Source organism: Marinomonas sp. G8-14 (assembly GCF_055808935.1).
The window spans coordinates 3,427,474-3,485,144 of sequence record NZ_CM147891.1 but is presented as its reverse complement, the minus strand read 5'-3'; the positions used below and the strand labels follow the sequence as shown (position 1 = coordinate 3,485,144).

The following is a 57,671-nucleotide window of genomic DNA, read 5'->3' as shown; positions in this document are numbered from 1 at the left end:
GGTGTTTTCGATATGAGAGCGTAATTTATCAGCCGCGCTTTGTACATTACCTTGCCGAGCTAAAGCAAGAAGATCACTATGATCTTGTTGCGCACTTTTTGATTTATTCAGCTGATCGATGTGCATACTCACATAACGATTGGATTGTAAGCTGGCACGCTCTAATAAATTGGTCGTTAACTTTCGATCCGCGGCCGCATAAAGCGCACCATGAAACGCGGCGTTTAACGGCCCCCACGCTGCAACATCGCCACTTTGGTATGAGACTTCCATCTCTTTTAGAATACTCTCGCAAAGCTGAAAATGTTCGTCTTGCATTAAGGGAATAGCACGAGTGAAAAGATCCACTTCTAGCATCATTCGCACATCAAAGATTTCGGCAATTTCATCAAGAGAATGCTTGGTGACCGTAGCACCGCGATTATTGGTAAAAACCACCAGCCCCTCAGCATCAAGGCGTTTTAATGCTTCACGAATCGGCATGCGCGACACATCGTATTCTTCTGCCAACAACTCCTGACGAATGAGGCTCACCTTCCGCAAGGTCACCAGACAAAATACGCTGACGTAAATCCGCCGCAATAATATCGGGAAAACTCTGACGAACCACCGCTCTTTTCTGCGCCAATCTACTACCCCTTCGCGAGCTAAACACTTCGTAATCAAAAGTGTGGAATATTGACTATTATACGCAAAAGCGCCGCTAACGTGAGGTTAGCGACACTTTTTTTCGTCTTTCACTCATGATGACAGACGCTAACAAGATGCATCAATGTTTGAAAAATATCAAACATTGAATTGATAGCTTCTCATTTTTCAAACTGTGGCCATTGCCTACTATCGATTGGTATTAAAAGTGCTAAGTTAATAACACACTGCACTGACAAATTATCCTCCTTAGCCAAGTCTGGAGTCTTTATGAAAGCAATACTATCTCAGACCACTTTGTTGAAAAGCCAATCTTATATTGGCGGCGAGTGGGTCGCGGCCAAGTCTGGTAAGACGTTCGCGATAACCAACCCAGCCAATGGTGAACACATTATCGATGTGGCCGATTTGGGCGCAGAGGAGACAACGCTGGCCGTTGAGGCGGCTGAAAAAGCCCAGAAAGAATGGCAAGGCCGTACAGCGAAAGAACGTGCAACGCTTTTGCGCCGTTGGAACCAGCTTATTTTAGACAACCAAAACGACTTAGCGACCTTGATGACCTTGGAGCAAGGTAAGCCTTTTGCCGAAGCCAAGGGCGAAGTGGCTTACGGTGCGTCTTTTATTGATTGGTTTGCGGACGAAGCGCGTCGTTTGAATGGTGATGTGATCCCAACATTCGCTAAAGACAAGCGCGTATTAACGATCAAACAAGGCATTGGTGTGGTAGCGGCGATTACGCCTTGGAACTTTCCGATTGCGATGATCACCCGTAAAGCCGGACCGGCACTCGCTGCAGGCTGCACTATCGTAATCAAGCCTTCTGACGAAACTCCACTTTGCGCCTTGGCGCTGGCCGAGTTAGCACACCAAGCAGGTATTCCTGCAGGGGTATTGAATGTGGTGGTGGGCAAAGATGCCAAAGCCATTGGCGGTGTATTAACGAGCCACCCAACGGTTCGTAAGTTGTCTTTCACAGGCTCAACACCAGTAGGCAAATTGTTGCTTTCTCAGTGCGCGCAAACGGTCAAGCGTACATCGATGGAGTTGGGCGGTAACGCACCTTTCATCGTGTTTGATGATGCCGACCTAGATGCTGCGGTAGAAGGCGCCATTGCCTCTAAATACCGCAATGCAGGCCAAACTTGCGTGTGTGCAAACCGTATTTTGGTACAAGAAGGTGTGTACGATGCGTTCGCCGAGAAGCTTGCGAAGCGTGTTGCCACTTTCAAAACAGGCGATGGTTTTGCAGAAGGCGTGAACATTGGTCCGCTAATCAATCCAGCGGCAATCAGTAAAGTGGAGCAATTGGTTGGCGATGCTATCGCTAAGGGTGCAAAAGCTCTGATCGGTGGTACAAAGGCGACTCATGCGGGCGCTCAGTTCTTCGAGCCAACCATTTTAACTGGCGTGACGGAAGACATGGACATTTTCTCTAACGAGATTTTTGGTCCTGTTGCGCCTTTGTTCAAATTTAAAACCGAAGACGAAGCCGTTGCCATGGCAAACAATACCCCATTTGGTTTGGCGTCTTACTTCTATTCCCAAAATATTGCGCGTATTTGGCGTGTGTCTGAAGCCTTAGAATACGGCATGGTGGGCATCAATGAAGGCATTATTTCCAGTGAAGTAGCGCCATTCGGCGGTGTTAAAGAATCGGGCAGTGGCCGTGAAGGTTCCCAATACGGCATCGACGAATACGTTGAAATTAAATACTTGTGCATGGGCGGCTTGGCGTGAGGCTCCACCTCACACAGCCTCTCTAATATTGATTAACAAGCGGAGCAACCGCGCCGCTTCATGTGCATAGAGCTTGCTCTCATTAAGGTAATAGACAAAATGAAAAACGCAGACATACAAAAACGTAAAGAAAGTGCGATCGCTCGCGGTCAAGCTAATATGGCGCCGGTTTATGTTGACCGTGCTTTAAACGCTGAAATTTGGGATGTGGAAGGCAAGCGTTATATCGATTTCGGTGCAGGTATCGCCGTGGTAAACACCGGCCATAACCACCCGAAAGTGAAAGCGGCGACCATCGCTCAAATCGAACGTTTTACTCACACCTGCGTCATGGTCAGCCCATACGAATCCGCGGTGGCCTTAGCAGAAAAGTTAAACGCAGCAGCGCCTGGTAACACACCGAAGAAATCTATCTTCGTCACCACAGGTGCGGAAGCGGTAGAAAACTGCGTCAAGATCGCGCGTGCACACACTGGCCGTCCTGGCATCATTGCTTTCAACGGTGGCTACCATGGTCGTACCAACATGACCATGGGCTTAACCGGTAAAGTGAACCCTTACAAAATCGGTTTTGGTCCTTTCCCAAGCGACATTTTCCATGTTCCTTACCCAAATGACTATTTAGGAATCACCGAAGAGCAAGCACTTGCTGACCTGCAATTGCGCTTTACTTGTGATATCGAGCCTTCTCGCGTGGCGGCTATCATTATCGAGCCAGTACAAGGTGAGGGTGGTTTCTACAAGGCGTCTACCAGCTTCCTACAGACACTTCGTAAGCTATGTGATGACCATGGCATATTGCTAATCCTTGACGAGATCCAATCAGGTTTTGCGCGCACTGGCACCATGTTCTGCCACGAACAAGCGGGCATTGAAGCGGATCTGATGACCACGGCAAAAGGCATCGCTGGCGGTGTACCGTTAGCCGCTGTGGTGGGTAAAGCCAATATTATGGACGCGCCAATTCCTGGTGGATTAGGTGGCACTTACGGTGGCTCTCCGGTTGGTTGTGCCGCTGGTCTTGCTGTATTTGAAGTCATTGAAGAAGAAAAACTGTGCGAGCGTGCCACGCAAATCGGTACACGCTTTGTTGAGCATCTGACGGCATTACAAGCGGAATTTCCAAATATTATCGGTGATGTGCGTAACTCTGGCGCCATGATTGCGGTGGAATTCGTTCACGATGGCGACGTCAACAAACCTTACCCAGAACTGGCTAAAAAGCTGTCTGGTAAAGCGTCTGAAAATGGTCTAGTGCTTTTGTCTTGCGGTATTCGCGGTAACGTTATCCGTTTCTTACCAGCTTTGACAATTGAAATGGAACTGATCGACGAAGGTATGGAAATTTTCAAAACCTGTTTTAAAGCGCTGGTTTAAGCAAATCTCGTTAATGAAACAAAAAAACCGGCCTTGGTAAAATAAGGCCGGTTTTTTATTCTCGTATTTTATTGTGGCAAATAGCTATTTACCCTGTCTTGAAGCTGCAGAACTCGATCAAGAGGCACACCTTTCACCTGCTGATGCATATCCGACAACGCAGACTTAAAAGTCGATAAATCCTCTTCTGTCGGCTCATACACCTCAATGCCTGCGGCTATAAGCGATTGTTTCTGGACAGTGTCAGATTGATTCACCCAATGAAACACGTCTTTTTGAGCTTCAATGGATGATTCGGTAAACTGTTTTTGCTCGTCGGTTGATAAATTGTCCCACCAATACTGGGAAGCCAAAGCCAGACGCGCAGACATAATGATTTTTGCGTCGGTAAAATAGTGCAAAAGGTCGGTTTGATTAAACATTAATGGAACAGATGAAGCGTTAATATAACCATCTACAATACCGGTTTTTAGCGCGTTTGAGACTTCTGAAAGCGGCACAACTACACCACTTGCGCCCATCATTTGAAACATACTTAATTGATTTGAATCTAACGCCCGCATACGCAAACCCACCATATCACTGACAGTCGCAATGGGCTTTTCACTGTTAAAAATACCCAAAAAAGCGCCTGTTGGTAACACCGCTAATACACGCAACCCCTCACTGGCAAGACGCTTATTGATTTCATCAAGATAATCGCTTTTTGCAAAAAAGTGGTACTGATGGTCCACATTTCTAAAGGTATAGGGGAGTTGTAACACCTGCATTTCAGGTACAAACTGTGTCGCCGCAGAATACCTAGACAAAGAAACATCCAAGGTACCTGAACGAACACGACTAAGACGCTCTTCTTCACTGCCAACTGTATCTCGAGGAAATAGGTTGATTTGCCAGCCTTTTTCTTTCAACGTCTGAGCTAGATTATCAATATACCGATAGCTGCCCGAATTTTCTCTATCAGGATCGGTATCCAAGGCAACGTTTACTGATGCTGCATTAATAGAACAAGCAAACAACATCATAGCCGATGTGACAATTATTTTTTTCATGGCAAAGCCCTAGTCTAGACGGTTATCTGATCTTGATAATTAACCCAAGATGATGCCTGCGTTACTACTCTATTCTCACTATTTCGACACAGGGAATCAATTCATCAAAGTATAGAAGTAAAAGACGACACAATACGAAGAAATCTGACTTTACGCCCACTTTTTTTCGTCAAAAATAGCAACTTAACACTGGCTAAAAGACAGCGCAAAAATACAAGCATCATAAGCTTATCTTTAAAATCCTGGTTTTTATCACTAGGTTTTCTAGATAGGATTAAGAGTCACGCTCCGAATAGGGTGGCAAACCAATATCTCTTTTTAGATACTCCGGCATATACTGAGACTTCAAATGAAAATCTCGAATCTGACGACGTCTTTTATGCTGAACACACCTTTTTTTAAAGACGACATGTGCATCGACTATTTTTGCATTTAACCACAGTAATAACGTCCACATACCCAAACCTCCTGTTGATAAGGACTTTATTGTGTCGCCAAAAAGAGGTAAAAACGAACGCTATATTCTTACAGGTTAGATTAGAAAATCTTATGGACTATGTTTTATGAGCAATCGAGTCACCCACCTAAAAGCCGCACATTATTTCTCTGTTGCAAGCCAGACATTAAGTTACACAAAAGCCGCAAAGCAGCTACATGTTTCTCAAGCTGCTGTAAGCCAGCAAATTCGTTTATTAGAAGATTATCTAGGTGTGCCGCTGTTTTATCGTTCTGGTCGTGATATGCGCCTAACTAGCCAAGGGCAAGTCCTCGCGGAGCACCTAGAACAAGCGTTTGAGCACATAGGAAAAGGCTTAGAAAGCGTCAAACTCGAACCCGTTGAAGGAACATTGCTTGTCTCTGGGTTACAAAGTTTTGTGTCTTTATGGTTGATGCCAAGATTGTGGCGCTTCTCAGATCGTCAAAAAGACATCACCGTAAAACTCTTCTCATCAGACGAGAGCAGAGACATACATGCTGGCAAAATAGATGTTGGTATCGATGATAATCAGCATCTAACGGTCGATAGAGCAGATACGGTGAAACGAACACTCATATCATCTGACATAATCCCCGTTTGCTCGCCATCTTTAGCCGCAAGAATTGGCTTATTTCAACCTACAGATTTATTAAAGTGTTGGATGATCCAGGTAGACGATTCGTCTTATCAATGGAAAACGTGGTTTGAAGAACTGGCGATTTGCCCCATTCGCAATAAAAGCATTCTATGGGCAGAAGTGAATTCTTGGTACATGGGAATCAGCGCGGTAAAAGCTGGCCATGGCGTCTTTTTATGCCCGAAATTCATGGTTCAAAAAGAACTTGATGAAGGAACCCTCGTCCAAGCCTATCCAAAAGCGTTAGATACTAAAATTGAGTTTTATGCTTACTACGCCAAAAACTCGCCGCGAAGAGCCTCGAATTGAAGCCTTTGTCGATTGGCTAAGAGAAGAAAGTGACGGACAAAACAGTAACGAGATAACAACAAAGCCACATCAGCCACTGCCTTGGCCTTAAAAAATCAGATACAGTCTTATTAAAAATCATTAATAAGGTGCAGAAATTAGCTCTTCTACCGTCTGGTGCAACACTTTAAGAAATAATTCTCGCGGTTTATTAGGTTGGGTGGTTTTCTTACAAATCACGGCAACGCCGAGTGTGTAAGAACGACGGTCTGGGGCGACAGCCACGATTTTCCCCGATTCCACGTAAGGTGCGGCATAGAGTTCTGGCAAGAAGCCGATGTAACGACCGGACAGAATCAAAGCCAGACGACTGTCGTAGAAATACGAGATAGCGGTGAGGTTCATATGGGAAATCTGTTCGCTGACCGCTTCATGGGGTTTTAATCCAGCGTGAGTAGCAGGGTATTTGTCGACTTTTTCGTCTTGGTCTTCAACAGACATGGTTGCTAATGGATGACCCTTACCGCAATACAGATAACAATCGTCGCTGTATAAATGCACGTAACTTAAGCCGTCCAGTTTACGATGATAAGGGATAAAACCAATGTCTGCTTCGTCATTCAGAATCATGCGCTCGATGTTCGACATGGAGGCTACATTGGTGGTGATAGACACTTCTGGTGCTTCACTCGAAAAACGCTGGATCATTTCAGGGAAATGACTACGAGGATCAAGACTCACTTTATCGGAAAGGGCAAGACGCAGTTTGCCAGTTAAGCTGGCATTTAGGTTGTTTACTGTGGTTCGAAAGGCATCTAATGATTCGAGTAGGTTTTCCGTCATCTTATAAATAATGACACCTTCTTCCGTCAGCGAAAATCCACCACGGCCACGTTTACACAAGACTAGGTTCAAGCGGGCTTCTAAATTAGATATATGCAGGCTGATGGTTGATCGACCAATATTCAGAGAGGTTTCAGCCGCCGAAAAACCACCGCAATCAACGACCGTTTTAAAGACTTTTAGTTGTTTGATCTCATAGTCACCGACTTGCCCCAGTGAGTAGTTTTTAACACTCATCGCCGCTCCCCATATGTCCCATCATAATTTAGTTCGTTGATTCTCTAACTTTACATTGATTTAAGCGACTTTCATCCCCCTTTCTGCTTCTTTAAGGTAAGAGAGGTCGGTTACCGCAACAAAATGATATTTTGTTCATTCAGGATGATACGTATCCGCTTGGTTATACCCTGAAATGACTTGGCTATGCTCTGAAATAAAACATTGGATACTGGCCTTTCATTTTATTCTTCCAGCACGTTATTTTGGCCTGTTTGTCTTGTTTGATGAACAGGCCTTTTTTGTCATTTTGATTGCTTCCCTTCTTTTTAGAAAGGGGTCTAAAGGAGGTTGATATGTCCATCGCGTTGTCCGTTCGTCAAAAGCTAATTGCAATCGTTGTGTTAGTCTGTGTTGGCTATGCAGGGTTTGGTGCTTATTCCATTTACAACTTATCGCAGATGTCGAGTGCATCCGACGATGCTACCGAGCTAAGCCGACTCACCAGTGAAGTCAAAGATGTTGAAATTGCGCTCTTAAAAGTTGAGCGCCAAATGACCAGCATATCACCGGATAATGTCGACACGATCAGTGCCACCATAACCAGAATTAAAAATGAAACGGCGGCTGGGTTTAGTATTAGAGCAGATTTACTCGATAAAAAGGGAAAGGCGTTATTAGAAAACAGCCAAGCTTTACAGCCTAATTATTTATCCGCCCTTGAAAGTAATCTGCAAAACTTAACTACTCTCGGATTAAGCAGCAACACCGGCGCGCTGGGGCAATTAAATCAGTCTGCACAAGCCTTGGCTGAACAGCTAAAATCCTTAGCAAGCTTTGCCTCGCTCTTTAAAGAGGTGAGAGCAAAAGAAAAAGACTTTCTTGCGTACAGCGATGCAGAACACCAAGCAAGTCTGCAGGCAGCCATTCAAGCACTCAAAGACAGTGTTAATAACATAGGTTTTGGTGATGTATTTGGACCAATGATTAAAACCTATGAAGATGCACTGGCTCCCGTGATTGCCCTGTCTATTACCCTAAAAGAGCAGCAAAATAAGCTTGCGCTCTTAAGCAACCAATATACACAAGCCATGGATGAGAGTGCTAATTATCTGCAAAACACCTTACTGGTTCAGGCGCAGATACGCTCATCTGAAACCGCTGAGCAAGCACGTCGCTCTTTAATAATCGCCTGTGTCTTACTGGCGCTCGTTATCGGGTTCATTTTGTCGACCGTCATCCGTTCTTTAAATCGCAATCTAACAGCCGTGTTAGCGATTTTAAAAGACGTTGCACAAGGCAAACTGCGTTCACATAAAAATAGCCAGACCTCAACAAATCCAGATGAATTCCAACAGCTCTTTATTGCTTCAAACCAGATGTCCGACAGCTTGCGCTTATTAATTGGCCATTTAATAAGCAGCAACGAGAAGCTAGTATTCACAGCCGATGAACTGGACAGCGGTATTAAAACCATTGTCAGCGGCAGCGAGCGCATTCGTGATCGCAGTAACACCTTGGCGGCCTCAACAGAAGAAATATCCGCGACCGCAGATACCGTTCAATCCATGACGCAGAACGTTCAAAGCGCCGCAAAAGTGGCTTATGAATCCGCAACCAGTGGTGTGAGTGCCATGCGTGATGCCATGACCAGCATCAGCGATGTGGCAGACACCATTCAAGACACCAACGAACGTGTCGCGCGTCTTGGTACGCTGTCTAAAGAGATTGATGTGGTGATTGAGACTCATCGTGGGGGTCGCAGAGCAAACCAGCCTATTGGCTCTCAACGCAGCAATAGAGGCGGCTCGTGCAGGGGAAGCAGGGCGCGGATTCGCTGTGGTTGCCGACGAAGTCAAAACGCTGTCTGAGCAAACGGTTAAAGCATCGGGTAGCATCACCGAGAAAGTCGAAAACATCCAAAAGGAAACGCTGGCAGTCATTGACGCCATGACACTGAGCCTAAATAAAGTCGGTCGCAGTAAAGAGCAGGGCGAAAACGCAGTGAAGACCATTCATCTAGTTGAGCAAAATACCTTAGAGGCGATGAACAATACGCAAGAGATTACTCAAGCTATAAAAGAGGTTGCCTTGACGACAGCACAAATGGCACAAGACATGGACATCATTGCTCATGATATTAAAGACAACCATAACGCCACTCAATCTATCCAAACGGCCAATAAAAATGTTCACCATCAAACAAATGAGCTAGCTCAGCAAATCCAACGTTTTGATATAACCTAAAGCCAAAAAAACCTCCTCAGCACGCAGTTAAGAAATGCACCGCACCAATTAGGTGCGGCCTTTTAGCAGAATCTAGAAAACTAACCACCTGTTTGAAAATTGTAAAAAAAATGCACGTTTTCAACATCATAGATCAATATTATTCACACTATTGCGGCATCAATCTCATCTCTAGTTTGCACCAAAAAAGTGCAAAATGTTCAGTTTTAGTGCGTCCTGTTTTACTTAGTGATCTGATTTATAAAGGCTTTTATCTTTTTTGATTGTTTGATGTGGACAAAACTTTAGATAGATTTTGCGTGCTTTATTGCGCGTAGGCTTTTTGAAAGTATCGAATACAAGGTGTCACACCGGACTAGATGTGACTTTTTTATGCACTTTTTGCTCTCGAGGTAACTCAATGATTAAGACGATACTAAAAGTAAAAAAACGATTGGTTGCGAGTTCTCTGGCTGTCGCTCTTGGCCTAGGCGCTGTCGCTTCTTCTGCTAACGCTGCAGACTATAACTGGCGCTTCGCTAATCTGTACAGCCGTGGTTCTGCCTTCGGTGCTGTGTATGAAGATTTAGCAAAAAACATTGAGACAATGTCTGACGGCCGCATCAAGGTACAAGTTCTTTATGATGGTGAAGGTGTTGGTTCTTCTGGTATTTTTGGTGCCGTGAAAACGGGCCTAATCACTATGGGCGCAACATTCCAATCTTTAAACGCCGGTGAGCTTCCAGCGGGTTTGGTTGAGATTGGTCTACCTGGCGGCACAAGTGACGTTGGTGAGCTAACAACCTTGTTCCAAGAAAAAGGCTGGGCGCCTATTCTAAAACAAGCCTATGGCGATCAAGGTCTTGTGTGGCTTGACCCGTACATTCAGCCAGCGGTTTACGTTATTACTAAGAAACCGATTAATTCTGTTGCCGACTTCCAAGGCTTAAAAATCCGTGCACCGGGTGCATACGGTAAGTTCCTTCGTAACCTAGGTGCTTCTCCAGTATCACTTGCTTGGTCTGAGATTTACACCTCGCTATCGACTGGTGTAATCGACGGCTCTATCGGTTCTAACATGATCGATCACCGCGACGGTAACCACGTTGAAGTAGCGAAATACATGTACCCACTTCCACTAGCTGGTGCACAAGTGTTACCTATTATCGTTAACCAAAGCGCTTGGAACAAACTTCCTGATGATTTAAAAGCCATTGTTAAAGCGGCAACAACAGTTCACGCTCAAGAACAAATGACGAAATCTAGACTTTGGGAATCTCAAGCGGTTGCTGACATGGAAGCGAAAGGTCTTCAGTGGAGCCCTGAGCCAAGTGCCGCAGACAAAGCCGCATGGAAAGATGCGGGTGCAAAACTTTGGGATGAGTACGCTGCTGCAGACAAATACAGCAAAGAGCTGATCGACATTCTTCGTAAAGAACAGAAATAATTGATTTAGCACTAATGAAAACGGCCTTCACCAAGAAGGCCGTTTTTAATTTTTCGATCCACCCTTACAGGTACAAAACAATGATAATGACTGCGATTAGACGCTATTGTCTAGGAGTCCACGCATTGGTGGCTTTCATTGGGAATTCCGTTTCCTATCTCATGCCGGTATTAGCCTTTGTCGTTGCTTTCGAGGTTTTCTCTCGTTACATCTTAGACAAACCGACCATTTGGGCTTACGACACGTCGTTATTTATTTTTGGTTACATTGCGGCTCTTGGCGGCGCTTATGCCCAACAGCAACGCGCTCACATCAATGTGGATATTCTTTACAACAAAGTTTCAGCTCGGACGAAAAGCATATTTAACCTATTTTCATTCGCCCTTGCCATGTTCTTCATGGTGATCGTTTGCAAAATGAGCATAGGTAAGTTTGAAGAAGCGCTCGAGTTTAACTACCGACGTCAAAGTGAGTGGGGCTCCTCATATGCATCATTACTGGTTAATGATGGCAATCGCTAGTGTGCTGCTAATTTTACAACTTTCCAGCGACTGGATTGATTCCTTATATCAGGTGATTACAGGCAAACCTTTATTACCAGAAGCACAGACCAAACAAGAGGAAGCCGCACAATGATAAGTATTGAGTTATTAACGGGCATTTTATTCGCCTGCATCATAGCGTCATTTGCCTTAGGTGCTCCCGTTGGTTTAGCGCTTGGTGGTATCGCCATGGGCATAGGTTATATGACGTGGGGCGATGCTCTCTTTAATGTCATTCCGACCACCTTAGAATCCACTCACTTTAGTTTCATTCTGTTAGCCATTCCGCTATATATCTACATGGGGCAATTGCTAACGCGTTCAGGTATCGGCGATGCTATGTTTAACGCCAGCCAAATGTTAATTGGTCGAGTACGTGGTTCACTGGCTATTAGCGTGATTGTCGTGTGTTCTATGATCGGCGCCATGGTCGGTATTATTGGCGCGGGCATCATGACGTCTGGCAGTATCGCATTGCGTCCCATGTTGGAACGTGGCTACGATAAACGCCTAGCATTAGGCGTTATTATGGCCGGTGGCGGCTTAGGTATTTTGATTCCGCCTAGCATTCCAATGATCATGTTTGCGTCGTCTACACAGAACTCAGTAGGGCGCATGTTTATCGGTGCCTTAATTCCAGCCCTGATCACCATCGTCTTGTTAATCACTTACGTAGTGATTTCTTGTAAGTTGAACCCTAAACGCGCGCCGATGGATGTGGTGCCAGACGTTCAACCTACACCAAAAGAGAAGTTCCTCACCGCTCGCGATGGCATATTATCTCTGCTGCTGATCGTTGCGGTACTTGGCAGCATTATCATGGGTATTGCGACACCGACCGAGTCCGGCGCGATAGGCGTTGTCGGCGCGATTGTATTAGCGATTTTCTTTAAACGCTTCAAGCCACGTATGGTACAGAAAGCAGGTATGCAGGCGGCTTTGCTCGTGAGTGTAGCGATGTGGATTATTGTTGGTGCGTCGGTTTTCAGCAACTTCCACTTGCTGATGGGCGTGCAAAACATGGTCGCTGGTTTCACCCAAGACTTGGGTTTACCTCCGATTGTCGTCATCATGTTGTTCCAATTAATCATGTTGTTGCTGGGCTTTATTATTGATGAATTTATCATCGTTCTAATGTGTGCGCCTATCTTCACACCGATTGCCGTGTCTCTCGGTTATGATCCAATTTGGTTTGGTATCTTGATGATTCTTAACATTGAGATCGCTGTACAAACGCCGCCTTATGGTTTTGCCTTGTTCTACCTAAAAGGCATCGCACCGCCAAGCGTCACCATGTTGGATATCTACAAATCCATCACCCCATTTGTATTACTGAAACTTCTGGTTCTTGTCATCGTCATGATGTTCCCAGAGCTAGTCACTTGGTTACCTAGCCAATTAATGGATGGTTAAAACCGATACAGAAAGGACATCGATATTAAAAAGGCGACTCAACTATCTGTGAGTCGCCTTGTTTATTTAAGTTTGCTAGGTTTGTTAATAGCGCTTCAAAAGAAGTGCCGCATTCACACCACCAAACCCGAAACCATTACACAATACGTATTCGACATTTTTTTCACGTGAAACCAAGGGGATAAGATCCAAATCGGCCATACTTTCTTCTGGGTTTTCCAGATTTAACGTCGGTGGCAGAATGCCTGTTATTAACGCCTGAGCACTGAAAATTGCTTCGACACCACCCGCAGCACCCAACAAATGACCTGTCGCGGACTTAGTAGACGAGATCGCCACATCGGTGACTTTTTCACCAAACACACGACGTAACGCATTAATCTCGCCACGATCACCCACTGGCGTCGATGTCGCATGTGCATTCACGTAGCCAATTTGATCAGCAGAAATTTCTGCCATGTTTAGCGCGGTTTGCATCGCACGGGCAGCACCTTCGCCGTTTTCCGGCCCCGATGTCAGATGATAAGCATCTGCACTGGTGCCGTAGCCAACGAGCCTCAACTAATGGTGTCGCACCACGAGCCAAGGCATGTTCCAGAGTTTCCAATACAACAAGACCAGCACCTTCGCCCATCACAAAACCTTCACGATCTTTATCAAAAGGGCGGGATGCTTTTTCCGGAGCATCATTTCGAGTCGATAACGCCTTTAAAGCACCAAAACCGGCCAGAGACAAAGGATCGATGCAGGCTTCTGTACCGCCAGCCAGTACGACTTTTGCTTCACCTGTGCGCAACAAGCGCATGGCATCGCCAATGGCTTGTACACCCGCCGCACACGCTGTCACGGGGGTGCCAATCGGACCTTTGAAGCCATATTTGATCGACACGTTACCCGCCGCAAGGTTGGCAAGAAACGCAGGAACCGTAAAAGGTGACAAGCGTCGAGCGCCTTGCTCTGTTAAAACGGATTGCGCATGAGTAATAGTTGGTAAGCCGCCAATCCCCGTGGCGATGATAGTTGCGGTGGCTTCTTGATCTAGATCGCTCACTGGGTGCCACTTGGCTTGGGTTAGTGCTTCTTCCGCGGCCGCAAGGGCAAATAAGGTAAACAGATCGACACGTTTACGATCTTTAGGTGACAGATAATCGGCTTCATTCAAGCCATTAGCTTGTTCTACATGGCTCGGAACCTGTCCGGCAATATGCGTGCTCAGCCCATCGGACAACGTCGTAGGCAGCAATCGAATACCAGATTCACCTCGAATCAATTTATCCCAGACCGAAGCGACACCTAAGCCAAGTGGGGATACCAACCCCATACCCGTAATAACAATACGTTCTTTAAGCGACATGAAATAACCCCATTAAGTTTCAGCAGAAAGAAAGTCCCCATGCTAGAGTGAGTCTATATATGATCAAGATAATATTTAGAAACCGATTTATAATGGGATATACGAGAGTTCGCCTAGGAGGTTAACTATGTCATACACCCCAAAACACAAAGAGCAAACTAGACAGCGCATACTACAAGCGGCCGCAAAACTATTTTGCTCCCACGGGTTTGACCACGTCACACTCACGCAGATAATGAAAAAAGCCAACATGACACACGGAGCGTTTTACGCGCATTTTTCGGGGAAAAGTAGCCTCTATGAAGCGGCCATGCAATTCGCCACATCCAATGGTTTTTGGGCACGTAATGATAAAAAAACCGAAAGTAGCGAGACACATCTAAAAGCGCTAGTGACGCGTTATTTGAGCTGGAGCCGTAGCGACAAAGAGCATCCATCGCCACTAGAGTTTCTAGTGACTGACGCCGCACACAAGGAAGAAAAAGTTCGCCAAGCCTACCAAGCGTGCTTCGACAGTTTAGTTGATCGTCTTGCCACGATTCTAAAAAAACGTGGCAGCCAAGAGGCCGAAGCACTGGCAGAAGAAACCGTGGTTTCCTTAGTGGGAACCGTCGCCATCGCACGGTCTTTTGCGCAACCGCTGCAAAGCGACTTTTTAAAACGCGCACAAGAACGCATCGTCAATCGACTCAACAGCGGATTAAAAACTAACGAGGCGATATAGATATAAAAAAGTAGATAACGAAATCACTTTAATATTTTTCACGTGAAACAATCAGATAAGGTAAAGTAAAGGACGAGGAAGAAGAGTAACGCTTACTCTTCTTCCTCGTTTTCTAGATACCATTCCATGACATACGGGGCGAGTTCAGCGCCGGACACAAAGAAGTGGCCGTTAAGTAGGGTTTCTCTTTGGTTATAACGAAAGGGTTTGCCATCCGGTGTGACGAGCATGCCGCCTGCGGCTTCGATGATGGCTTGCTGGGCAGCCGTGTCCCATTCACTGGTTGGTCCACGTCGCAGATGTAAGTCCGCGATGCCTTCGGCAATTCGACAGCCTTTTATCGAGCTGCCTTTGGGTAACTCACGAACTTGCTCGTAGGTTTGCTTTAGTTTGTCTTTTAAAGATGCAGGAAGTGCAGGGCCATGGCTACGGCTTGTCATAGCTATGATAGGCTCGCGTGGCTCACGTACGTTGATGCTTTCAAATTCATGGCCTTGCCATTTAAACGCACCAATCGGTAAATCTTGCCATGCTTTTGTCACACCAAAATAGCCTTCTGTGGTGGTCGGCAAATAGACAACACCCACAATGGGCATGCCATTTTCAATCAAGGCGATGTTAATGCTAAACTCGCCATTACGCTTAATGAACTCTTTCGTGCCATCTAGAGGATCTACGATCCACAACATTGGCCACTGAGAGCGCTCTTCGAAGGCCACCACGCCTTCTTCTGACAAAACAGGAATATCAGGTGTAAGTGCTTGCAAACCTGCTAGAATCACTTTATGTGCAGCAAGGTCGGCCGCTGTCACCGGACTATCGTCTAGCTTTTGCTCGATGCCTAAATCGGCACCTTGATAAATGTCCATGATCACATCGGCCGCATCGTGTATTATTTTTTGCAGAGCTTGGAAAATGGGATGTCTACTAATGTCCTGCATAACAGCCTCAATTATGACAACAGAATAGGGTCAACGTATTCCTTATGAGTAAAACAGAAAAGCAGTCAACTCCACAAGCCGTTCGTTTAGATAAGTGGCTTTGGGCAGCACGTTTTTTAAAACCCGTTCACTTTGCAAAGACGCCATTGATGGCGGTAAGGTGTCGTACAATGGCAGTAAAGGCAAAGCTAGCCGTAATGTGGAAGTGGGTGCCTTAATAGGCATACGAGTTGGCTGGGACGAAAAGGTCGTTGAAATTAAAGCCATCAGTGAACAGCGCCGTGGCGCTCCTGAAGCGCAATTGCTTTATGAAGAAACACCTGCGTCGATCGAAAAGCGCGAAAAACGCGCTTTAGAAAACAAGTCTTTTGGTGGCCGCATCATGTCCGACCATAAACCCAACAAAAAAGAGCGCCGCGATATTAAGCAGCTCAAAAAAGATATTTTCAGCGGCATGGAATAAACCCATTCGATGCGCTCCTCATGAGAAGACCTATGACGATCGTTCAGCAACGATAATAAAGGCCTTCTCGATTCTCCAGACAACCATACAACTCTAATTCCATTAACACTTGCATCATCAACCCAGCGTCCATTTTGCTTTGACGAATCAAGGCATCAAAATCCATTGCTTGACCTTCTTGCTCCATAATTTTAATGATCATCTTGGCATTATCTGACGTTAATTTCGGTAAAGCATGAAAAGCATTTGATACCGGTGGCGGTACGATTTCAGGTGCTTGATTGTTGTCTGCAGGAGATGATTTTCTATTATGTGTATGAGTCCTTGATTCCTTACCGGTTGCCATTCTCTCAACAGAAGGTTTGGCGATTGATGCAGAAGACAGCGCAGGGCACTCCGCCACAATATCATCCACATGACGAACTAGGGTCGCACCTTGACGTAAAAGCTGATGACAACCTGCTGATTGCGCATCGGTCAATCGGCCTGGTAACGCAAAGACTTCGCGGTTTTGTTGGATGGCGTAACTGGCACTGATCAAAGAGCCACTTTTCACCGAGGCCTCTGACACAAGTATGCCCATACTTAAACCGCTGATAATCCGATTGCGTGGAGGAAACAAATGAGGACGAGGGCGGGTTGATAGTGGGTATTCACTTATTAAAGCACCTCCTTGTTCTAGGATCTGGTCAAACATCTGTTGATTGTGATTCGGATAACGATGAAACAAGCCAGTTCCCATGACACCAATGGTGGGTGTTGTCTTGCTATGCAATGCCCCTTGATGCGCGGCGGTATCGACGCCCATGGCACCACCACTCACCACACAAATGCCACGAGAAGATAATTGCTCAGCAAATTGAAAAGTGACATCCTGGCCATAACGGGTACATTTGCGGGCACCAACAATGCCTATTTTTGGTAGAGACAAGACATCACGGCGACCTTCCACATAAAGAAAAGCAGGGGCAACAGCGATCTCTTTTAAGGCGGTTGGGTATAACTCGTCTTCCTGAAGCACGAGGTGATGATCGGCGTCTTCCAGCCAAGCTAAGGATTCGTCACGTTTACTTTCTTGTTCTTTGCTAAGGGTGCCACTCGTAAAATAATCCATAGCCTGACGGGCGGTAATCTCCGGCCATTTTAAAGCGATCAGCAGCTCATACGAAATCGCCTCAGTCGTTTTCTCTTCATCAAACAATGACAGGGGCGCATGCTCGTCCATTGGAGTCTGTTGGTCCAGCTCACTGAGATAAGTATAAAGACGCGACAATCGAGAGGGGCCAATCCCAGACAAAAAACTCAAACAGAGCCAATCAGTGTGCGACAAACCTGAACCAGGAAAAGAGATAGACATAATTAAAACCGCTTCCTTACGAATGAAAAATAGGGCATTCCTTACCCAGAGCATCAGTGCAAAAAGAACCTTCTGCGCGAATAGTCTTTCGCTATTGACGCTATTCAATCATATTGACCAAAAAACCGCCATTAGAAGACTGCTCAAAAGACAGACTTGCGTTACAATAGACAGAATGAAACGAGTTGGAGAGCACGCCTCCACTCATGAACAAAGACACATCGTTGGAAAAGATCATGGCTGTTTTACCCGTACTTGAATACCCAGACAATCGCTTGCGCAAAGTTGCGAAGCCCATTACCGAGTTTACTGACGAGCTGCAAACCAAAATCGACGACATGCTGGATACCATGTATGACGAGAATGGCCTAGGCCTTGCGGCGACACAAGTAGACTATCATCATCGTCTCGTGGTGATGGATTTTTCAGAAGAACGTAACAACCCCATCGTATTTATTAACCCTGAGTTTGAGGTATTGGACGACGAACCAAACGAATTCCAAGAGGGTTGTTTGTCCGTTCCTGGCTTTTACGAGCACATTTATCGTGCAGCTAAAGTTCGAGTCAAAGCCCTCGATCGCCATGGTAAACCCTTCTCTATGGAAGTCGATGAACTCATGGCCGTTTGTGTACAGCATGAAGTGGATCACCTTGACGGCAAACTAATGGTCGATTATTTAACGCCGTTAAAGCGCAATCGTATTAAAAGCAAATTAGAAAAAGCCCACAAGCTCGCACAAAAACAAGGGTAAGAGGTGTGCCTTCTCACCCCTAACTCGCTGTAAGAATGTTGATATTCGTTTTATAAAATCAGGCTTTGGCCTGATTTTTTGTTAAGGAACTTTTATGCCCACCTCACCACTTCGTATTGTTTTTGCAGGCACACCTGAATTTGCAGCGGCTAGCCTGCAAGCTATTTTAGATTCAAAACTCGAAAACCAGTATGAGATCGTCGGCGTTTACACGCAGCCAGATCGTCCTGCAGGTCGAGGTCAAAAACTGGTTCAAAGTCCAGTGAAACAACTCGCCACTGCCAACGACATTCCCGTTTATCAACCATTGAATTTTAAACAGGATGAAGATAAGGCACAGCTCGCAGCATTAGACGCCGATATTATGATTGTCGCTGCGTACGGAATTATCTTACCCAAAATCATATTGGATACTCCTAAGTTTGGTTGTATCAACGTACACGCTTCTTTGCTACCTCGCTGGCGTGGTGCTGCTCCGATTCATCGCTCTTTGATGGCTGGCGACAGCGAAACCGGCATCACTATTATGCAAATGGATGTTGGCTTAGATACGGGCGATATGCTGTTGAAAGCCCATTGCGATATCAAACCAACAGACACTTCAGAAACATTACATGATCGCCTAGCGGTATTGGGTGGCAAGGCATTAATTGACGCCCTAGAAAAACTCAAAGCGGGCACATTGGTTCCAGAGCAACAGGATGAACGTCTGACGTGTTACGCAGCAAAATTAACCAAACAAGAAGGCGAGGTTAACTGGGCAACGTCTGCCGAGCTGATCGAACGTCAAGTTCGCGGTTTGTCACCTTGGCCAGTGGCGTACACCAACAGCCTTGCTGGTGTGATGAAAATCCATACGGCACACATTGCCAGCGTCAGCGATGAAGCTTCTACTCCGGGCGATATTTTAGTGGTGAGTAAAGAGGGCATTATCGTCGCCACTGGGCAAGGTTCACTCCTCATTACTGAGATCCAATTTGCGGGTGGTAAGCGCATGAAAGTGCAAGACGCCTTAAACGGTAAACACAAAGCCGCCTTAGAGATTGGTCAACGCCTTGGCGTTAATGGAAAACAAGAGTAAGCAAACAGCATGAACCAATACGACAAAAGTGTTTCCTCCAATGCCAGCGTAAACACACAAAGTGCTCGCCATGTTGCGGTTAAAGTCATTACCAATATTCTGCTTCAACAGGGTTCACTTAGCACACAATTGGCTCGTCACCAATTGGACATTGCCAGCGAACATGCCCCCATGCTTAAAGAGCTGTGCTTTGGAGTGTGTCGTCAGTACCCTAGATTGAACAGCATAGCTTTGCATTTATTAGCGCATCCTTTTGAAGAAAAGGACACAGATTTATACGCAGTCTTACTATTAGGTTTGTATCAATTAACCTACATGAATACTCCAGATCATGCGGCAGTCAATGAGACGGTGGAAGCCTGTCGGATCTTGAAAAAAGACTGGGCTACAAAGTTAATGAATGCAGTGCTACGTCGCTACCAAAGAGAAGCCGACGACATAATTGAGGTGCTAGAAGCCCAACCGTCAGTAGAATTTAATATGCCAAAATGGTTGGTGAAGCGTTTTAATAAACACTGGCCAGAGCACCTTAAAACAATAATCGATGCCAGCAACACGCACCCTCCGATGTGTATTCGCGTAAATGAGAGCCTCGTTTCACGTGAAACATACAAGTCGCAACTTGCTGATGTGGGTATAGACTCAGAAGATGGTAAGTTTTCTGATTCAGCTTTGTACCTAAGAAATGCCGTTAGAGTAGGAGAGCTACCCGGTTTTGATGCTGGCTATGTTAGCGTTCAAGATGAAGCGGCTCAGCTTTCTGCACATATTCTATCACCTAAGGATGGAGAGAGAGTATTGGATGCTTGCGCGGCACCCGGAGGAAAAACCGGTCACTTGTTAGAGAAAGCCAACTCAACTGGACTGAGTTCAATGGCGCTCACCGCTGTCGAGTTAGAACCTTGGCGTATGGAGAAAATTGAATCTAATTTGCACCGCCTTGGCTATTCAGCCAATTTAATTTGCGCCGATGCCAGCAACCTAGAAGCGTGGTGGGACGGCGAGCATTTTGACAAAATTTTGCTTGATGTACCTTGTACGGCTACCGGCGTTATTCGTCGTAATCCAGACATTAAGATCAATCGAAAACCGGCGGATATTGAGGATCTTGTTACTATTCAAAGAGCCATTCTGAATCGAGTCTGGGAGACCTTGAAGCCGGGAGGCTTTATGTTATACGCCACTTGCTCGTTAATGCCTGAAGAAAACGAACAACAAATACAACATTTCTTAGCCAATCAAGACGACGCATCAGAAGTCCCATTGAATTCATTAGCGCCAAGTTTTGCTACAGAGTGGGGAATTCCTGTTAGTCATGGCCGACAACTATTTCCCATCTCTGAAGGGCATGACGGATTTTATTACTGTCTGCTTCAGAAAAAGCCTCACTCTAAATAAAATTAAAAGAACAAACAGAGTGTTTCACATGAAACACTCTGTTTTACCTACCGATTTATGGGTACACGGTCATACTTTCAGCATAATGAGCTGTCAGGAGGTAAGGTCGACATCCAATCTAACTGAAAAAAATTATGGCTATTTTGCAAGTTCAAGTTAAATGTTTGGCCTTATATCGGTACACTTGCTCAACTTGATTCAAGTAAAAATTATGCACGTTTGGTCTGTAAGACGATTTAACTTCTCATTATATTAATATATTAAACAAAGAGCCGAATAACACATAACGCTCTAAGGTAGACTATGAAAATCATCATTATAGGGGCAGGCCAAGTTGGGGCCACACTAGCCGAAAATCTCGCTAGTGAAGATAACGATATTACTGTCATTGATACCAATCTTACTCGCCTTAGAGAACTGCAAGATCGTCTCGATATCCAAACAGTGGAGGGCAGCGGCTCGCATCCTGATGTATTGGATCAAGCGGGCTGTAATGACGCAGATATGTTGATTGCCGTGAGCAACCAAGATGAGACCAACATGATCGCTTGTCAGATCGCGCACACTCTCTTTAAAACGCCAACTAAAATTGGTCGCGTTCGTTCAAGTGCGTATGCTAAATACCCAGAATTATTTGCCGACCAAGCCATCCCAATGGATGTTCGTATCAGCCCTGAAAAAGAAGTCACTAAGCATTTAAGTCGATTGATCCGCTATCCTGGTGCACTGCAGGTCATGGAGTTCGCCGATGGCAAAGTCCAACTGGTCGTCGTCAAAGCAGAAAAGGGCGGCCCACTGATTGATCAGCCAATCAGCTTTTTGAAAGAACACATGCCGTCAATCCAAACACGTATCGCAGCGATTTATCGTGACGGTAAGTCCATTTCTCCTGACGGCAACACACATATTCACGCGAATGACGAAGTCTTTTTTCTCACCGCGCAACGAGACGTGCTTGATGTCATGAGTGAATTACGTCCATTGGATGTACCTTATCGACGTATCATTATTGCTGGTGGCGGTAACATCGGTGAGCGTTTGGCCCAAAGCCTAGAAAAAGAATATCGTGTCAAAATCATTGAGCGCGATCCAGAGCGTTGTCGATATCTGTCTGAAACCTTGGACAACACCATAGTGCTCAATGGCGATGCCTCTAAGCAAGAATTGCTGCTTGAAGAGAACATCGAATCCACCGATGTATTCTGCGCCTTAACCAATAATGATGAAGCCAACATCATGTCTTCTATGTTAGCAAAAGTACTTGGTGTTCGTACGGTTATGACGATTATCAACAACCCAGCTTATGTAGACATTGTTCAAGAAGGCATGATCGACATTGCCATTTCACCTCAACAAACCACCATAAGTTCTTTATTGAGTTATATCCGTCGTGGTGACGTAGTAAACGTTCACTCGATGCGCAAAGGAGCAGCAGAAGCATTAGAAGCCGTTGCACATGGTGATTATCGCTCTTCGAAAGTGGTCGGTCGAAGTATCGCCAATTTGAATTTACCCGATGGTGCCACCATCGGCGCTATTGTTAGAGAAGATAATATGATTGTCGCCACGGGTGATCTCGTCATTCAAGCGGAAGACCACGTTATTATTTTCGTCACGAACAAGAAGCAAATTCCGGCCGTAGAGCAGCTGTTCCAAGTAGGACTGACCTTCTTTTAAAGCGGATTTTGCTAAATTTAACCCTCATTCAAATGAATAATTAACGCTGGTCTGACAACACGCTTTAAGTCGAGATCTAGGAAACAAGTATGCATTTTAGTGTTATTTTACGCGTCATTGGTTTATTGGTTATGGTGTTTAGCGTCTCGCTAATTCCACCAATTATTGTGTCCATCATTTATTCAGATGGCACTGTCCATGCGTTTTTATATGCATTAGCAATCAACTTATTGGGCGGTTTTTTGCTTTGGTTTCCAGTTCGTAATGAACGTGGTGAGTTGAAAATTCGTGATGGTTTTCTAGTTACCGTGCTGTTCTGGACAGTGCTGGGGCTATTCGGTTCGGTGCCTTTCTTCTTAGCAGAAACGCCAAACCTCACTTTTACCGATGCCTTATTTGAATCCATATCTGGCCTCACAACCACGGGGGCGACGATACTCACAGGGATCGATGATTTACCTAAATCGATTTTATTTTACCGCCAGTTGCTTAACTGGCTTGGTGGTATGGGTATCATTGTTTTGGCCGTGGCCATTATGCCAATGCTAGGCATCGGTGGTATGCAGTTGTATCGCGCAGAAACCCCAGGTCCAGTGAAAGACACAAAATTAACACCGCGTATTGCCGAAACAGCCAAAGCGCTGTGGTTTATTTACGCCACACTAACCAGTGTCTGTGCCTTGGGTTATTGGATAGCAGGAATGACGTTATTCGATGCTATTTGCCATAGCTTTTCAACCGTGGCTATTGGTGGTTTCTCTACTCACGATGCCAGTATTGGGTATTTCAATAGTGTGGCTATCGAAATGATTTGTACCTTTTTCATGATAGTGTCAGCGTGCAATTTTGCTTTGCATTTTTATGCTTGGCGCCACAAGAGCGTGTGGCATTATTTTAAAGACCCTGAAGCACGCTTCTTTTTGTTTATCTTGCTTAGCACTTGCGTATTGTCTACGTTGGTACTAGCAATGACATCCACCTATGATTGGAGGCTCTTCGTTACGTTACGCGGTTTTTGAAAGTGTATCCATCGCAACTACCTCAGGTTTTGGTACAGCAGACTTTGCTTCATGGCCACATTTCTTACCCTTTCTGTTGATTGTCACCTCCTTTGTCGGTGGCTGTGCCAGCTCAACTGGTGGCGGCATGAAGGTTATTCGTATCCTTTTGATCCTTAAACAGGGAATGCGAGAAATACAGCGTTTGATACATCCAAGTGCGGTGATTCCCGTTAAAGTAGGTGGTAAAGCCATCAATGAAAGGGTGGTATCAGCTGTTTGGGGCTTTTTCTCTGCGTATTTGTTGGTGTATGTCGTTTTAATGATAGGTCTGATGGCAACAGGGTTGGATCAGGTGACGGCTTGGTCTGCCGTAGCAGCAACCCTTAACAACTTGGGGCCAGGTCTAGGTGATGTCGCTTCGAGCTTTACCAGTGTCAGTGATCCTGCAAAATGGATGCTGTGTTTCTCTATGCTATTGGGCCGTTTAGAAGTATTTACTTTATTGGTATTATTCACCCCCATGTTCTGGCAAAAATAATCAGGATTAACACAGTGACACCAGCCATAAACCAGCTTAAGAAACTGAAGATTGCGTACAGTATTCACGAATACGAACACGACGCTAATTGTTCTAATTTTGGTGAAGAAGCCGCACAAAAACTGAATCTTGATCCTGCTTGCGTGTTCAAAACACTGCTCGTTACCGATGATAAAACGACCTTCGTGACCATAGTACCAGTCACTGGCACGTTGAATCTAAAACGCGCGGCCAGCGCATTAGGCGTAAAAAAGCTGCATATGGCCGAAATAAAAGATGCCGAACGACTTACCGGTTATTTGGTTGGTGGTATCAGTCCAGTAGGGCAAAAGAAAAGTCTCGTCACTTGTATTGATCAAAGTGCGCAGGCGTTTGAAAAGATCTATGTCAGCGGTGGACAGCGAGGGCTGGATATTGGCCTAGCACCAAACGATCTCAGCCGCGCTTGTCGTAATGCCATTTTCGCGGCTATAGGTGAAGTAAAATAATCAAAGCTGTATCCATAATGATACGAAATGAAACAGTACAACTAACACGATTCAACTCGATTCAAAAAGGCATTCCCCATGGCGCAACTCAAACCCATTATTTTACTAGACCGTGACGGCGTCATTAACCAAGACTCAGACGCTTATGTTAAATCTATCGACGAATGGCAACCCATTCCAGGCAGCATTAAATCGATCGCGGCATTGTCTAAAGCGGGCTTTAAAGTCTTTGTCGTCACCAACCAATCGGGTATTGCGCGCGGCTATTACAACGAAGCCACCTTGCATGACATGCACGATAAAATGACAGCACTTGTCGAAGCAGAGGGTGGTAAAATAGATGGCATTCAATATTGCCCTCACGGTCCAAATGACAACTGCAACTGTCGTAAACCCAAAAGTGGCATGATTGAAACAATCGAAGCAGAGCTTGGTCTATCGTTCAAAGAGCACCCAGCCATCATGGTTGGAGACTCTCTCAGAGACCTTCAGGCAGGTAATGCACGTGGTTGCTCGCCTGTATTGGTTTTGACTGGAAAAGGCCGTGAAACGCAGTATAAAACGATAGACTTCCCATTTACTGTCTATACCGACCTAGCAGCATTCACCATTGCAACACTGCATAAATACAGTTAACTCTGTTTAACCAATGAGACGTCCAAAGACACCTTGTCAGTAAACGATTACTAACAAGGTGTTCGCCATACAACAAGGTTAATTACCTCGCGTCATACCAGCTAATCTGCGCCAACTGAATGTGATGAGAAGCGTCAAAACTAATAACAAAAACGGAAATGCTCTCGCACTGAAAATTTCAATAATGGGCCCAGTTAAGGATGGTGCAACCAACGCCCCCAATCCACAACAAACAAAAACATAACCCGTTCGTTTGCCATTAAGCGCCATAATACTGTTGGCATAAGAAAACAACATGGGGAAAAAAGCGGAACAACCCAGACCTAACCACAATGCGATCACCACAAGCGACACATCAGACACTACCATCATCAGACTTCCCGTAAAACTCACTAACAATAAAGCATATATGCCTTGACGAGGTGTAATCCAACGCAATAAGAAAACGGAGAACAAACGCCCCAAGGAAAGGCTAACAAAAAACCAAGTAACTAATATCGCTGCGCTATTTTGATCTTCACCAGACAGAACGGCATAAGTACTGATCCAACCAGCGATGGTTATTTCAAAACCCACATATAAGAAGATGACCGTTAAAAATGCCAAAAAAGTGGCTTTTTGCTTTGTCACAGGCACCGCTTCACTGGCTCTGACTTCAAACGTTGGGCTAGGTTGACGCCATAAAAATAATGGTAATATCAGAGCATAGAGAGCCACCATCCAATAGCCTGAACCATAACCATGGCCAGTCCATTGAGCAAAGACCAAAATCAAGGGCGCTAACATGGATCCAGCACTGTGGCATAAATGCAAAATGGTCACATAGGAGCCGACTTTTTCCTTGTGCAACCACAGCATCATCATGTTGCCACCAGCATTAGCAGACACTTCCGTTGCTCCTAACAGGAAAAACAATACCACCAGCATCGACAAACTGGTAGAAAAGGGCACTAAGATCAATCCTGTAATCATACAGAGCAGCATAACAATCAAATAATGATGACCTTTCCAACGGTCAAACATTCGTCCAGCTAATAACGCACCGAGAATATTGCCAACGGCACGCGCGCTAAAAACGATGGAGATTTCCGCCACAGAAGCATCAATCAAATCCGCTAGATAAATAAGACTCGGGCCAAGCAAACCCGCAACGGCACCAACTCCGATAAACATAGAGCAATACAACGCTGTTCGAGTCAATTCCTTCATAGAGCCACATCCATTTTTATTGTTTTGAATGGTTAAAGATAATCCGGATTTAATCACGCAACTTGATTAATTAATAGACTCCATAAAGAAAATCCCCAATGAGCTATTGCCCATTGGCATTAAAAGCCAATTAGATGATAATAGTTATTATTTTAAGCCTCAGGTCCATGACAAACCAAGATCGACTCACTCGTATCGAGAAAGTGTTAGATTACATTCACGAGCATTTGGATGAGCTCCATTCATGTGACGAATTTGGCCGAAAAAAGCTGTTGGTCACGGTGGCAGTTCCAGCGAGTGTTTAGCCAAGCAACGGGGCTTTCTGTCGCTCAATATGTAAGAGAGTTACGCCTAAGCAAAGCGGCCGAACTGTTACTATCCAGTAAAAATAAGCATGTAGATATTGCCATAGAATGTGGTTTTGACTCGGAAATAAGCTTCTCCCGAGCCTTTAAACACATGTTCAACTGTACCCCTCGATCTTATCGCCAGCAAGGTAAGCGCCATGGGTTGCGAACACCATTACAATATAGAAGGCTAGATAACACGCAAACAGATACCCCCAAAGCATTTACTCAAATACGCGTTGAAAGCCTCGAGAGCTTTGAAATTCAAGGCAAATGCGATTGGATTCGGGGACTACTGTCCGCATCCCCAAATTTTTCAGAACGTGTTCCACGACTTTGGTCTCAGGTCATTTCAGAAGTAAAGACAATGACAAAGGGCATGCGCCCAATTGGCATCATAGACACTCAAGACCATGCTGATCACCCAGATCAAATGCTTTATTGGGCCGGATACTTGAAACCCATAAACGCGTTATTACCACTCTTTTCGGGAGCGAATCCATTTGACAATGCGCCATTGGATACCGTCATTGTTCCACCTCAAGAGTACGCCGTCATTCCTGTTCATGGAAACGCTTCAGCGGTCAAAAAAGCATTAGAGTGGTTTATTTTCCAATGGCTACCTGAATCTAACTATTATGGCGTACAGGGCTACGAACTAGAAATTTATGATCCTGATTACAATCCACATAGCCAGCAGAGCTACATGGAATACTGGCTTCCGGTCAAACCCAGATAGTCTCTTAGCAATGAAGTCCGATCCATCATACGTGCTCGTATCCCTAACGGAAGATGCACCAAAAGGTTAAGTTTTATGTTCTTAAGAAAAATAGAATGAGATCCATTATCAATATTGTTTTATTCTATTTACGGAGTTACTATGAAACCGTCTGTGCATTTTCAATTCACTATACTGGCTTTGGCTATTACCTCAGTGTCACCTTACTCGCTTGCTGCTAATACATCAGAAACAACGGATCTAAACGTAGAGGACCAGTTAAGCCCTTTAGTGGTGAAAGGGCAAACATATCGTAATACCGCAACAAAAACACAGCTAGATCCAGAAGAAACACCGCAAGCTATTTCAGTAATAGAACAGGAAACTTTACAACAAAGAGGTACAGAAACCGTTGCGGAGGCGGTTCGGTACACACCAGGTATCAACACTGAATTACGAGGCGGTGCGGTAACACGATTGGATTTTTTTAATATACGAGGTTTCGGAAACGACAAAGCTTACTACGACGGACTGCAGCTACTTTATAACGATTGGAACCTACAACCACAAATCGATATGGCGGCGGTAGAGCAAGTGGAAGTGTTCAAAGGCCCAACCTCGACGTTGTACGGCGCTATGCCGCCAGGTGGCATGGTGAATCTGATCAGTAAAGCCCCTCAATCTGAGAGCCAACATAGCGTGGAATTAACCTTAGGTAATAATAATAAACGCGAAACACAAATCGATAGTACCGGCGCGCTAAACGATACAATGAACTATCGCGTCGTTGGACTCTTTCGCCAAAAGGACGGACAAGCCGTCACATCGGAAGAAGAGCGCATCATGATCGCGCCCTCTATTGATTGGAAAATAAGTGACAACACCATGCTTAACCTCAATATGTATTACCAAAAGGATCCAAGCATGGGGATCTATTCCACTTTGCCATCCAAAGGCACCGTCTATAACAGCATTAATGGAAAACTGTCTTCAGATGCCTATGCGGGTGACACAAACTGGGAAACCTATGACCGAGACGTATTGCTGCTTGGCTATAAGCTCGATCATAATATCAATGATACGTGGCGCTTTTTACAAAATGCTCGTTTCACCACAGCCAAAGCGTACCAAGAAAACACTTACTCTTCTTCACTAGACAGTGATGAAAGAACCTTAAACCGCCGCGCCTACCTAACAGATGAAAAGTCTGAAGGTATCAACATAGATAACCAATTTTCTGGATTGTTTGATATTGGCAATGCCGAACACAATATTTTGGTGGGTGTGGATTATCTAAAACTCAAATCTGATGTGATATACGAAGACGCCGTTGCGCCGAGCATTGATCTTTATAATCCAGATCACAAGCAGATTATCAGAGATAACCTAGACTTCGCTGGGTCCGGCTACAGCAGTGATTTTGCCATCGACAAAGAACAAACAGGCTTATACTTGCAAGATCAAATACGCCTCGATCAATGGGTCTTTATTGCCGGTGGTCGCTATGACCAATTTAAAGCAACAGAAAAAGGTCGTAAATACGGAGCGGCAACCAACACTAAGGTAGATCAAAGCCAATTTAGTGGTCGAGCAGGTGTGCTATATGAATTTGATAATGGTGTAGCGCCGTTTGTTAGCTACGCCCAAAGTTTTGAACCCGTTACTGGCTCAGATCGTAATGGCAAAACCTTTGATACGTCCACCGCCGACCAGTGGGAAGCCGGTTTAAAATACAAAAGACGAAACACCACAGCCAGCGCAACCGCGTTTGAAATCACCAAACGCAATGTACTGACTCGTGATCCTGACAGCTCAGACTACAGCCAAAAAGTCCAAGTAGGGGAAATGCGCTCTCGTGGTATCGAGCTTGAATTACAACACGCCATGACACCTGATATAACGGTCAAAGCAGCCTACACACTGCAAGACGTGGAAGTAACCAAAGACAACAGTGGTATAGAAGGTAATACACCTGTTTGGGTACCTGAAAAGCAATTCAATACTTGGCTAACCTATGCACCAACAGAAGGAAAACTAGTCGGAGCATCCTTCGGCTCAGGTGTGCGTTATGTAGGGCAAATGCAACTCGATGCCGCCAATTCGAATACCGTGCCATCGTTTACTTTGGTCGATTTGTCTATCGGTTATGACTTATCGGCATTATCACCACAATGGCAGGGCGCTAGCGTGAAATTTGCCATGAGCAACGTATTTGATGAAACCTATTACAGCTGCTACGACGCATCCAACTGCTGGTTTGGTGACGAAAGAGCTTACGAAATCAGTGCCCGCTATGAGTTTTAGCTATCTCATAGCATGGCTTAAAGCCACTATTTAGAGGTAAAACATGGAAAGGCTTATAGATCGTCTTTTCAACACTGCAAGATCATACATTGCGGTACTGGATGGCCAAGAAAGTTTGTCTAATGAGAAACCAAGCACGACAAGCTTATCCGCCACCCATCCAGAACCCGCTCTGCGGTTTTTGCATAAAACGCTACAAGAGGCGCACCCCGAAACGGGCGCGCCTTATTGGCGTATACGGTGTTGGGGATTAGTATGTTGGCAGCCGATCTATTTGGCGATGATTTGTGTTTATCAGCTCAAAGCCATTCCATTGCATTTGCAAAATCTAGAACAAAAACAGCAGGGTGAGATGGTCGCCGGATATTGTTTACCGGACGGAATATGGCAAGAGGGAAACCACGAAACCCTGATTAAAACCGCTTGCGAGCAACTCAGTATACTTTTTCAATCACTTGAAAACGCTCATGTAGAGGCTTTTGGAGGGCAGCCCGCACTTTATAAAGGCTTACTCGCTGACCAATTGATGAGTGCCTTGATAGCAATAGAAAACATACTTCCTGATGAACAAAAATACGATCTGGAGGGGGATTTTCGTCTTTGGGCACAGGCCATGAATTTACCCTTAAAACCACTGAAAGGGCTTAGCCTACAAACGGCCAAAACACCTGTTTTTGTACGCCACACGTGCTGCTTACATTTTCGCCGTGAAGGCGGAGAACTGTGCGCCAACTGCCCGAGACTGCATACGAAAAGCGCCAAGCAGAAACAGCAATGTAGTGCTTAGCTTAAAGAGAGAGATTAGTAAGCACTCACTTAAATGAAAGGCTAATAATTTATAGCCTTTAATTAGGAAGCCAACATTTCATTGCGGGACTGCTGGGCCAAAATATCCGTAAGATTGTCCTCAATCCAATCCGCCAAATTGGCAACGCGAATCGCTACTTCAAACCCTAACGTCGTCAGACTGTATTCCACATGAGGCGGCACCACAGGATACGATGTGCGTAAAACAAAGCCGTCTAATTCCAAGGCTTGAAGGGTTTGCGCCAACATTTTTTCACTGACGCCTAAAATCTTGCGACGCAGTTCACTAAAACGATGCGTTTCACCGTCCTTCAGAGCAAACAACACCAAAACCCCCCAGCGACTGGTGACATGCTTCAAAATATCACGGGAAGGGCATTTGTCTGAAAATACATCGCCTCGCTCAAATAAGTGAGCCATACCGTTCACAGAATCTTGTAAATTATTTTCCATACTTACCTTTTTGTACGTACTTACTAAAAGTTTGTTAGTGATATATTCTACTTCTATCAACTTAAAACTCAAAGGAGAATATTATGATTTTAATCACCGGCGCATCTGGCCAACTTGGTCGTCTAGTTATCGATAACCTTTTAAATACCACACCCGCTAACCAAATCGTGGCAGCGGTTCGTAACCCAGAAAAAATCGCCGATTTAGCCGAAAAGGGCGTACAAGTTCGCCAAGCGGATTACAGCGATCTTGATTCTCTTGTTGCGGCAATGCAAGGCGTAGAAAAAGTACTATTGGTTTCTTCCAGCGAAGTGGGTCAACGTGTTGAGCAACACCGCAATGTCATCCATGCCGCCAAAGAAGCGGGGGTTGCTTTGATTGCTTACACCAGTATCTTAAACGCGGACACATCACCGCTTATTTTGGCAAAAGAACACGTAGCGACAGAAAATCTGTTAGCGGAATCTGGCGTACCTTACGTACTACTTCGCAATGGCTGGTACTCAGAAAACTACACAATGGGCCTTGCACCCGCTTTAGAATACGGTGTGGTTGGCTGTGCAGGAGACGGAAAACTATCTACCGCAGCACGGGCTGACTATGCCGCCGCGGCCGCCGCGGTACTGATTAAAGATGGACAAGCAGGTAAAGTCTACGAACTGGCGGGCGACAACGCCTTCACACTCAGTGAATACGCCGCCGCGATTAGCAAGGTATCCGGTAAAACCGTGACGTACCACAACGTTCCTGAAGCGGAATACACCAAGATTCTAGTGGGTGCAGGCTTACCAGAAGGCTTCGCCGCGGTTCTTGCCGATTCCGAAGTGGGTGCCTCTCAAGGCGGCCTATTCAGCGACAGCAAAGACCTATCAACGCTCATTGGTCGCCCTACGACGTCCATTGAAGACAGCATCAAAGCCGCGTTGTAAGTCATTTTAGCGTTGCTTAGGTATACAAATTAGATCAAAAAAACGGTTAGAGCTTGCGCACTCTAACCGTTTTTTTATTTGCTAATCAAACGCTTAAACGTCTAGGTTGGCGACGTTCAAGGCGTTGTCTTGGATGAAGTTACGACGTGGTTCCACTTCGTCACCCATCAAGGTGGTGAACATTTGGTCGGCGGCAACGGCGTCGTCGATGGTGACGCGAAGCATGCGGCGCGCATTAGGATCCATAGTGGTTTCCCAAAGTTGCTCAGGGTTCATCTCACCCAAACCCTTATAGCGCTGGATGGTCATACCGCGAGACGCTTCTTTCATTAGCCAAGACTTCATGTCACTGATGGTTTTCACCGCTTCACGACGTTCGCCACGTTGGATATAAGACTCTTCCCCAAACAGTTCTGCAACCGTTTCCGCCATCGTTACAATACGTTTGTATTCTGGAGAATTAAAGAAAGTGCCTTCAAAACGGTAACGGTTAGACACGCCGTGAGACATGATATCGACTACTGGTAAGTAGATATTACGTTCATCGTCTTTTTCCACAGAGAAGTCAAAGCGGAAGCCAGTACGTGCGTCTTGTGGCATCTGGCTACGAATAGCGTCAACCCATTCCATTACAGCCGCTTCTTTCGTCAGGCTATCTTGGGTAAGTGGTTTGCAGTACAAAAGTTTGCCCATTACATCTTTTGGGTACACACGAGACAATCGATCAATATCGCCTTCAATGTGAATGTAATCACGGACCAGTTTTGCTAGGTGCTCGCCTTGGATACCTGGGGCATCTTCATTGACATGCATGTGAGCACCGTCCAAAGCCACTTCAATTAAATGGTGATCCAACGCCGCTTCGTCTTTGATGTATTGTTCTTGCTTACCACGTTTGATTTTGAACAAAGGTGGCTGCGCAATGAAGATGTGACCGCGTTCGATGATTTCTGGCATTTGACGGAAGAAAAAGGTCAAAAGTAGGGTACGAATGTGCGAGCCATCCACGTCGGCATCGGTCATGATAACAATGCTGTGGTAACGCAATTTGTCAGCGTTGAATTCGTCACGACCGATACCACAACCTAATGCCGTAATCAGAGTGCCAACTTCAACAGACGCGAGCATCTTGTCAAAACGGGCTTTTTCGACGTTTAAGATTTTACCTTTCAGCGGCAAAATAGCTTGCGTACGACGATCACGACCTTGTTTTGCCGAGCCACCTGCAGAATCACCCTCCACTAGGTAGATTTCAGAAAGCGCTGGGTCTTTTTCCTGACAATCGGCCAATTTACCTGGCAAACCAGCGATGTCTAGCGCGCCTTTACGACGGGTCATATCACGGGCACGACGAGCCGCTTCACGGGCACGCGCCGCATCGATCATTTTGTTAACGATGATTTTGGCTTCGTTTGGTTTCTCTAGTAGGAACTCAGAGAAACGCTTGGTCATTTCTTGCTCTACGGCCGTTTTTACTTCAGAAGACACCAGTTTGTCTTTGGTCTGAGAAGAGAACTTCGGATCCGGCACTTTTACCGATACGATGGCAGTCAAACCTTCACGGCAGTCGTCGCCTGTTGTCGCTACTTTTTGTTTCTTCGCTAACCCTTCTTTCTCGATGAAAGTGTTTAGGGTACGCGTTAACGCGCCGCGGAAACCCGCAAGGTGAGTCCCGCCGTCGCGTTGTGGAATATTGTTGGTGTAACAGTAAATATTTTCTTGGAAACCTTCGTTCCACTGCAACGCCACTTCAACCGCAATACCGTCTTCTAGGTCATCACGTTGGCACATAAAGTGGAAAATATCGTTAATGGGGGTTTTGTTGGTGTTCAAATGTTCGACAAAAGAGCGCAAGCCGCCACTGTAGTTGAAGAAGTCTTCTTTACCCGTGCGCTCGTCTTTGAGTCGAATGGCAACACCAGAGTTCAAGAATGATAACTCACGCAGGCGCTTCGCCAGAATGTCGTAAACAAACAGGATGTTATTAAAAGTCGCAGGAGAAGGTTTAAAATGAACGGTTGTGCCTTTGCCATCAGAATCTCCGACAATCGCCAATGGCGCTTGTGGCACACCATGGACATAATGTTGTTCGTAGACTTTACCATTTTTCCGAATCGTCAAAGTGAGCGCTTCAGATAGGGCGTTTACTACCGAGACACCCACACCGTGAAGACCACCGGAAACCTTGTATGAGTTATCGTCAAACTTACCACCAGCGTGAAGTACCGTCATGATAACTTCGGCGGCAGAAACGCCTTCTTCTTCGTGTATATCAACCGGAATACCACGGCCATTATCCGAAACAGAAATCGATTCATCTGGGTGGATCAGTACAGTAATGGTGTCACAATGGCCAGCGAGAGCTTCATCGATGGAGTTATCGACGACTTCAAACACCATGTGGTGCAAACCCGTACCATCATCCGTATCACCGATATACATGCCTGGACGTTTACGTACGGCATCTAGCCCTTTGAGCACCTTGATACTGGACGAATCGTAATTATTTTCACTCATTTAACTCTCCTGCAAACCTTTGCTCAATTAAAGACAGTTCGCCGTTATTCATCGAAAACTGACGAACGTCTGTTGTGTCGGCCCAAGTAAAATCCGTTGTGTCAGGCTCGACACTGGTAATAAAAATTTGGCTGTTTAATGACTCCAACAACTGACAAAGTTTCTGTCTGTGGTTGGCGTCCAATTCAGCTGGTAAATCATCCACTAAAAATACCAGGGGGCGTCCCATATCGATCAGTAATTGCCCTTGAGCGATCTTCAACGCAGACACAACCAGTTTTTGTTGACCACGAGACAGTGTGTCTAATGCATCTCCCGTCGCGGTTTTCACTCGTAAGTCAGCTCGTTGAGGACCTGTATGCGTATAACCCAGCTCTATATCTCGCTCGCGTCCTGCTTCCACCGCCATCTGTAAACTTTTCTGAGCGTCCCAGCCTTGGAAGAACTGCAAACTCACCGAAAGCTCTGTGGTTAAGAGCGATAAAACCTTCACAAAATGTGGTGTTAATTTCTCCACATACGCTCTGCGAGATTGATTGACTTGCTCACCCAGTCGGATCAATTCCTGATCAAATGCCGCCAATAAACTGAGGGATATTTTACCACGTCTGAGCAAGGTATTCCGCTGTTTTAATGCTTTTTGCCAGCCTCGCCACGCTTGAATGAAGTCTTTATCGAAATGAAACACCCCCCAGTCAATAAATTGGCGTCGAATGCTCGGTGAACCCTCTAATAATCGAAAAGCATCGGGGTTAATAAGCTGTACAGGAAGGCGTTCTGCAAGCTCAACGACCGATTGGGGCTCGCTGACCTTGAATACGAACGTCAATCTGACCATCACGATAGCGCTGTAGGCCCACACGAATCGGGCTGCCTTGTGTTTGGTAGAGCTGTGCAAAGACGATACAAGCCTCGTTTTCATGCTGAATATAGGTCTTGTGTTTGTGACTACGAAAGGAGCGACCAAACGACAATAGGTGAATGGCTTCCAACACAGAAGTTTTACCGCTGCCATTTTTGCCAACAATCACATTTACTTGGGGCGAAGGTTCAAAGCGCACACTAGAAAGGTTGCGAACATGAGAGATGTCCAAACGCACCAGCGGCATAACTCTTAAACCTTAATGAGGGTAGGGAAGACAACCCGCTTGGCATGTTAGAAAACGACATTGCCAAGCGAGTGATAGGTCTATCATCTAAGTGATGATTATAGACGCATCGGCATCACAACGTATTGTGCTGCGTGGCTTTGTGCTTCTTCGATCAAGGCACTGCTGTTCGAGTCATTCAATGATAAACGCACTTCTTGAGAGTCTACGACACCCAATACGTCTAACAAATAACCCACGTTGAAGCCCACTTCCATATTGTCGCCTTGGTATTGCACCAATACAGATTCTTCAGCCTCTTCTTGCTCTGGGTTATTGGCAAACACTTGCAACATGCCATTAGACAGAATCAAACGCACACCACGGTATTTCTCGTTAGAAAGAATCGATGCTCGCAGGAATACTTGGCGTAATTCCAAGCGATCAGCAATGACGATTTTTTCATTATTACGTGGAATAACACGGTGATAATCCGGGAATTTTCCGTCAACTAATTTAGAGGTAAACACATACTCAGCGACTTTAGCACGAATATGGTTTGTACCTATTGTTAGCTCAACCAACTCATCTGTGTCGTTTAGCAAGCGGTTTAGTTCCAACACACCTTTACGCGGTACAATAACTTGTGTCAAATCACCGCTTACTTGCGCGTCTTCAACTGCCGTTGCCAAACGGTGTCCATCGGTCGCAACAACTCGTAGCTGACCATCCGCTACTTCTAACAACATACCGTTAAGGTAATAACGCACGTCTTGGTTCGCCATCGCAAAACCGGTACGGTCGATCAAACGACGCACACTATTTTGTGGAATAGAAACCGTTAGATCACCTTGCATGTCTTGGATATTAGGAAACTCATCTGCTGGCAAAGTGGACAAACTAAAACGTGAACGACCAGAACGAATGACCGCTTTTTGATCGTCCAAGGTGAACTCAATCACTGCACTGTCTGGTAAGCTTTTGCAAATATCCATTAGTTTACGAGCTGGAACCGTAATACGGCCTTCTTCACACTCATCTAAAGGTACATGGCCCACCAATTCAACTTCTAAGTCAGAACCAGTCAAAGTTAATAGTTGGTCCTTCACTTCCACCAACACATTGGCCAAGACGGGCATGGTTTGTTTGCGCTCTACAACGCCTGCCACTAGTTGAAGTGGCTTAAGAAGTGTCTCGCGGACGACTGAAAATTTCATTATTTTCCTCGTAAACTCAAAGTCTTAGACCATCAGGTGGTCAGAATTCGCATCAATTGTTTATAGTCTTCACGGATATCCGAATCCGTATCTTGCAGTTCTTTAATCTTGCGAATCGCATGCAAGGCTGTCGTATGGTCGCGGCCACCAAAGGCATCACCAATTTCAGGCAAACTATGGTTGGTCAGCTCTTTGGCTAACGACATCGCCACTTGGCGAGGACGAGCAACCGATCGACTACGACGTTTCGACAGCAGATCACTGATCTTAATTTTGTAGTATTCCGCTACAATTCGCTGGATATTATCGATGTTTACCAGCTTATCTTGCAAGGCCAAAAGATCTTTTAACGACTCACGCACAAAATCCGGCGTAATCGCCCGACCGGTAAAATGTGAGTTAGCGATAACACGTTTCAACGCACCTTCTAATTCACGTACGTTCGAACGTATTTTCTGTGCAATAAAGAAAGCCGAATCATAAGATAGCTTAATGCCACTTTCATCCGCTTTACGCATCAAAATCGCCACACGAGTTTCTAATTCCGGCGGCTCAATAGCAACCGTTAATCCCCAGCCAAAGCGCGACTTAAGGCGATCTTCCAAACCTTGGATTTCTTTAGGGTAGCGGTCACAGGTAAGAATCATCTGCTGACCACCTTCTAATAAAGCGTTAAAGGTGTGGAAAAACTCTTCTTGCGTACGATCTTTACCGGCAAAAAACTGAATATCATCAATTAATAAGGCATCAACCGAACGATAATAACGTTTAAAATCGTTGATCGCGTTCAACTGAAGCGCTTTTACCATGTCAGCAACGAAGCGTTCAGAATGCAGGTACACCACCTTAGCATTCGGATTATGACGCATCATTTCCGTACCAACGGCTTGCATTAAGTGGGTTTTACCCAAGCCAACCCCGCCGTATATGAAGAGAGGGTTATAAGCGCCACCTGGATTCTCCGCAACTTGCAAGGCCGCAGCATGAGCGAGCTGGTTAGATTTACCTTCGATGAAGTTATCAAAGGTAAACGAATTATTGAGATTCGCGCCGTGGTTAATACCACCTTCCACTTGTACTTTACGTTTGGGCGCCGTTAATGGAAGTTGTCCCTGTTCATAAGGTTCAAGTTCACCACGCAATCCAGTACCAGATAAGGTTAATGGTGCTTCAAATTCTAGGTCAGCATTTGGGCTGCCTTCTTCGTCATCCATTAAGCCAAAACCTGGACGATAGCCAGACTCTCTCGCCACCTCATTATTCAATGGATTAATAGCAGGTTCATTTGAAACCGGCGGCGGTGGCGGCGACATCGAATTTGCTTGAGCAAAGTTTTGCGCCTTCACCTCCAGCTTTAAAGCAGGGGCAAGGTCATCGCCAGCAAATTCAGACAATAATTCTTTTATGCGCGTTTGATATTTGTTACTCACCCAATCCAACACAAAACGGTTTGGTGCACTTAGGCACAATTCTCCATTCGGCATCATTTCAGCCTGCAATGGACGAATCCAGGTGTTGAACTGAGATGTGGAAAACTCACTCTGCAAGCGCTGCAGACAAAGATTCCAATGCTCCAAAGACACTGTAGACGTACTCCCTGGTTGAGTGACAGACAAGGAGCGGATTTTACATCGGGCATTTAAAGTTATCCACACATAAATAGAAAAAAAACCGATTCCTACCGTAAATCAAAAAATGTTAATAACATGGCAGGTTATACACAGGAGTAGATAAGAAATATTTTTGTGCATAAAAGCATAAGTTATACACACGACATAATGCGTTTATTTTAATACTATCCACATGTGGAAAAAGTTTTATCATTTTGTTTTTTATACACATTAGAGACTTAAAAAAAGAGGTTGTGGATAAAATATTTCTATTCAAATTTCTTTATCCACTTCTTTGGTAAAACTCTGTGTGTAAGTATTGAATGAATTGTGCAGCTCTTTTTTTCATAATTCCCCTCTGTAAGCATTGAATTTACTGGAAAAAGCCTCTAAAATCCGCGCCCTGATTTGACCAATCAAATGTAGAGGCTTGGCGCGAGCTAACCCTCAAAACTCAAACACTGCATTCAGTGAGAGAATTAAGATGAAAAGAACTTTCCAACCTAGCGTTCTAAAACGCAAACGTAACCACGGTTTCCGTGCTCGTATGGCTACTAAAGGCGGACGTCAAGTTATCGCTCGTCGTCGTGCTCGCGGCCGTAAGGTTCTAAGCGCATAAGTACGCTGATGACCGAATATTGTTTTCCTCGGCACGTCAGACTTCTGAATGCCGGGGATTATCAATCTGTCTTTAATGACACCTCCTCCAAAGTCTTTGCAGGCGAATTCCTTTTATTGGCACGAAAACGAGATGATAACCAAGCTCGGTTAGGTCTTATTGTGTCGAAAAAAACGGATAAACGCGCGGTAGGCCGGAATCGTATCAAACGCTTGGTACGTGATTCCTTTCGTCACCACAAAACTCCACTTTCTGGCCTTGATATTGTCTTCCTAGCACGCCAAGGCATCAAAGAATTAGATAATGCCGATTTGCATAAGCGACTCGACAAAGCATGGGATCAGTTGGCAAAAAAAGCCTTAAAACCCGCTCAAAATAAAAAACGCGATCAAGATAAGCAGAAATAGGCTGAAAAAACTGCCAAAGGCTGGTTTAATAGCGCGTGATTTTTATAAGGGTTCAATGAACCTACTTGTCTAACCAAATGAATTAGTTGAATACCATGGATTTCAGACGTTACTTTTTATGGGGTGCGCTTTTTATCAGTGGCTACATGCTGTTTTTACAGTGGAGCCAAGATTATGGTCCTCAGTCCACGCAAAGCGTAGCTCAAAGCACACAGTCTCAAACTGAGACAAACTCTCAAATGAACGATGATTTGCCTATGGCAACTCAAAGTACGGCCGATGCGAATGCCGAGATTCCGCAAAGTGTGAGCCAAATTGCACCCGGAAAACTGATAGAAGTGACAACCGATACCTTGCGTGTTGCCATTAATCCAGTTGGCGGCGACCTTGTTGAAGCGGCTTTGCTGCAATACAAAAAAGAATTAGGTAAACCGGATCCTTATGTCATTTTAGAAGATGGCTCTGCGCGTACTTATGTCACGCAAAGTGGTTTAGTGGGTCAAAACGGTCCCGACGCTTCACCAGAAGGCCGTCCAGTCTATCAGTCAGAAAAAACGACTTATACTTTGACGGATGGTGAAGATTCGCTTGACGTAAATCTCTATTACACCGATGCAAAAGGCGTGAAATACACCAAAACCTTCCGTTTTACGAAAGGTCAGTACCGTATTCGCCAATTGATCACGGTTGATAACACGTCTTCAAGCACGTGGCGCGGTAATCTGTTCGCACAGATTAAACGTGACAATTCAGAAGATCCAAGTACGGCCACTAGCATGGGCTTACAGCCTTACCTAGGCGGTGCGGTTTCTGATGAGCAGAACAAATACAAAAAAGTATCTTTTTCTGACATGAGAGAAGAACCGCTTAAAACCACCACTACACAAGGTTGGGTTGCATTGCTACAACACTATTTTGTGTCTGCATGGATCCCTGAGCAAGGTCAAAAAGTCACTTTACAAGCGCGTACTAACGGTGACTTTAATATCATTGGCTTCACCGGTTCGCCTGTGGAAATCGCGTCAGGCAAACAAGGTACATTAAGCTCAACGTTCTATGTTGGCCCTAAATTACAAGATCACCTTGAAAGCACCGCAGAAAATCTAGATTTGACCGTCGATTATGGTTGGTTATGGTGGTTAGCAAAACCACTATTTTGGCTGTTAACCTTGATCCAGTCTTATGTGATCAACTGGGGTATCGCCATCATTTTGATCGTAGTGTGTGTGAAGGCAATCTTCTTCAAGTTGTCTGCCGCAAGCTACCGTTCTATGGCGAAAATGCGTAAGTTCGGTCCTGAAATTGCCAAACTGAAAGATCAATACGGTGATGACCGTCAAAAGATGTCTCAAGCCATGATGGCGCTCTACAAGAAAGAGAAAATAAACCCACTAGGGGGCTGTTTACCTATTTTGGTACAAATGCCGGTTTTCCTTTCTTTGTACTGGGTGCTGATGGAATCTGTTGAGCTACGTCATGCTCCATTTTTCTTATGGATCCATGACTTATCTGTAATGGATCCTTATTTCGTACTGCCTATCTTAATGGGCCTTAGTATGATGGGACAGCAAATGCTTAACCCAACACCGCCAGATCCAATGCAAGCTAGAATCATGAAGATAATGCCGATCGCATTTACCTTCTTCTTCTTGTGGTTCCCGAGCGGTTTGGTACTGTACTGGGTGACAAACAACACCTTGTCAATCATACAGCAGTACATCATTACGAAACGTATCGAAAAAGAAGCCTGATAACAAAATCGGTCTTTGATTTCAAAAAAGGCTTCCCATTGGGAGGCCTTTTTTACGTTTAGATTGCCATGCTTGTCTTGCTAACGGACAATGACAGCCATCTCTATTTATTTTCTTTTATCGCACAGAGTTTGATTATGACCGATTTCCAATACGCCACAGACCAAGACACGATTGCCGCACAAGCCACCGCTCCTGGCCGAGGTGGCGTAGGGATCATTCGTTTATCCGGTCCAAAAAGCCTTGCCATCGCCAAACAGATTATCGGCTTTGAACCTAAACCACGTTATGCCCATTACGTGCCGTTTAAAACCACGAATCAAGAACAGCTAGATGAAGGCATCGCCTTATATTTTCCAGGTCCCAACTCCTTCACTGGCGAAGATGTGTTTGAACTGCAAGGCCATGGCGGCCCCGTCATTATGGACATGCTGCTGAGTCACTGTGTTGCCCTTGGTGCGCGCTTAGCACGTCCTGGTGAGTTCTCCGAACGTGCCTTCATGAACGATAAAATGGATTTAACCCAAGCGGAAGCCATTGCCGACTTGATCGACAGTACGTCAGAACAAGCCGCTAAATGCGCATTGCGTTCCTTACAAGGTGCCTTCTCAAAACGCGTAGACGAACTGGTTGAAGCCTTAATTCATCTGCGTATTTACGTAGAAGCGGCGATCGATTTTCCAGAAGAAGAGATCGACTTCATCGGTGACGGCAAAGTCGCCACAGAACTGGCAGGCATTCAAGCGAAGCTTGTTGACGTGCTCAAAGAAGCCAACCAAGGCGCCTTGATTCGTGAAGGGATGAACGTGGTCATAGCAGGGCGTCCCAATGCCGGCAAGTCCAGCTTATTGAACGCCTTATCAGGCAAAGAGTCCGCCATCGTCACCAACATCGAAGGCACCACTCGAGACGTATTGCGTGAACATATCCATCTAGATGGCATGCCACTGCACATTATCGACACCGCAGGCTTACGCGACAGCCCAGACGAAGTAGAGCGCATCGGTATTCAGCGCGCATGGGACGAAATTAGCAAAGCGGATCGCATTCTCATGATGGTCGACAGCCAATCGATAGATTCAAAAGACCCAAGCGAAATCTGGCCAGAATTCATGGAAAAACTGGGCAATACCAAACACCTTACCTTGGTGCGTAACAAAGTCGATTTGACCAAAGAAGGCACGGGCATTGAAATGGTCTCAGGCGTCCCTGTCATCTCTCTATCGGCAAAAACAGGTGAGGGCGTTCGTGATCTGACTGAACACCTAAAAGCCGTCATGGGCTTCGACAGCACGACTGAAGGAGGATTTATCGCCCGTCGCCGTCACATAGAAGCGCTCAACAAAGCCAACCGTTTCTTAGACGCCGGTAACGAACAGCTGCATGGATACGGGGCAGGGGAACTGCTTGCGGAAGACCTAAAAGAAGCTCAACAAGCCCTAAGTGAAATCACTGGCGCGTTTACCAGTGACGACTTGTTAGGCCGCATCTTTGGCTCGTTTTGTATCGGGAAGTAGAATACGCAACTTAGTAGAAAAGTTGAAAATGGCTGGTTGAAATACCAACTTACTATAATTAAGGTGACAATAAATGTTTTTAAATTCAATGGATTGGATTAATGTTTGGTTTTCTAGTTGTTTAGCTATCTTAAACAAATACATTGCAACAAGTATATTTGTCGCTATAATTAATTCTAACAACACCCCTCCCGCTACCCGTAAGATCAGCGCCCTGCGAGGGGTTACTTGTTTCTGGGGGAATAAAAAATGACTACCCAGAACAAAATCCTTTTTACTAAGCCGCCTAAGACGTTTGCTGAACAAGTTCAGATACTGAAATCTCATGGTTTGGATATTCCAGATCAATCGAAAGCTGAATTTTATCTTTCACAGCTAAATTATTATCGGCTATCAGCTTACTGCTTACCCTTCGAGACAAATCACACGACTCATCAGGTTGCTCCCGGTACAACGTTCGATGATGTGTTAAACCTCTATATTTTTGATCGAGAGTTACGCTTACTGCTTCTAGATGCTATCGAAAAAATCGAAGTCTCATTAAGAACGCAAATGGCTTATCACTTAAGTCACCGTCATAATACAGCGCACCCGCATCTTGCCCCCTCAATATTTCAAAATACGGGAAGACATCAAGATGGGTTAAACAAGTTGAAAAAAGATGTACATCAAAGCGATGAAGACTTTATTCGCCATCTAACAACTAAGTATCAGGAGACATTACCTCCCATATGGGCCGTAGTTGAGCTAATGACTATGGGTCAATTATCCAAATGGTTTTCCAATATCAATGAGAGGCAAGACCGCAAAGCAATCTGTCAGGTTTACAACCTCAATGAAGCAGTAATGACTTCGTTTTGCGAGCATTTGTCGTTGGTGAGAAACAAAGCTGCCCATCATGCGAGGCTATGGAATCGTGTTTTTCCTAAGCAAATGAAGTTACCAACAGTCGGTCCAAACGATTTGATTAATAGCATTTTGCGCTTGCCTCACAACGATAGGAACTTAAAAAAGCTCTACAACACGTTGACAATAATGCTATATCTCATGGATATAATAGCTCCTGGGCATCACTGGAAAACGAGACTCAAAAACTTAATCAATACGCATGCCATAGATACAACAAAAATGGGCTTTCCCACTGATTGGGAAACCCGACCTCTGTGGGTATAAAGAAGGCTTGATAGCACTATAAAGCCCTTAACCCACGGTCATTTTAACTTTTGGATAGCGGACTTTTTTGCTTCTTGGGCTGGCGAGGAAGTAGGCCAGTGTTAATGGGCCTAAACGGCCGATAAACATCAAGAAGATGATGATAAATTCGCCAGTATTGCTTAAGTTTCCAGTTAATCCTCGAGATAACCCCACAGTGCCAAGTGCTGAGACCGCTTCGAAAACCACATCTAGGAAGTCGGCGTGTTTTTCACTGATCAAGAGACCAAAAATCGCCAACCAAGTCACACCAATTGAGATCATGGTTAACGCGAGCGCTTTACTGATCACATCTTTGGGGATTTCTCGCTTAAACACATTGACTTCGGAATCTCGTCGTAAATACGCATAAGTGGCAAATATTAACAGCATAAAAGTCACTACCTTAATGCCGCTGGCGGTACTCAAAGAGCCCCCTCCAATGAACATCAGCAGCAACATAAGAGCAGTGGTCGCATCTTCTAATTGATCTATCGCAAGCGTGTTAAAGCCCGCTGTTCTTGGGGTTACGGCCTGAAACCATGAGGCAAGCCACTTGCCTGTTTCGCTCAGAGGACCAAGAGTGTTTGGATTGCTGTATTCAATAAAATAAATCGTAAGCAAAGCCACCAAATTGATGACAATGGTGCCAATGATCATCATCTTGCTGTAAGGTGAAAGTCTTACCCAACGACGGTTTTTCATTAGGTCAATCCAGACGGAAAACCCCAAACCACCGATAATAAACAATCCGCTTATGGTGAAATTCACCACAGGGTCGGCCACATAAGGAACAAGGCTGTCAGCACTCAATGCAAAGCCTGCGTTATTAAAGGCGCTGATGGTGTAGAAAAAGCCATGAAATAAACTGGTTTTCCAGCCGAGTGTCTCGCTCCAATGCACCGTAAGAATCAAGATGCCAATGGCTTCGACGATGAAGGAAAACAGCAACACAGATTTGGCCGTGGAAACGATACTAGAGGCGTCGGTTTGATTAAAGGCTTCAATCGCAACCGTACGTTGTAAAAAACCAATACGGCCGCCTAGAGCAACGAGAGTGACCACAGCAAAGGTCATTAAACCTAAACCACCGCATTGAATTAACACCGCAATCACGACTTGCCCAAAAGTCGTAAAAACCGTGCCCGTATCTTGTACCACCAGCCCTGTTACTGTGACGGCTGACGTGGCAGTAAAAAGGCTATGCACCCAACCAATTGGGGTTGTTGTGGCCATAGGCAGTTTGAGTAACAGGGTTCCTATGACAATTAACAATAAAAAGCCGCCACACAGTATCAAAGGCGGTGCTGCCATGATCTTTTTAGCGGCTTTTGAGTGTCTTTCAATAGGAGAAACCGAGGGGTCCCACATCACCATATCAAACCAACCTTGGTACGAGGGATTTTAGAGAAGTGCGTGTACCAGACAACAATAGAACGTCATGGGTTTGAAAAACAAAATCATGCTTCAATTGCAAAAATGTTTCTTGTTCTCGTTTGATCATCACGGCTTCAACACGCCCTTTCGACGCACTGAGAACGTCGCCTAATGACTGGCCATCCAAATGGGATTTTATGTGTATTTCCACCACATATAGACCATGACCAATCGACAGGTAATCGTTCACCATCGGATAGTTCAACGCTTGGGCCACTCGAACCCCCATTTCTTCTTCAGGATGAATAATGCGAGCGACACCCAATTTAGAAACAATAGTATGGTGAGCACGGCTGCTGGCTTTGACCCAAATCTCTTTCACGCCCAGCTTTTTCAGTGCCAAGATGCACAACAGGCTGGATTCCATGTCTTCACCAATGGCCACCAGCACCGCCTCGCTGTTAATCAAATCAAGTTCTTTTAAGGCATTCTCATCAGTGGAATCACAAATTATCACTTGGGTGAAGTCATCAACATATTTTTCTGCAATTTTAGCGTCTCGATCCACCCCCGTGACCGTATGCCCTAAATAAATCAGCTCCATGCTGGCCGCAATGCCAAAACGCCCCAAACCAATTACCGTAAAATGCGCCATATTGATTCCCTTTTGTTCGTATTTTTGAGAGTCTTTCGATAATTTAACGATCAGATAACAAGCGATAACCTAGGCCAGCTTCCGTTTTGATAACACGCTGATCATTGGCATTATCGTTGAATTTTTTCGCAGCTGACTGACTAAAATCCGCAAGTAATGCGAATCTTGGGTATGAGTCCCCCCCAAATGTTGGCCAATAAATCTTCTTGCATCACCAGTTTGTCTGGCGTTGTCATGAGCATGCGCAAAAAGGCAAATTCCTTCTTGGTTAACGCCAGGGGCACACCTTGAAACCACACTTGGTTGGTACTAATTTCTAGCTTAATATCTTTGGTTTCTAGAATGTCAGTAGGTAAGTGAGTATTAACTAAGTCCCGCAGTAACACTTTTACTCGGACAATCAATTCGCGAATGCCGAAGGGTTTGCTTAGGTAATCATTCGCACCCGCTTCAAGCAGACGAATCTTTTCATCTTCTTCATCGCGAGCGGTCAAAATGAGGATCGGCGTGTTGCTGGTGGCGCGTACAAGGTTGACCAAATCCATGCCGTCGCCATCTGGCAAGCCTAAATCCAATATCAATAAATGCGGTGAATCTTGTTGAATCACCTGTTTCGCCTCGGCGATGGATTGTGCACCAAGGTACGTAAACCCTTCTGCTACCAATGAGATTCGAATAAAGGTGTGGATTTGAGGCTCATCGTCGATCACCAGTATTTTATAAAGCATCATGAGACATTCCTCCTTTACCATGCGCTAATGTCTCATGGCACGCGGGCAAGCAAATACGAATCAGACAACCTTGCTCAACCGGAACGGATTGAATCGTACCTTGATGTGCGGCGATAATGCCTTTTGATACCGCCAAACCTAAGCCCGTCCCGCTGTCGTTTCGCTTGAAAGCGTCAACCGAATAAAACAGCTCAAAAATGCTATCAGACTGATCCGCTCGAATACCAATCCCTTGGTCTTGTACCTCAATACTAACCTGAGGAGGCTTATTATCTGTGTCTAACGACTTTACAGAAATGGTCACAGACTTGTCTGCTGGTGAGTATCTCAAAGCATTGTCGACAACATTAAAAATCGCTTGTTGAATAAGTGACGAACTCACTGAAACCAGTGGTAATTTATCCTCTGTGTGCAGATGTAAGCGGGATTGTTGCTGACTAAATCGCTCAACAACAAGGTGCATGATAGTCACCACTGACTGCGCGGATTGTTTTGGGAGCACCACACCGTGTTGCAATTTCGTAGCTTGCAGTAGGTTTTCTATGTACTGATGCAGTCGGTGGCTTTCACTGATGGCACTGTCGAACAGCTCAGCTTTTTCTTTCTCGGTGAGCTTATCCATGTATTCTTTTAATGTACTTAGGGTGCCAATAATGGTCGCTAACGGAGTGCGTAAGTCATGGGAAACGGACAATAAAATACTATTGCGCAATTGCTCTTGTTTTAAACGACTCTGTTGATCGCGGTACAGTTCGGCTAACTTACTGGTGACCGCTGCCACCAATAAAAACACCAGCACATTCACCATGTCGTTGCGATTAAACATCTCAAATGAATAACGGGGCGCCGTAAATAAGAAGTTAAAACATAAGGCTTCAAATAAAGCGATACCATACACCCAGCGGGGATGACATGATAACGCGACGACAACCACAGACAGCTGCAAAATCAATAAAATCGCAATATTCGATCCCAACCAAAGATCCAAACCATAGCTGATCAATAAAGCGCTACAGACCGCAAACATGGCGGCATAATGGGAAGAAATCGCTGGTCTTTTCATAGTCTCGCTTGTGATGGCCTTTTACCTAAGGAGAAGTACAAGCAAGACTGTAGCAAAGGGAGTTAAGATTGGCGCGTAAAAAAAGCGTAACTTTTTCACCTCATCACGGTATTTATTCGCTCAGCAGCCGTCCTAATTGAATGGCGGCTGCGATATTACGTGATGAGTTGATTACATTCGTTTCCGCCTGAAGTAAGACATTGTCTAAGCTATCGAGCGCCGGAATGATGGGAAAAATCGCCAACATGCCGTGGGCTAAAATAGCCTCAGCGTCTTTCCCTAAACTACCCGCTATACCAATGGTGGGAACCCTATTTGAGTTGGCTTGTTTCAGTACCCCCATTGGGGTTTTGCCAAACACGGTTTGACCATCTATTCGGCCTTCGCCAGTGATGACTAAATCGGCATTTTTCAGTTTGTCAGCCAGACCAACGGTTTCCATAACAATCTCAATGCCCGGTTTGAGGGTTGCATTAAGAAACACTTTTGCGCCCAAGCCCATGCCACCCGCCGCGCCAGCGCCAGGGTCGAGACGATGATCAGCAAACCCGCTTTGTACCAAGACATCCGCAAAATGCGCTAACGTCTTATCTAATAAAGTCACCATTTCAGGTGTCGCGCCTTTTTGTGGGCCAAAAATAGCGGAAGCGCCACGTTCACCACATAAAGGATTATCCACGTCACAAGCCACATCAAAATGACACTCTGCTAGAAGAGGGTGCACCAGACTCATATCAATATGGCTCAATTGCGCAAGCGCCATGCCGCCAAAGGGCAGTTCTTGACTATTATCGCCTTGAAATTGAATGCCCAATGCTTGTGCCAACCCCACACCTGCGTCATTGGTTGCACTGCCACCTAATCCCAAAACGATGTGTTTAATGCCTCGATCTAGAGCATCTTTGATCAATTCTCCGGTTCCGTAGCTGGTGGTGTAAAGTGGATCACGCTGATCTCGTGGCACCAAATGCAACCCCGAAGCGGACGCCATTTCAATCACCGCAGTGGTCGATGTTTGACCCTCTACCGAACCTAAAATACCGTATTGCACCATGACTCTATTGCCCAGCGGACCGGTCACTTCAAGGTCAACCAAATGACCTCGAGTCGCGTCAACCATGGATTGTACCGTCCCCTCGCCACCATCTGCCATCGGCACTTTTATATACTCCGCCTGAGGAAATACCTGACGAAAACCCACCTCAATCGCATTCGCTACTTCCAGCGCGGTTAAACTTTCTTTAAAGGAATCAGGGGCAATTACAATCTTCATAGTTAATCCTTGCTGCGGGTCAAACAGGTCTCGTTGATAGGACATAAAAGCCCATTATTAGGCTTTTATGTTGACAATCACTCGACCGCGTACCTTTCCATCAAGCAATTTATAGGCCGTTTCGACTACGTCTTGCAAAGCAATTTCTTCACAGATGTTGTCATAGTCTGTAGGTTGCAAAAGTTCGCTTAAGCGTTGCCACGCTTCAATGCGGTCTGCTAAAGGTCGCATGACGCTGTCGATACCGATTAACTTAACGCCTCGTAAAATAAATGGCGCAACGGAAGCAGGGAAGTCCATGCCTTGAGCTAAGCCACAAGCGGTTACCACACCGCCGTATTTTGTGCTTGCACAGGCGTTGGCGAGTGTGTGACTGCCGACACAATCGATGACCCCTGCCCAACGCTCTTTTTGTAAAGGTTTACCCGGCTCAGACAGTGTTTTTCTATCAACGATGTCGCTCGCGCCAAGACTTTTCAAATAATCGCTTTCTTCCATTCGTCCAGTGGAGGCAACCACGTGATAACCAAGACGATTTAATAGGCGAATGGCAAAACTACCAACACCACCGTTGGCGCCAGTCACTAAAATATCACCAGAATCTGGCGTAACACCTTGTTTTTCAAGCGCAAGTACGGATAACATTGCCGTATAACCCGCTGTACCTATTACCATAGATTGCTTAGCGTCTATACCTTTTGGAAGCGGGATAAGCCAGTCGCTTTTTAAACGAGCTTTTTCAGCCAATCCACCCCAATGTACTTCGCCCACACCAAAGCCATTCAGTACCACAAGATCACCCACCGAGAAGCGATTGGAATCACTTTGCAAAACCTTACCCACTAAGTCGATCCCTGGCACCATGGGGAAAGAACGCACCACAGGAGACTTACCAGTGATGGCTAAGCCGTCTTTATAATTTAAGGTGCTGTAATGCACTTCGATTAGCACATCGCCTTCCGGTAGCTGATCTTCTGATAAATCAACGATAGATACAGCGCTTTTTTTGTCTTCTTGCGTGATGAATAAACCTTTAAACATAAATTCTCCACTTTAGACCATTCGTCTAGTTAAATAGCTAAAAACCTAGGTTTTTCTGCCTGGTTTATTGCTAATGGGTTTTGCTTTGAATCGCTTGGATAAAAAACGTCATGAATAAGCTTAATGGCTGAGTGCTTTTTACTAGTCTTGCCCTATGAACAGCACCTTCCCAGCCCATCCAAAATGCTTGAGCGGTCTCTTCGATACTCGTTTGCAGAGTGATTTCACCGTGCTTTTGGCTTGCTAATAAGCAAACAGCAACACGATCTTGCCAGCTTTGGTAGGTCATTTGCAGCTGCTCACTGAATGCTTCAGGCAGCAGAGAAGACTCTTGCTCTAAGTTACCGACTAAACAACCTCGTTTAAACTCGTGGCGGACAATACCGTCTTGAGCATCTTGGACAAAGCGCTGCAAACGCTCTAGCGGAGAAAATGCCTCATCGAGCAAAAAACCGTCTAACTTAGCTTCGAAATAACGGCGATAGCGCTCTAAAACGGCCAAACCAAAGGCTTCTTTACTGGAGAAGTAATGATAAAAAGAGCCTTTTGGTACACCTATGGACTTTAGGATGGGGTCGATACCACTGCGGGTAAATCCAGACTCCGTCAGTATCAGCATACCGGCGCGTAATAAAGCCTCACGCGTATCCAAAGGGTCTACTGACGACTTTTTAGGTCGGCCACGACGAGGATTATTGGGCAAGTTGGCGGCGATATCTGGTTTATCAAGGACAGAAAGCAAGTGTTTATACCTAAGCAATAAAATACGATAGGTATAAATTTAGACCAATCGTCTATTTAATTCAAGCGCTTCATATTACGGCATCTTCTCTTAATTTGTCTTTTGTCGGCGGTGAACCAAAATAACGTTTATAGTCGCGACTAAACTGATGCACGCTTTTATAACCCACTTCTAAGGAAATCTGACTGACATTTAAATGACCTTGATTCAATAACATTTGCGCTTTCAAAAGGCGCAAACGCTTCAAGTACTGCAAAGGAGAAGATCCTGCGACATTTTTAAAGTGATGATGAAAACTGGAAACACTCATGTTGGCATCTTCAGCGAGTTGTTCAACACGTACCTCTTGATCCAACTGCTGATGTAATTGCTTGAGAGAGTTCACTATTAATGAAAAGCGCCCTTGATTTACCACTAAGGCCCGTAATGCAGCACCTTGTGGGCTTTGCAAGGCTTCAAAAATGACCTCTCTCACTCGACTTTGCCCCATGACTTTGGCGGTGTGAGGATCATGCAACGCTTTAATAAGACGAAACACGGATTCAAGCATGTCATCACTCATTGGGACAGATGACATGGGAAAATGAGTAACAGATGGCTTTAAAGCGTCTTCAGAAGAAACAGTCACCAACTCAGATAATACAACAGGGTCGATATCAATAGAGACACCCAAAAGCGGTTCTTGTTGACTGGCAAAGGTTTCGCATTCAAAAGGCAGAGGCAGGGTTTGAACCAAGTAGTGACCGGAATTGTAGTGGATTTCACGGTCGCCTAAATAGCCTATTTTTTGACCTTGAACAATGATAGTAAGTCCTGGCCGATAAATAAGAGGCATTCGAGGTAAAGATTTTGCGCACTTCATTAAACGAACATTGGCAATCAAGGTATCGCTGAAACCATCTTCGCTCACTAGAGATTTGATCAAATCTACTAAATTTCTATCGCTCACCTTTAATCCATCCATCTATTAAAATCAATGGGATTATTATGCATACAAGATTGTGTAGCAAAAGTTAAGTTTCATTTATTTGGAGAAATTGGCAAAACAATAACAAGAATGCACAACACCAAACAAAAAAGTTTGCTCTACACTAGTCGCAACATGTTTCATGTTCACAGACTGGAGTAAGCATTTATGAGTAAAGCAAAATCTTACGCGGCTCTATCCGCAACGACCCCATTAGCCCCTTTTTCTTTTGAGCGCCGCGCTCTTCGTGCAGACGATGTCAACATCGATATTCTGTATTGCGGTGTTTGTCATTCTGATATTCACGTAGCAGAAAGTGATTGGGGTCCTAGTAATTACCCAATCGTTCCTGGTCATGAAATTGTCGGTAAAGTCACCGAAGTTGGCAGTAAGGTCTCTAAATACAAAGTGGGTGACATTGTTGGTGTAGGCTGTATGGTCGATTCTTGCCAGCATTGTTCTCATTGCGCCGCAGATCTAGAGCAATATTGCGATAATGGCTTTGTTGGCACTTACGGTTTTAACGACCTAATTGATGGTACGTTAACCTATGGCGGTTATTCAGATCACATCGTAGTTCGCGAGAAGTTTGTCTTATCGATTCCCGAAACATTGGCGTTGAGTAAAGCAGCCCCCTTATTATGTGCAGGTATCACCACTTATTCTCCATTGCGTCATCATGGTGTGAAAGCAGGCGATAAAGTCGGCGTGTTAGGTATGGGCGGTCTAGGCCACATGGGCGTAAAATTCGCGAAAGCCTTTGGTGCAGAAGTGACTATTTTCACGCGCTCTCAAAGCAAAATAGCGGAAGCGAAAAAGCAAGGTGCTGATCATGTAATCGTTTCAACGGATGAGGCACAAATGCAAGCGGCCGCCATGACGTTTGATTACTTGCTCGATACGATTCCGGTTCAACATGATTTGAACCCTTATTTGAATTGCTTAAAAGTCGATGGAACCCATATTTTAGTCGGACTGATCGAACCGATGGAACCCGCGGTTCATGCCGCTAACTTGGTCATGAAACGTCGTATTCTTACAGGTTCACTGATAGGGGGTATTGCAGAGACACAAGAAATGTTGGATTTCTGTGCACAACATAGCATTGAGTGTGATGCTGAGATGATCGACATTCAAGACATTAACCATGCTTATCAGCGCATGAAGAAAGGTGATGTGAAATACCGTTTTATCATTGATATGAAAAGTCTAAAAAACGACGAGTAAATAAAACCGTAAACCGCCTGTAATCGACACAGCGCCAGTGATGCAACCTACTGCATCACTGGCGCTTTTTTTTGCCTGTGCAAAAGCTATTTGTTAGGGAAATAGGAGGGTAAAAAGATATACAAAAACAGATTTTTATCCATATTGAGACGCTGAGGATAAAGTTACTCACAAAAAACAGACTTTTTTAGGCTTAATTTTTTATACACAAGCGAAAATTTATCCCTGTCAAGACATTGACAGAGAAATTATACACATTCTTTATTGTCTTGAAATGTGGAGTTTTCAATTTTTTTTATTTTTTTACCTGTGGACTGTTTTTTAGTAAAAACCCCCTTGTAACCGTGTTTTTTAAAAAAATATTCATTAAAAACATATAGATAGGTTTTCAAAAAGTGTATTTTTTTGCTGTTGATAAGTCTGGTGATAGGTGGATAAGAAGTTTTGCACAGTTTTTAACAACGACGAACAAAAAAAGACCCCCTGTATAAGTATCTAGTTTATACACAGGATAAGGTTATCCACATCACAGGAAAGGAAGCCCTGTCTTAACAAGATGTTATCTATGTAAGTTATTAACATATATAGCTTAAATGTATTTATGCACAGATTTTAGCTTCTTACATAAACATAACAAACATAAAAAGACATATATACTTAATTAACTTATTAATATTGATGACCGGGGGTTGTGTTCGGATGTCTCTTTCTTTTTAAAAAATTGCCGATATACTAGGCCACCTTATCGAATCTGTTCGTTTTTTATTCATTTCTTATTAAGTAATACCGAGGTTCCCGTGGATTTCCCAAGTTGTTTCGATGTAATTGTGGTTGGTGGCGGACATGCTGGCACAGAAGCCGCTTTAGCTGCTGCCCGGATGGGTGTAAAAACACTTTTACTGTCCCACAACATTGAAACGTTAGGACAAATGTCTTGTAACCCTGCTATAGGTGGTATTGGAAAATCCCATTTAGTTAAGGAAATTGATGCATTAGATGGTGCAATGGCGTTAGCAACAGATAAAGCAGGTATTCAGTTCCGTACTTTAAATTCACGTAAGGGACCTGCTGTTCGTGCGACTCGTGCACAGGCTGACCGTATATTATATAAAGCCGCTATTCGCCATAAATTAGAAAATCAGCCAAATTTGTGGCTTTTTCAACAGTCTGTAGAAGATCTTATTGTTGAAAATGGTGCTGCTCGTGGCGTCATAACACAAACAGGAATTCGCTTTAATAGTAAAACGGTGGTATTGACCGCAGGCACTTTTCTAGGTGGTGTTATCCACATTGGTTTACAAAATCACTCTGGTGGTCGTGCTGGTGATCCGCCGTCTATTGGCCTAGCACAAAAACTACGCGCCTTGCCATTTCGGGTTGATCGCTTAAAAACAGGTACTCCTCCTAGAATCGACGCACGATCCGTTGATTTTTCACTGATGCAAGCGCAGCCTGGTGATGATATTGATCCAGTAATGTCTTACATGGGGAACCGCGCAATGCACCCTCGCCAAATTGAGTGTTTTATCACTCATACTAACGAGCGTACACATGACATTATCCGTGCAGGAATGGATAGATCTCCTATGTATACTGGTGTGATCGAAGGCGTTGGTCCACGTTATTGTCCTTCTATTGAAGACAAAATCGTGCGCTTTGCTGATAAGAATTCACATCAGATTTTCATTGAACCAGAAGGCTTAACGACACACGAATTGTATCCAAATGGTATTTCGACTTCTTTACCATTTGATGTGCAGATTGAGCTAGTGCGTTCGATGAAAGGCATGGAAAATGCCCATATCATTCGTCCTGGTTATGCCATTGAATACGATTACTTCAATCCGCAAGATTTGAAATATTCCTTGGAAACCAAACATATGCCTGGTTTGTTCTTTGCAGGACAAATCAATGGTACAACTGGTTACGAAGAAGCGGGCGCACAAGGTCTACTGGCAGGTTTGAACGCAGCGTTGTTAGCACAAGATAAAGAGGCTTGGACACCACGTCGCGATGAAGCGTATCTAGGTGTTTTGGTTGATGATCTGATCAGTATGGGGACAAAAGAACCCTACCGTATGTTTACTAGCCGTGCGGAATATCGCTTGATTTTACGCGAAGATAACGCTGACATGCGTTTGACAGAAAAAGGTCGTGAACTTGGTTTAGTGTCTGATGAACGTTGGGCTGCTTTTTGCAAAAAACGCGAAGCCATTGAATTAGAAACACAGCGTCTTAAATCTAGCTGGATTGTGCCGAATACACCTGAAGCGGAGAGCATTAATCCTAAATTAGAAACGCCAATTACCCATGAATACAGCTTGCTGGACTTACTTAAACGTCCAAATATCGTGTATTCCGATGTGGCAAATCTAAAAAATGCTCTTGATGAGCCTGTCGACGAGCAAGTTTCTGAACAGGTACAGATAGCCGTTAAGTACGCGGGTTACATTAGTCGTCAAGCTGAAGATATTGAGCGTTTACGTCGTCAAGAAAATACCGCATTACCTGAGGATTTGGATTATTCGAAGATGGAAGGCTTATCGAATGAGATTAAGCAAAAGCTAACACAGCTTCGTCCTGCGACGCTTGCAGCCGCTTCTCGAATTCAAGGTGTAACGCCCGCGGCAGTATCCTTACTATTAATTCACTTGAAAAAACGTGCCATTGCACGAAAAAGTGCCTAGAATCATCAGCCGATAATCCCTAATTGCTATCTTTATAGAAATGGATCGACTGTGACACACTTTGACACCATTCAAAAAGGCGCCCAACAAATGGGCGCTGTTCTATCTGATGAAACAATTCAGACGCTTGTAAAATACCTAGCCATGTTAGAAAAGTGGAACAAGGCTTATAACTTGACTGCTATCCGTGATGTCGAACAGATGATCTCTTTGCATCTGCTCGACAGCTTAACCACGTTACCCTTTATAACCGGAACCAATATTATCGATGTTGGCACGGGACCTGGCTTACCTGGTATGGTGCTTGCAATTTGTTACCCTGAAAAACAATTTACCTTATTAGACAGCAACGGTAAGAAAACGCGCTTTTTAACGCAGGTGAAAATGGAGCTAGGGGTTCATAATGTCACCGTGGCAAATGAACGAGTTGAAAAACATCCGCATCAGGGTGAATACGATCACGTGATTTCTCGAGCGTTTGCCTCGTTACAGGATATGATTAAGTGGACGTTACCTCTTCCTAAGGACACTGGTAACTTTTTAGCCATGAAAGGGGTTTACCCTAGTGAAGAAATCGCGGCACTACCAAAAGAGGTTGATCTAGTCTCCGTTGAACCTCTTAACGTGCCACATGTTCAGGCGGAGCGTCACATGGTAGTGATGACGCGTAAAGGATAAAACATGGCAAGAATCATCGCAGTTACCAATCAAAAAGGTGGTGTCGGCAAAACCACGACTTGTGTTAATTTGGCGGCATCTCTTGCGGCGATGAAACGTCGAGTGCTTTTAATAGACTTAGATCCGCAAGGGAACGCAACAACCGGTAGTGGTTTTACTAAAGAAGAACTGGATACTAGTGTTTACGATGTATTGATTGGTTCTCATGGCGTAAAAGAAGTCATGAAAAAAAGTATGCCAGGTGAATATTGGGTATTACCCGCTAACGCGGATTTGACTGGGGCTGAGGTTGTTCTACTCGATTTGCCTAGCAAAGAAACACGTTTGCGTGCTGGCTTATACGAAGTCGACAACGACTTTGATTATATCTTGCTGGATTGTCCTCCTGCCTTAAATATGCTGACGGTAAATGCTTTGGCCGCTTCCCAAGGGGTATTGATTCCGGTGCAATGTGAGTATTATGCCCTAGAAGGATTGACCGCTTTATTGCAGACCATTAATCGAATCACCCAAGCATTAAACCCTTCACTAGAGGTCGAAGGAATTCTTCGAACCATGTATGATCCTCGTCCTAGTCTGACACATGATGTGTCTAGCCAACTTCATAAGCATTTTGGAGATAAGGTTTACGATACGGTCATTCCTAGAAATATTCGTTTAGCGGAATCTCCGAGTTATGGTTTGCCTGTTTTACATTATGAAAAACAATCTCGTGGTGCCATTGCTTACCTAGCTTTAGCGGGTGAGTTTATTCGAAAATCGGTAGCGTAATTACGATTTTATAAGTGTGCTTTAATAGCAATTAGGGTTAATGAAATGACGATGAAAAAAAGAGGTCTAGGTCGTGGCTTAGATGCATTATTAGCACCACAAACGACGGCAATTAAAGAGTCTGACAGTGATGTAAATAATGAACAAATAAAAGGCCTAACATATCTACCTATCGATTGGCTTTCGAAAGGTAAATTTCAACCTCGTCGTGACATGAACCCTACACACTTAGAAGACTTAGCGGCGTCTATTCGAAATCAAGGCATAATGCAGCCTATTGTTGTGCGACCAAGTGGCCACAATCAATATGAAATTATTGCCGGTGAGCGTCGTTGGCGTGCCGCTAAATTAGCAGATTTAACACAAGTTCCCGTCATCGTTCGTCATGTTGAAGACGCCGATGCGGTGGTACTGGCGTTGATTGAAAATATTCAACGAGAAGATTTAAATCCTGTAGAAGA

General features: G+C 44.8%; 49 protein-coding genes and 4 pseudogenes (2 of these 53 only partly in view). 31 read left to right on the top strand and 22 right to left on the bottom strand.

The annotated features are described in order from the left end of the window. Both AC0L6V_RS17715 and AC0L6V_RS17710 read right to left on the bottom strand, forming a co-directional pair. A protein-coding gene (locus AC0L6V_RS17715) for a GntR family transcriptional regulator (RefSeq protein ID WP_418138465.1) crosses the window boundary here: on the bottom strand, nt 1-534 show its 5' portion. Its footprint begins 42 nt before the window's first position; only the first 534 of its 576 coding nucleotides appear in the window; its start codon is at nt 532-534; its stop codon lies beyond the left edge, outside the window. Then, nucleotides 470-628 carry a hypothetical protein gene (locus tag AC0L6V_RS17710; protein WP_418138464.1) on the bottom strand — a complete coding sequence of 53 codons (159 nt, stop codon included), beginning with the start codon at nt 626-628 and terminating at the stop codon, nt 470-472. The genes AC0L6V_RS17715 and AC0L6V_RS17710 overlap by 65 nt, the downstream gene beginning before the upstream one ends. A 290-nt stretch (nt 629-918) precedes the next feature. On the opposite strand from AC0L6V_RS17710, the gene AC0L6V_RS17705 reads away from it, so the two are divergent. Beyond that, a complete protein-coding gene (locus AC0L6V_RS17705) occupies nt 919-2,385 on the top strand; it encodes an NAD-dependent succinate-semialdehyde dehydrogenase (protein WP_265219678.1) in 1,467 nt (488 codons plus the stop codon). A gap of 99 nt (nt 2,386-2,484) precedes the next feature. Then, on the top strand, nt 2,485-3,762 hold the full coding sequence (gabT, locus tag AC0L6V_RS17700) for a 4-aminobutyrate--2-oxoglutarate transaminase (RefSeq protein WP_265219677.1): 1,278 nt from the start codon (nt 2,485-2,487) through the stop codon (nt 3,760-3,762). 68 nt (nt 3,763-3,830) lie between these two features. Here gabT and AC0L6V_RS17695 read toward each other — a convergent pair whose 3' ends face one another. Together AC0L6V_RS17695 and AC0L6V_RS17690 are read right to left on the bottom strand one after the other, a co-directional pair. Further along, nucleotides 3,831-4,814, bottom strand: a complete 984-nt coding sequence (locus AC0L6V_RS17695) for a TRAP transporter substrate-binding protein (RefSeq protein ID WP_265219676.1) — start codon at nt 4,812-4,814, stop codon at nt 3,831-3,833. 274 nt (nt 4,815-5,088) lie between these two features. After that, nucleotides 5,089-5,271, bottom strand: coding sequence for a hypothetical protein (locus AC0L6V_RS17690; protein ID WP_409418848.1), 183 nt, complete (start codon nt 5,269-5,271; stop codon nt 5,089-5,091). Nucleotides 5,272-5,377: 106 nt separating this feature from the next. Between AC0L6V_RS17690 and AC0L6V_RS17685 the strand changes: the two genes are divergently transcribed. Beyond that, nucleotides 5,378-6,238 carry a LysR substrate-binding domain-containing protein gene (locus AC0L6V_RS17685; RefSeq protein ID WP_265219675.1) on the top strand — a complete coding sequence of 287 codons (861 nt, stop codon included), beginning with the start codon at nt 5,378-5,380 and terminating at the stop codon, nt 6,236-6,238. Between the two features lie 120 nt (nt 6,239-6,358). Here the strand turns inward: AC0L6V_RS17685 and AC0L6V_RS17680 are convergent, their stop codons facing one another. Next, the gene (locus AC0L6V_RS17680) at nt 6,359-7,297 is read right to left on the bottom strand and encodes a LysR family transcriptional regulator (protein WP_265219674.1); all 939 of its coding nucleotides are present in this window, start codon (nt 7,295-7,297) and stop codon (nt 6,359-6,361) included. Nucleotides 7,298-7,632: 335 nt separating this feature from the next. Between AC0L6V_RS17680 and AC0L6V_RS17675 the strand changes: the two genes are divergently transcribed. The 5 genes from AC0L6V_RS17675 to AC0L6V_RS17655 all read left to right on the top strand — a co-directional run bounded on the left by AC0L6V_RS17675 (nt 7,633) and on the right by AC0L6V_RS17655 (nt 12,904). Beyond that, nucleotides 7,633-9,147, top strand: coding sequence for a HAMP domain-containing methyl-accepting chemotaxis protein (locus AC0L6V_RS17675; RefSeq protein WP_418138463.1), 1,515 nt, complete (start codon nt 7,633-7,635; stop codon nt 9,145-9,147). Next, a complete protein-coding gene (locus AC0L6V_RS17670) occupies nt 9,029-9,523 on the top strand; it encodes a methyl-accepting chemotaxis protein (RefSeq protein ID WP_321160351.1) in 495 nt (164 codons plus the stop codon). Before AC0L6V_RS17675 ends, AC0L6V_RS17670 begins: the two co-directional genes overlap by 119 nt. 400 nt (nt 9,524-9,923) lie before the next feature. After that, nucleotides 9,924-10,949, top strand: a complete 1,026-nt coding sequence (locus AC0L6V_RS17665; RefSeq protein WP_409418845.1) for a TRAP transporter substrate-binding protein — start codon at nt 9,924-9,926, stop codon at nt 10,947-10,949. Nucleotides 10,950-11,077: 128 nt separating this feature from the next. Beyond that, the gene (locus AC0L6V_RS17660) at nt 11,078-11,470 is read left to right on the top strand and encodes a TRAP transporter small permease subunit (RefSeq protein ID WP_265220307.1); all 393 of its coding nucleotides are present in this window, start codon (nt 11,078-11,080) and stop codon (nt 11,468-11,470) included. 111 nt (nt 11,471-11,581) lie between these two features. Beyond that, a complete protein-coding gene (locus AC0L6V_RS17655; RefSeq protein ID WP_265219673.1) occupies nt 11,582-12,904 on the top strand; it encodes a TRAP transporter large permease in 1,323 nt (440 codons plus the stop codon). A gap of 84 nt (nt 12,905-12,988) precedes the next feature. Here the strand turns inward: AC0L6V_RS17655 and fabF are convergent. Next, nucleotides 12,989-14,258, bottom strand: a pseudogene (gene fabF / locus AC0L6V_RS17650) (beta-ketoacyl-ACP synthase II). Nucleotides 14,259-14,385: 127 nt separating this feature from the next. On the opposite strand from fabF, the gene AC0L6V_RS17645 reads away from it, so the two are divergent. Next, nucleotides 14,386-14,982, top strand: a complete 597-nt coding sequence (locus tag AC0L6V_RS17645) for a TetR/AcrR family transcriptional regulator (protein ID WP_265219672.1) — start codon at nt 14,386-14,388, stop codon at nt 14,980-14,982. A 92-nt stretch (nt 14,983-15,074) separates the two neighbouring features. On the opposite strand, the gene cysQ is transcribed toward AC0L6V_RS17645, so the two are convergent. After that, nucleotides 15,075-15,923 carry a 3'(2'),5'-bisphosphate nucleotidase CysQ gene (gene cysQ / locus AC0L6V_RS17640; protein ID WP_265219671.1) on the bottom strand — a complete coding sequence of 283 codons (849 nt, stop codon included), beginning with the start codon at nt 15,921-15,923 and terminating at the stop codon, nt 15,075-15,077. A gap of 44 nt (nt 15,924-15,967) precedes the next feature. Here cysQ and AC0L6V_RS17635 point away from each other — a divergent pair. Next, nucleotides 15,968-16,386, top strand: a pseudogene (locus AC0L6V_RS17635) (RNA-binding S4 domain-containing protein). Between the two features lie 43 nt (nt 16,387-16,429). Here AC0L6V_RS17635 and dprA read toward each other — a convergent pair. Beyond that, entirely contained in the window at nt 16,430-17,743 is a 1,314-nt protein-coding gene (dprA, locus tag AC0L6V_RS17630) for a DNA-processing protein DprA (protein WP_418138462.1), read from the bottom strand. 236 nt (nt 17,744-17,979) lie between these two features. Here dprA and def point away from each other — a divergent pair, with 236 nt between their 5' ends. The 7 genes and pseudogenes from def to gmhB all read left to right on the top strand — a co-directional run bounded on the left by def (nt 17,980) and on the right by gmhB (nt 25,314). Continuing rightward, nucleotides 17,980-18,495 carry a peptide deformylase gene (gene def, locus AC0L6V_RS17625; protein WP_265219668.1) on the top strand — a complete coding sequence of 172 codons (516 nt, stop codon included), beginning with the start codon at nt 17,980-17,982 and terminating at the stop codon, nt 18,493-18,495. 94 nt (nt 18,496-18,589) lie between these two features. Next, nucleotides 18,590-19,576, top strand: a complete 987-nt coding sequence (fmt, locus tag AC0L6V_RS17620) for a methionyl-tRNA formyltransferase (protein ID WP_265219667.1) — start codon at nt 18,590-18,592, stop codon at nt 19,574-19,576. 9 nt (nt 19,577-19,585) lie between these two features. Further along, nucleotides 19,586-20,974 (top strand): 16S rRNA (cytosine(967)-C(5))-methyltransferase RsmB, encoded by a 1,389-nt coding sequence (rsmB, locus tag AC0L6V_RS17615; RefSeq protein ID WP_265219666.1) that lies wholly within the window; start codon nt 19,586-19,588, stop codon nt 20,972-20,974. A 303-nt stretch (nt 20,975-21,277) separates the two neighbouring features. Then, nucleotides 21,278-22,651 carry a Trk system potassium transporter TrkA gene (gene trkA, locus AC0L6V_RS17610; protein ID WP_265219665.1) on the top strand — a complete coding sequence of 458 codons (1,374 nt, stop codon included), beginning with the start codon at nt 21,278-21,280 and terminating at the stop codon, nt 22,649-22,651. A gap of 89 nt (nt 22,652-22,740) precedes the next feature. Next, nucleotides 22,741-24,190: pseudogene (locus tag AC0L6V_RS17605) on the top strand (TrkH family potassium uptake protein). A gap of 14 nt (nt 24,191-24,204) precedes the next feature. Further along, nucleotides 24,205-24,678, top strand: coding sequence for a Cys-tRNA(Pro) deacylase (gene ybaK / locus AC0L6V_RS17600; RefSeq protein ID WP_265219663.1), 474 nt, complete (start codon nt 24,205-24,207; stop codon nt 24,676-24,678). A gap of 78 nt (nt 24,679-24,756) precedes the next feature. Then, entirely contained in the window at nt 24,757-25,314 is a 558-nt protein-coding gene (gene gmhB / locus AC0L6V_RS17595; RefSeq protein WP_265219662.1) for a D-glycero-beta-D-manno-heptose 1,7-bisphosphate 7-phosphatase, read from the top strand. A gap of 78 nt (nt 25,315-25,392) precedes the next feature. Here the strand turns inward: gmhB and AC0L6V_RS17590 are convergent, their stop codons facing one another. Further along, nucleotides 25,393-26,523 (bottom strand): MFS transporter, encoded by a 1,131-nt coding sequence (locus tag AC0L6V_RS17590; RefSeq protein WP_409418840.1) that lies wholly within the window; start codon nt 26,521-26,523, stop codon nt 25,393-25,395. A gap of 231 nt (nt 26,524-26,754) precedes the next feature. On the opposite strand from AC0L6V_RS17590, the gene AC0L6V_RS17585 reads away from it, so the two are divergent. The 3 genes from AC0L6V_RS17585 to AC0L6V_RS17575 all read left to right on the top strand — a co-directional run bounded on the left by AC0L6V_RS17585 (nt 26,755) and on the right by AC0L6V_RS17575 (nt 30,679). Continuing rightward, nucleotides 26,755-27,609, top strand: a complete 855-nt coding sequence (locus tag AC0L6V_RS17585) for an AraC family transcriptional regulator (RefSeq protein ID WP_418138461.1) — start codon at nt 26,755-26,757, stop codon at nt 27,607-27,609. Nucleotides 27,610-27,750: 141 nt separating this feature from the next. Further along, on the top strand, nt 27,751-29,892 hold the full coding sequence (locus AC0L6V_RS17580; protein WP_265219659.1) for a TonB-dependent siderophore receptor: 2,142 nt from the start codon (nt 27,751-27,753) through the stop codon (nt 29,890-29,892). 43 nt (nt 29,893-29,935) lie between these two features. Further along, nucleotides 29,936-30,679: a siderophore ferric iron reductase gene (locus tag AC0L6V_RS17575; protein WP_265219658.1), complete on the top strand. Its 744-nt coding sequence runs from the start codon at nt 29,936-29,938 to the stop codon at nt 30,677-30,679. Nucleotides 30,680-30,741: 62 nt separating this feature from the next. Here AC0L6V_RS17575 and AC0L6V_RS17570 read toward each other — a convergent pair whose 3' ends face one another. Further along, nucleotides 30,742-31,152, bottom strand: coding sequence for a winged helix-turn-helix transcriptional regulator (locus AC0L6V_RS17570; protein ID WP_409418838.1), 411 nt, complete (start codon nt 31,150-31,152; stop codon nt 30,742-30,744). Nucleotides 31,153-31,235: 83 nt separating this feature from the next. Between AC0L6V_RS17570 and AC0L6V_RS17565 the strand changes: the two genes are divergently transcribed. After that, nucleotides 31,236-32,081, top strand: a complete 846-nt coding sequence (locus tag AC0L6V_RS17565; RefSeq protein ID WP_265219656.1) for an SDR family oxidoreductase — start codon at nt 31,236-31,238, stop codon at nt 32,079-32,081. A 93-nt stretch (nt 32,082-32,174) separates the two neighbouring features. On the opposite strand, the gene gyrB is transcribed toward AC0L6V_RS17565, so the two are convergent. From gyrB to dnaA, 4 genes and pseudogenes are all read right to left on the bottom strand, one after another. Next, nucleotides 32,175-34,598 (bottom strand): DNA topoisomerase (ATP-hydrolyzing) subunit B, encoded by a 2,424-nt coding sequence (gene gyrB / locus AC0L6V_RS17560; RefSeq protein ID WP_265219655.1) that lies wholly within the window; start codon nt 34,596-34,598, stop codon nt 32,175-32,177. Continuing rightward, nucleotides 34,599-35,707, bottom strand: a pseudogene (gene recF / locus AC0L6V_RS17555) (DNA replication/repair protein RecF). Between the two features lie 98 nt (nt 35,708-35,805). Further along, the gene (gene dnaN / locus AC0L6V_RS17550) at nt 35,806-36,903 is read right to left on the bottom strand and encodes a DNA polymerase III subunit beta (protein WP_265219654.1); all 1,098 of its coding nucleotides are present in this window, start codon (nt 36,901-36,903) and stop codon (nt 35,806-35,808) included. Between the two features lie 32 nt (nt 36,904-36,935). After that, nucleotides 36,936-38,486 (bottom strand): chromosomal replication initiator protein DnaA, encoded by a 1,551-nt coding sequence (dnaA, locus tag AC0L6V_RS17545; protein ID WP_111605784.1) that lies wholly within the window; start codon nt 38,484-38,486, stop codon nt 36,936-36,938. Nucleotides 38,487-38,997: 511 nt separating this feature from the next. Here dnaA and rpmH point away from each other — a divergent pair. The 5 genes from rpmH to AC0L6V_RS17520 all read left to right on the top strand — a co-directional run bounded on the left by rpmH (nt 38,998) and on the right by AC0L6V_RS17520 (nt 43,980). Continuing rightward, nucleotides 38,998-39,132, top strand: a complete 135-nt coding sequence (gene rpmH / locus AC0L6V_RS17540) for a 50S ribosomal protein L34 (protein WP_012072147.1) — start codon at nt 38,998-39,000, stop codon at nt 39,130-39,132. Between the two features lie 8 nt (nt 39,133-39,140). Beyond that, nucleotides 39,141-39,539: a ribonuclease P protein component gene (gene rnpA, locus AC0L6V_RS17535; protein ID WP_265219653.1), complete on the top strand. Its 399-nt coding sequence runs from the start codon at nt 39,141-39,143 to the stop codon at nt 39,537-39,539. A 95-nt stretch (nt 39,540-39,634) separates the two neighbouring features. Next, nucleotides 39,635-41,290, top strand: a complete 1,656-nt coding sequence (gene yidC / locus AC0L6V_RS17530) for a membrane protein insertase YidC (RefSeq protein ID WP_265219652.1) — start codon at nt 39,635-39,637, stop codon at nt 41,288-41,290. A gap of 137 nt (nt 41,291-41,427) precedes the next feature. Further along, a complete protein-coding gene (gene mnmE / locus AC0L6V_RS17525; RefSeq protein ID WP_265219651.1) occupies nt 41,428-42,807 on the top strand; it encodes a tRNA uridine-5-carboxymethylaminomethyl(34) synthesis GTPase MnmE in 1,380 nt (459 codons plus the stop codon). A gap of 249 nt (nt 42,808-43,056) precedes the next feature. Further along, nucleotides 43,057-43,980 carry an Abi family protein gene (locus tag AC0L6V_RS17520; protein ID WP_409418837.1) on the top strand — a complete coding sequence of 308 codons (924 nt, stop codon included), beginning with the start codon at nt 43,057-43,059 and terminating at the stop codon, nt 43,978-43,980. 27 nt (nt 43,981-44,007) lie between these two features. Here the strand turns inward: AC0L6V_RS17520 and AC0L6V_RS17515 are convergent, their stop codons facing one another. The 8 genes from AC0L6V_RS17515 to AC0L6V_RS17480 form a co-directional block, all read right to left on the bottom strand. After that, entirely contained in the window at nt 44,008-45,375 is a 1,368-nt protein-coding gene (locus AC0L6V_RS17515) for a TrkH family potassium uptake protein (protein WP_265219649.1), read from the bottom strand. 1 nt (nt 45,376) lies between these two features. Further along, entirely contained in the window at nt 45,377-46,030 is a 654-nt protein-coding gene (locus AC0L6V_RS17510; protein ID WP_111605790.1) for a potassium channel family protein, read from the bottom strand. A gap of 140 nt (nt 46,031-46,170) precedes the next feature. Further along, entirely contained in the window at nt 46,171-46,761 is a 591-nt protein-coding gene (locus tag AC0L6V_RS17505) for a response regulator transcription factor (protein WP_265219648.1), read from the bottom strand. Next, nucleotides 46,748-47,824 (bottom strand): sensor histidine kinase, encoded by a 1,077-nt coding sequence (locus AC0L6V_RS17500; RefSeq protein ID WP_265219647.1) that lies wholly within the window; start codon nt 47,822-47,824, stop codon nt 46,748-46,750. The genes AC0L6V_RS17505 and AC0L6V_RS17500 overlap by 14 nt, the downstream gene beginning before the upstream one ends. Nucleotides 47,825-47,936: 112 nt before the next feature. After that, on the bottom strand, nt 47,937-49,097 hold the full coding sequence (locus AC0L6V_RS17495; RefSeq protein ID WP_265219646.1) for a glycerate kinase: 1,161 nt from the start codon (nt 49,095-49,097) through the stop codon (nt 47,937-47,939). 57 nt (nt 49,098-49,154) lie between these two features. Next, nucleotides 49,155-50,138: an acrylyl-CoA reductase (NADPH) gene (gene acuI, locus AC0L6V_RS17490; protein ID WP_265219645.1), complete on the bottom strand. Its 984-nt coding sequence runs from the start codon at nt 50,136-50,138 to the stop codon at nt 49,155-49,157. A 70-nt stretch (nt 50,139-50,208) separates the two neighbouring features. After that, entirely contained in the window at nt 50,209-50,880 is a 672-nt protein-coding gene (acuR, locus tag AC0L6V_RS17485; RefSeq protein WP_265219644.1) for an acrylate utilization transcriptional regulator AcuR, read from the bottom strand. 70 nt (nt 50,881-50,950) lie between these two features. Beyond that, nucleotides 50,951-51,829 carry an AraC family transcriptional regulator gene (locus AC0L6V_RS17480; RefSeq protein ID WP_321160348.1) on the bottom strand — a complete coding sequence of 293 codons (879 nt, stop codon included), beginning with the start codon at nt 51,827-51,829 and terminating at the stop codon, nt 50,951-50,953. 186 nt (nt 51,830-52,015) lie between these two features. Between AC0L6V_RS17480 and AC0L6V_RS17475 the strand changes: the two genes are divergently transcribed. The 5 genes from AC0L6V_RS17475 to AC0L6V_RS17455 all read left to right on the top strand — a co-directional run. Then, on the top strand, nt 52,016-53,074 hold the full coding sequence (locus tag AC0L6V_RS17475; RefSeq protein ID WP_265219642.1) for an NAD(P)-dependent alcohol dehydrogenase: 1,059 nt from the start codon (nt 52,016-52,018) through the stop codon (nt 53,072-53,074). A gap of 797 nt (nt 53,075-53,871) precedes the next feature. Continuing rightward, nucleotides 53,872-55,761: a tRNA uridine-5-carboxymethylaminomethyl(34) synthesis enzyme MnmG gene (mnmG, locus tag AC0L6V_RS17470; RefSeq protein ID WP_265219641.1), complete on the top strand. Its 1,890-nt coding sequence runs from the start codon at nt 53,872-53,874 to the stop codon at nt 55,759-55,761. A 51-nt stretch (nt 55,762-55,812) separates the two neighbouring features. After that, on the top strand, nt 55,813-56,439 hold the full coding sequence (rsmG, locus tag AC0L6V_RS17465) for a 16S rRNA (guanine(527)-N(7))-methyltransferase RsmG (protein WP_265219640.1): 627 nt from the start codon (nt 55,813-55,815) through the stop codon (nt 56,437-56,439). A 3-nt stretch (nt 56,440-56,442) separates the two neighbouring features. Then, nucleotides 56,443-57,210 (top strand): ParA family protein, encoded by a 768-nt coding sequence (locus tag AC0L6V_RS17460; protein ID WP_265219639.1) that lies wholly within the window; start codon nt 56,443-56,445, stop codon nt 57,208-57,210. Nucleotides 57,211-57,255: 45 nt separating this feature from the next. Then, nucleotides 57,256-57,671, top strand: the beginning of a protein-coding gene (locus tag AC0L6V_RS17455) for a ParB/RepB/Spo0J family partition protein (protein WP_265219638.1). It continues 469 nt past the right edge of the window; 416 of the gene's 885 nt are visible here — the first part of the coding sequence; its start codon is at nt 57,256-57,258; its stop codon lies off the right edge, out of view.

Coding starts and splice junctions, on each gene's coding strand:
- AC0L6V_RS17705 (WP_265219678.1), top strand. CDS start 919: ATGAAAGCAATACTATCTCAGACCACTTTGTTGAAAAGCCAATCTTAT.
- gabT (WP_265219677.1), top strand. CDS start 2,485: ATGAAAAACGCAGACATACAAAAACGTAAAGAAAGTGCGATCGCTCGC.
- AC0L6V_RS17695 (WP_265219676.1), bottom strand. CDS start 4,814: ATGAAAAAAATAATTGTCACATCGGCTATGATGTTGTTTGCTTGTTCT.
- AC0L6V_RS17690 (WP_409418848.1), bottom strand. CDS start 5,271: ATGTGGACGTTATTACTGTGGTTAAATGCAAAAATAGTCGATGCACAT.
- AC0L6V_RS17685 (WP_265219675.1), top strand. CDS start 5,378: ATGAGCAATCGAGTCACCCACCTAAAAGCCGCACATTATTTCTCTGTT.
- AC0L6V_RS17680 (WP_265219674.1), bottom strand. CDS start 7,297: ATGAGTGTTAAAAACTACTCACTGGGGCAAGTCGGTGACTATGAGATC.
- AC0L6V_RS17675 (WP_418138463.1), top strand. CDS start 7,633: ATGTCCATCGCGTTGTCCGTTCGTCAAAAGCTAATTGCAATCGTTGTG.
- AC0L6V_RS17665 (WP_409418845.1), top strand. CDS start 9,924: ATGATTAAGACGATACTAAAAGTAAAAAAACGATTGGTTGCGAGTTCT.
- AC0L6V_RS17655 (WP_265219673.1), top strand. CDS start 11,582: ATGATAAGTATTGAGTTATTAACGGGCATTTTATTCGCCTGCATCATA.
- AC0L6V_RS17645 (WP_265219672.1), top strand. CDS start 14,386: ATGTCATACACCCCAAAACACAAAGAGCAAACTAGACAGCGCATACTA.
- cysQ (WP_265219671.1), bottom strand. CDS start 15,923: ATGCAGGACATTAGTAGACATCCCATTTTCCAAGCTCTGCAAAAAATA.
- dprA (WP_418138462.1), bottom strand. CDS start 17,743: ATGTCTATCTCTTTTCCTGGTTCAGGTTTGTCGCACACTGATTGGCTC.
- def (WP_265219668.1), top strand. CDS start 17,980: ATGGCTGTTTTACCCGTACTTGAATACCCAGACAATCGCTTGCGCAAA.
- fmt (WP_265219667.1), top strand. CDS start 18,590: ATGCCCACCTCACCACTTCGTATTGTTTTTGCAGGCACACCTGAATTT.
- rsmB (WP_265219666.1), top strand. CDS start 19,586: ATGAACCAATACGACAAAAGTGTTTCCTCCAATGCCAGCGTAAACACA.
- trkA (WP_265219665.1), top strand. CDS start 21,278: ATGAAAATCATCATTATAGGGGCAGGCCAAGTTGGGGCCACACTAGCC.
- gmhB (WP_265219662.1), top strand. CDS start 24,757: ATGGCGCAACTCAAACCCATTATTTTACTAGACCGTGACGGCGTCATT.
- AC0L6V_RS17590 (WP_409418840.1), bottom strand. CDS start 26,523: ATGAAGGAATTGACTCGAACAGCGTTGTATTGCTCTATGTTTATCGGA.
- AC0L6V_RS17585 (WP_418138461.1), top strand. CDS start 26,755: ATGAGCTCCATTCATGTGACGAATTTGGCCGAAAAAAGCTGTTGGTCA.
- AC0L6V_RS17580 (WP_265219659.1), top strand. CDS start 27,751: ATGAAACCGTCTGTGCATTTTCAATTCACTATACTGGCTTTGGCTATT.
- AC0L6V_RS17575 (WP_265219658.1), top strand. CDS start 29,936: ATGGAAAGGCTTATAGATCGTCTTTTCAACACTGCAAGATCATACATT.
- AC0L6V_RS17570 (WP_409418838.1), bottom strand. CDS start 31,152: ATGGAAAATAATTTACAAGATTCTGTGAACGGTATGGCTCACTTATTT.
- AC0L6V_RS17565 (WP_265219656.1), top strand. CDS start 31,236: ATGATTTTAATCACCGGCGCATCTGGCCAACTTGGTCGTCTAGTTATC.
- gyrB (WP_265219655.1), bottom strand. CDS start 34,598: ATGAGTGAAAATAATTACGATTCGTCCAGTATCAAGGTGCTCAAAGGG.
- dnaN (WP_265219654.1), bottom strand. CDS start 36,903: ATGAAATTTTCAGTCGTCCGCGAGACACTTCTTAAGCCACTTCAACTA.
- rpmH (WP_012072147.1), top strand. CDS start 38,998: ATGAAAAGAACTTTCCAACCTAGCGTTCTAAAACGCAAACGTAACCAC.
- rnpA (WP_265219653.1), top strand. CDS start 39,141: ATGACCGAATATTGTTTTCCTCGGCACGTCAGACTTCTGAATGCCGGG.
- yidC (WP_265219652.1), top strand. CDS start 39,635: ATGGATTTCAGACGTTACTTTTTATGGGGTGCGCTTTTTATCAGTGGC.
- mnmE (WP_265219651.1), top strand. CDS start 41,428: ATGACCGATTTCCAATACGCCACAGACCAAGACACGATTGCCGCACAA.
- AC0L6V_RS17520 (WP_409418837.1), top strand. CDS start 43,057: ATGACTACCCAGAACAAAATCCTTTTTACTAAGCCGCCTAAGACGTTT.
- AC0L6V_RS17515 (WP_265219649.1), bottom strand. CDS start 45,375: ATGGTGATGTGGGACCCCTCGGTTTCTCCTATTGAAAGACACTCAAAA.
- AC0L6V_RS17510 (WP_111605790.1), bottom strand. CDS start 46,030: ATGGCGCATTTTACGGTAATTGGTTTGGGGCGTTTTGGCATTGCGGCC.
- AC0L6V_RS17505 (WP_265219648.1), bottom strand. CDS start 46,761: ATGATGCTTTATAAAATACTGGTGATCGACGATGAGCCTCAAATCCAC.
- AC0L6V_RS17500 (WP_265219647.1), bottom strand. CDS start 47,824: ATGAAAAGACCAGCGATTTCTTCCCATTATGCCGCCATGTTTGCGGTC.
- AC0L6V_RS17495 (WP_265219646.1), bottom strand. CDS start 49,097: ATGAAGATTGTAATTGCCCCTGATTCCTTTAAAGAAAGTTTAACCGCG.
- acuI (WP_265219645.1), bottom strand. CDS start 50,138: ATGTTTAAAGGTTTATTCATCACGCAAGAAGACAAAAAAAGCGCTGTA.
- AC0L6V_RS17475 (WP_265219642.1), top strand. CDS start 52,016: ATGAGTAAAGCAAAATCTTACGCGGCTCTATCCGCAACGACCCCATTA.
- AC0L6V_RS17460 (WP_265219639.1), top strand. CDS start 56,443: ATGGCAAGAATCATCGCAGTTACCAATCAAAAAGGTGGTGTCGGCAAA.